The 54096-nt window shown below is 75.0% G+C and carries 60 protein-coding genes and 2 tRNA genes (2 of these 62 cut by a window edge); 42 read left to right on the top strand and 20 right to left on the bottom strand.

Features of this window, described 5'->3' with window-relative positions:
* From ilvN to ACFSBI_RS00565, 3 genes are all read left to right on the top strand, one after another.
* A protein-coding gene (gene ilvN, locus ACFSBI_RS00575) for an acetolactate synthase small subunit (protein WP_377931237.1) crosses the window boundary here: on the top strand, positions 1-434 show its 3' portion. It extends 76 nt beyond the left edge of the window; only the last 434 of its 510 coding nucleotides appear in the window; its start codon lies beyond the left edge, outside the window; it ends in the stop codon at positions 432-434.
* Positions 435-490: 56 nt separating this feature from the next.
* Entirely contained in the window at positions 491-1516 is a 1026-nt protein-coding gene (gene ilvC, locus ACFSBI_RS00570) for a ketol-acid reductoisomerase (RefSeq protein ID WP_377931236.1), read from the top strand.
* Between the two features lie 534 nt (positions 1517-2050).
* On the top strand, positions 2051-3220 hold the full coding sequence (locus ACFSBI_RS00565; protein WP_377931235.1) for a C40 family peptidase: 1170 nt from the start codon (positions 2051-2053) through the stop codon (positions 3218-3220).
* A 51-nt stretch (positions 3221-3271) separates the two neighbouring features.
* Here the strand turns inward: ACFSBI_RS00565 and ACFSBI_RS00560 are convergent, their stop codons facing one another.
* Positions 3272-3658, bottom strand: coding sequence for a DoxX family protein (locus tag ACFSBI_RS00560; RefSeq protein ID WP_377931234.1), 387 nt, complete (start codon positions 3656-3658; stop codon positions 3272-3274).
* Between the two features lie 49 nt (positions 3659-3707).
* Between ACFSBI_RS00560 and ACFSBI_RS00555 the strand changes: the two genes are divergently transcribed.
* Genes ACFSBI_RS00555 through ACFSBI_RS00545 form a run of 3 tightly spaced genes read left to right on the top strand, consistent with a single transcriptional unit; the run spans position 3708 to position 4839 of the window.
* Positions 3708-4109 carry a PPOX class F420-dependent oxidoreductase gene (locus ACFSBI_RS00555; protein WP_377931233.1) on the top strand — a complete coding sequence of 134 codons (402 nt, stop codon included), beginning with the start codon at positions 3708-3710 and terminating at the stop codon, positions 4107-4109.
* Complete coding sequence (locus ACFSBI_RS00550) at positions 4106-4522, top strand: hypothetical protein (RefSeq protein ID WP_377931232.1); 417 nt, start codon at positions 4106-4108, stop codon at positions 4520-4522. Before ACFSBI_RS00555 ends, ACFSBI_RS00550 begins: the two co-directional genes overlap by 4 nt.
* Positions 4519-4839 (top strand): hypothetical protein, encoded by a 321-nt coding sequence (locus tag ACFSBI_RS00545; protein WP_377931231.1) that lies wholly within the window; start codon positions 4519-4521, stop codon positions 4837-4839. Before ACFSBI_RS00550 ends, ACFSBI_RS00545 begins: the two co-directional genes overlap by 4 nt.
* 7 nt (positions 4840-4846) lie before the next feature.
* Here the strand turns inward: ACFSBI_RS00545 and ACFSBI_RS00540 are convergent, their stop codons facing one another.
* Complete coding sequence (locus ACFSBI_RS00540; protein WP_377931230.1) at positions 4847-5155, bottom strand: ArsR/SmtB family transcription factor; 309 nt, start codon at positions 5153-5155, stop codon at positions 4847-4849.
* 28 nt (positions 5156-5183) lie between these two features.
* Here ACFSBI_RS00540 and ACFSBI_RS00535 point away from each other — a divergent pair, with 28 nt between their 5' ends.
* From ACFSBI_RS00535 to ACFSBI_RS00510, 6 genes are all read left to right on the top strand, one after another.
* A complete protein-coding gene (locus tag ACFSBI_RS00535; RefSeq protein ID WP_377931229.1) occupies positions 5184-6371 on the top strand; it encodes an MFS transporter in 1188 nt (395 codons plus the stop codon).
* 45 nt (positions 6372-6416) lie between these two features.
* Complete coding sequence (locus ACFSBI_RS00530) at positions 6417-7583, top strand: mannitol-1-phosphate 5-dehydrogenase (RefSeq protein ID WP_377931228.1); 1167 nt, start codon at positions 6417-6419, stop codon at positions 7581-7583.
* Between the two features lie 105 nt (positions 7584-7688).
* A complete protein-coding gene (serA, locus tag ACFSBI_RS00525) occupies positions 7689-9281 on the top strand; it encodes a phosphoglycerate dehydrogenase (RefSeq protein WP_377931227.1) in 1593 nt (530 codons plus the stop codon).
* 82 nt (positions 9282-9363) lie between these two features.
* A complete protein-coding gene (locus ACFSBI_RS00520) occupies positions 9364-10413 on the top strand; it encodes a 3-isopropylmalate dehydrogenase (protein WP_377931226.1) in 1050 nt (349 codons plus the stop codon).
* A 9-nt stretch (positions 10414-10422) separates the two neighbouring features.
* Positions 10423-11523, top strand: a complete 1101-nt coding sequence (locus ACFSBI_RS00515; protein WP_377931225.1) for a branched-chain amino acid aminotransferase — start codon at positions 10423-10425, stop codon at positions 11521-11523.
* A gap of 179 nt (positions 11524-11702) precedes the next feature.
* Positions 11703-12413 (top strand): hypothetical protein, encoded by a 711-nt coding sequence (locus ACFSBI_RS00510; RefSeq protein WP_377931224.1) that lies wholly within the window; start codon positions 11703-11705, stop codon positions 12411-12413.
* A gap of 75 nt (positions 12414-12488) precedes the next feature.
* On the opposite strand, the gene ACFSBI_RS00505 is transcribed toward ACFSBI_RS00510, so the two are convergent.
* The gene (locus ACFSBI_RS00505; RefSeq protein WP_377931223.1) at positions 12489-13349 is read right to left on the bottom strand and encodes an Fpg/Nei family DNA glycosylase; all 861 of its coding nucleotides are present in this window, start codon (positions 13347-13349) and stop codon (positions 12489-12491) included.
* A gap of 45 nt (positions 13350-13394) precedes the next feature.
* Positions 13395-14075, bottom strand: a complete 681-nt coding sequence (locus tag ACFSBI_RS00500; protein ID WP_377931222.1) for a TetR/AcrR family transcriptional regulator — start codon at positions 14073-14075, stop codon at positions 13395-13397.
* 41 nt (positions 14076-14116) lie between these two features.
* On the opposite strand from ACFSBI_RS00500, the gene ACFSBI_RS00495 reads away from it, so the two are divergent.
* Genes ACFSBI_RS00495 through ACFSBI_RS00485 form a run of 3 tightly spaced genes read left to right on the top strand, consistent with a single transcriptional unit; the run spans position 14117 to position 17348 of the window.
* Positions 14117-15487 carry a glycosyltransferase gene (locus ACFSBI_RS00495; protein WP_377931221.1) on the top strand — a complete coding sequence of 457 codons (1371 nt, stop codon included), beginning with the start codon at positions 14117-14119 and terminating at the stop codon, positions 15485-15487.
* A complete protein-coding gene (locus ACFSBI_RS00490; protein WP_377931220.1) occupies positions 15484-16254 on the top strand; it encodes a fumarylacetoacetate hydrolase family protein in 771 nt (256 codons plus the stop codon). Before ACFSBI_RS00495 ends, ACFSBI_RS00490 begins: the two co-directional genes overlap by 4 nt.
* On the top strand, positions 16251-17348 hold the full coding sequence (locus tag ACFSBI_RS00485; RefSeq protein ID WP_377931219.1) for a YeiH family protein: 1098 nt from the start codon (positions 16251-16253) through the stop codon (positions 17346-17348). The genes ACFSBI_RS00490 and ACFSBI_RS00485 overlap by 4 nt, the downstream gene beginning before the upstream one ends.
* Here the strand turns inward: ACFSBI_RS00485 and ACFSBI_RS00480 are convergent.
* Positions 17236-17946, bottom strand: a complete 711-nt coding sequence (locus ACFSBI_RS00480; protein ID WP_377931218.1) for a sirohydrochlorin chelatase — start codon at positions 17944-17946, stop codon at positions 17236-17238. The genes ACFSBI_RS00485 and ACFSBI_RS00480 overlap by 113 nt on opposite strands.
* A gap of 107 nt (positions 17947-18053) precedes the next feature.
* Between ACFSBI_RS00480 and ACFSBI_RS00475 the strand changes: the two genes are divergently transcribed.
* The 6 genes from ACFSBI_RS00475 to ACFSBI_RS00450 all read left to right on the top strand — a co-directional run bounded on the left by ACFSBI_RS00475 (position 18054) and on the right by ACFSBI_RS00450 (position 24383).
* Positions 18054-19745, top strand: a complete 1692-nt coding sequence (locus tag ACFSBI_RS00475) for a nitrite/sulfite reductase (RefSeq protein ID WP_377931217.1) — start codon at positions 18054-18056, stop codon at positions 19743-19745.
* Positions 19742-20458 (top strand): phosphoadenylyl-sulfate reductase, encoded by a 717-nt coding sequence (locus ACFSBI_RS00470; protein ID WP_377931216.1) that lies wholly within the window; start codon positions 19742-19744, stop codon positions 20456-20458. The genes ACFSBI_RS00475 and ACFSBI_RS00470 overlap by 4 nt, the downstream gene beginning before the upstream one ends.
* Complete coding sequence (cobA, locus tag ACFSBI_RS00465; RefSeq protein WP_377931215.1) at positions 20455-21717, top strand: uroporphyrinogen-III C-methyltransferase; 1263 nt, start codon at positions 20455-20457, stop codon at positions 21715-21717. The genes ACFSBI_RS00470 and cobA overlap by 4 nt, the downstream gene beginning before the upstream one ends.
* A gap of 25 nt (positions 21718-21742) precedes the next feature.
* Positions 21743-23245 (top strand): glutamate--tRNA ligase, encoded by a 1503-nt coding sequence (gene gltX, locus ACFSBI_RS00460; protein WP_377931214.1) that lies wholly within the window; start codon positions 21743-21745, stop codon positions 23243-23245.
* Positions 23242-24195: a cytochrome b/b6 domain-containing protein gene (locus ACFSBI_RS00455; RefSeq protein ID WP_377931213.1), complete on the top strand. Its 954-nt coding sequence runs from the start codon at positions 23242-23244 to the stop codon at positions 24193-24195. Before gltX ends, ACFSBI_RS00455 begins: the two co-directional genes overlap by 4 nt.
* Positions 24196-24311: 116 nt before the next feature.
* Positions 24312-24383 (top strand) — tRNA-Gln (locus ACFSBI_RS00450).
* 79 nt (positions 24384-24462) lie between these two features.
* On the opposite strand, the gene ACFSBI_RS00445 is transcribed toward ACFSBI_RS00450, so the two are convergent.
* Positions 24463-25563, bottom strand: coding sequence for a PQQ-dependent sugar dehydrogenase (locus tag ACFSBI_RS00445; protein WP_377931212.1), 1101 nt, complete (start codon positions 25561-25563; stop codon positions 24463-24465).
* A 134-nt stretch (positions 25564-25697) separates the two neighbouring features.
* Between ACFSBI_RS00445 and ACFSBI_RS00440 the strand changes: the two genes are divergently transcribed.
* Positions 25698-26399 carry a GOLPH3/VPS74 family protein gene (locus tag ACFSBI_RS00440; RefSeq protein WP_377931211.1) on the top strand — a complete coding sequence of 234 codons (702 nt, stop codon included), beginning with the start codon at positions 25698-25700 and terminating at the stop codon, positions 26397-26399.
* Between the two features lie 49 nt (positions 26400-26448).
* Here the strand turns inward: ACFSBI_RS00440 and ACFSBI_RS00435 are convergent, their stop codons facing one another.
* From ACFSBI_RS00435 to ACFSBI_RS00420, 4 genes are read right to left on the bottom strand one after another with little or no spacing between them, the layout of a single operon-like run.
* Positions 26449-27159 carry a hypothetical protein gene (locus ACFSBI_RS00435; protein ID WP_377931210.1) on the bottom strand — a complete coding sequence of 237 codons (711 nt, stop codon included), beginning with the start codon at positions 27157-27159 and terminating at the stop codon, positions 26449-26451.
* A 20-nt stretch (positions 27160-27179) separates the two neighbouring features.
* Entirely contained in the window at positions 27180-27902 is a 723-nt protein-coding gene (locus ACFSBI_RS00430) for a hypothetical protein (protein ID WP_377931209.1), read from the bottom strand.
* The gene (locus ACFSBI_RS00425) at positions 27899-28816 is read right to left on the bottom strand and encodes an ABC transporter ATP-binding protein (protein ID WP_377931208.1); all 918 of its coding nucleotides are present in this window, start codon (positions 28814-28816) and stop codon (positions 27899-27901) included. Before ACFSBI_RS00425 ends, ACFSBI_RS00430 begins: the two co-directional genes overlap by 4 nt.
* Positions 28813-29172 carry a GntR family transcriptional regulator gene (locus ACFSBI_RS00420; RefSeq protein WP_377931207.1) on the bottom strand — a complete coding sequence of 120 codons (360 nt, stop codon included), beginning with the start codon at positions 29170-29172 and terminating at the stop codon, positions 28813-28815. The genes ACFSBI_RS00425 and ACFSBI_RS00420 overlap by 4 nt, the downstream gene beginning before the upstream one ends.
* A 101-nt stretch (positions 29173-29273) precedes the next feature.
* On the opposite strand from ACFSBI_RS00420, the gene ACFSBI_RS00415 reads away from it, so the two are divergent.
* The gene (locus ACFSBI_RS00415; protein WP_377931206.1) at positions 29274-29939 is read left to right on the top strand and encodes a GOLPH3/VPS74 family protein; all 666 of its coding nucleotides are present in this window, start codon (positions 29274-29276) and stop codon (positions 29937-29939) included.
* A 3-nt stretch (positions 29940-29942) separates the two neighbouring features.
* Here the strand turns inward: ACFSBI_RS00415 and ACFSBI_RS00410 are convergent, their stop codons facing one another.
* Positions 29943-30818 carry a haloalkane dehalogenase gene (locus ACFSBI_RS00410; protein ID WP_377931205.1) on the bottom strand — a complete coding sequence of 292 codons (876 nt, stop codon included), beginning with the start codon at positions 30816-30818 and terminating at the stop codon, positions 29943-29945.
* A 162-nt stretch (positions 30819-30980) separates the two neighbouring features.
* Here ACFSBI_RS00410 and acs point away from each other — a divergent pair, with 162 nt between their 5' ends.
* Both acs and ACFSBI_RS00400 read left to right on the top strand, forming a co-directional pair.
* Positions 30981-32951, top strand: coding sequence for an acetate--CoA ligase (gene acs / locus ACFSBI_RS00405; RefSeq protein WP_377931204.1), 1971 nt, complete (start codon positions 30981-30983; stop codon positions 32949-32951).
* Positions 32952-32954: 3 nt separating this feature from the next.
* Positions 32955-33149 carry a hypothetical protein gene (locus ACFSBI_RS00400; RefSeq protein WP_377931203.1) on the top strand — a complete coding sequence of 65 codons (195 nt, stop codon included), beginning with the start codon at positions 32955-32957 and terminating at the stop codon, positions 33147-33149.
* Positions 33150-33185: 36 nt separating this feature from the next.
* Here the strand turns inward: ACFSBI_RS00400 and ACFSBI_RS00395 are convergent, their stop codons facing one another.
* Positions 33186-33713, bottom strand: a complete 528-nt coding sequence (locus tag ACFSBI_RS00395) for a DUF421 domain-containing protein (protein ID WP_377931202.1) — start codon at positions 33711-33713, stop codon at positions 33186-33188.
* Between the two features lie 94 nt (positions 33714-33807).
* Here ACFSBI_RS00395 and ACFSBI_RS00390 point away from each other — a divergent pair, with 94 nt between their 5' ends.
* The 4 genes from ACFSBI_RS00390 to ACFSBI_RS00375 are packed head-to-tail and all read left to right on the top strand — an operon-like array spanning position 33808 to position 36912.
* Entirely contained in the window at positions 33808-34854 is a 1047-nt protein-coding gene (locus tag ACFSBI_RS00390; protein WP_377931201.1) for an ABC transporter substrate-binding protein, read from the top strand.
* Complete coding sequence (locus ACFSBI_RS00385) at positions 34851-35606, top strand: ABC transporter ATP-binding protein (RefSeq protein WP_377931200.1); 756 nt, start codon at positions 34851-34853, stop codon at positions 35604-35606. The genes ACFSBI_RS00390 and ACFSBI_RS00385 overlap by 4 nt, the downstream gene beginning before the upstream one ends.
* Positions 35603-36439, top strand: a complete 837-nt coding sequence (locus ACFSBI_RS00380) for an ABC transporter permease (protein WP_377931199.1) — start codon at positions 35603-35605, stop codon at positions 36437-36439. Before ACFSBI_RS00385 ends, ACFSBI_RS00380 begins: the two co-directional genes overlap by 4 nt.
* Before the next feature lie 20 nt (positions 36440-36459).
* Positions 36460-36912, top strand: coding sequence for an RrF2 family transcriptional regulator (locus ACFSBI_RS00375; protein WP_377931198.1), 453 nt, complete (start codon positions 36460-36462; stop codon positions 36910-36912).
* A 64-nt stretch (positions 36913-36976) separates the two neighbouring features.
* Here ACFSBI_RS00375 and ACFSBI_RS00370 read toward each other — a convergent pair whose 3' ends face one another.
* From ACFSBI_RS00370 to ACFSBI_RS00360, 3 genes are all read right to left on the bottom strand, one after another.
* Positions 36977-38752, bottom strand: coding sequence for an exonuclease/endonuclease/phosphatase family protein (locus ACFSBI_RS00370; RefSeq protein WP_377931197.1), 1776 nt, complete (start codon positions 38750-38752; stop codon positions 36977-36979).
* A gap of 232 nt (positions 38753-38984) precedes the next feature.
* Complete coding sequence (locus tag ACFSBI_RS00365) at positions 38985-39710, bottom strand: FAD-binding oxidoreductase (RefSeq protein ID WP_377931196.1); 726 nt, start codon at positions 39708-39710, stop codon at positions 38985-38987.
* The gene (locus tag ACFSBI_RS00360; protein WP_377931195.1) at positions 39703-40302 is read right to left on the bottom strand and encodes a molybdopterin-dependent oxidoreductase; all 600 of its coding nucleotides are present in this window, start codon (positions 40300-40302) and stop codon (positions 39703-39705) included. Before ACFSBI_RS00360 ends, ACFSBI_RS00365 begins: the two co-directional genes overlap by 8 nt.
* Positions 40303-40360: 58 nt before the next feature.
* Between ACFSBI_RS00360 and moaA the strand changes: the two genes are divergently transcribed.
* Both moaA and ACFSBI_RS00350 read left to right on the top strand, forming a co-directional pair.
* Complete coding sequence (moaA, locus tag ACFSBI_RS00355) at positions 40361-41425, top strand: GTP 3',8-cyclase MoaA (protein ID WP_377931194.1); 1065 nt, start codon at positions 40361-40363, stop codon at positions 41423-41425.
* On the top strand, positions 41418-41666 hold the full coding sequence (locus ACFSBI_RS00350) for a MoaD/ThiS family protein (RefSeq protein WP_377931193.1): 249 nt from the start codon (positions 41418-41420) through the stop codon (positions 41664-41666). The genes moaA and ACFSBI_RS00350 overlap by 8 nt, the downstream gene beginning before the upstream one ends.
* A gap of 56 nt (positions 41667-41722) precedes the next feature.
* On the opposite strand, the gene ACFSBI_RS00345 is transcribed toward ACFSBI_RS00350, so the two are convergent.
* Genes ACFSBI_RS00345 through ACFSBI_RS00330 form a run of 4 tightly spaced genes read right to left on the bottom strand, consistent with a single transcriptional unit; the run spans position 41723 to position 45405 of the window.
* On the bottom strand, positions 41723-42139 hold the full coding sequence (locus tag ACFSBI_RS00345) for a molybdenum cofactor biosynthesis protein MoaE (RefSeq protein WP_377931192.1): 417 nt from the start codon (positions 42137-42139) through the stop codon (positions 41723-41725).
* On the bottom strand, positions 42136-43140 hold the full coding sequence (gene moaCB / locus ACFSBI_RS00340) for a bifunctional molybdenum cofactor biosynthesis protein MoaC/MoaB (RefSeq protein WP_377931191.1): 1005 nt from the start codon (positions 43138-43140) through the stop codon (positions 42136-42138). The genes ACFSBI_RS00345 and moaCB overlap by 4 nt, the downstream gene beginning before the upstream one ends.
* Positions 43141-43162: 22 nt before the next feature.
* A complete protein-coding gene (locus ACFSBI_RS00335) occupies positions 43163-44350 on the bottom strand; it encodes a molybdopterin molybdotransferase MoeA (protein WP_377931190.1) in 1188 nt (395 codons plus the stop codon).
* Positions 44350-45405, bottom strand: a complete 1056-nt coding sequence (locus tag ACFSBI_RS00330; protein ID WP_377931189.1) for a ThiF family adenylyltransferase — start codon at positions 45403-45405, stop codon at positions 44350-44352. Before ACFSBI_RS00330 ends, ACFSBI_RS00335 begins: the two co-directional genes overlap by 1 nt.
* 206 nt (positions 45406-45611) lie before the next feature.
* Here ACFSBI_RS00330 and ACFSBI_RS00325 point away from each other — a divergent pair, with 206 nt between their 5' ends.
* Genes ACFSBI_RS00325 through ACFSBI_RS00310 form a run of 4 tightly spaced genes read left to right on the top strand, consistent with a single transcriptional unit; the run spans position 45612 to position 48367 of the window.
* Positions 45612-46028, top strand: coding sequence for a TOBE domain-containing protein (locus ACFSBI_RS00325; RefSeq protein ID WP_377931188.1), 417 nt, complete (start codon positions 45612-45614; stop codon positions 46026-46028).
* Positions 46025-46846, top strand: coding sequence for a molybdate ABC transporter substrate-binding protein (modA, locus tag ACFSBI_RS00320; RefSeq protein WP_377931187.1), 822 nt, complete (start codon positions 46025-46027; stop codon positions 46844-46846). Before ACFSBI_RS00325 ends, modA begins: the two co-directional genes overlap by 4 nt.
* Positions 46833-47654, top strand: coding sequence for a molybdate ABC transporter permease subunit (gene modB, locus ACFSBI_RS00315; RefSeq protein WP_377931186.1), 822 nt, complete (start codon positions 46833-46835; stop codon positions 47652-47654). Before modA ends, modB begins: the two co-directional genes overlap by 14 nt.
* Positions 47651-48367, top strand: a complete 717-nt coding sequence (locus ACFSBI_RS00310) for an ABC transporter ATP-binding protein (RefSeq protein WP_377931185.1) — start codon at positions 47651-47653, stop codon at positions 48365-48367. The genes modB and ACFSBI_RS00310 overlap by 4 nt, the downstream gene beginning before the upstream one ends.
* 191 nt (positions 48368-48558) lie before the next feature.
* Here ACFSBI_RS00310 and ACFSBI_RS00305 read toward each other — a convergent pair whose 3' ends face one another.
* Positions 48559-49197: an MBL fold metallo-hydrolase gene (locus ACFSBI_RS00305; protein WP_377931184.1), complete on the bottom strand. Its 639-nt coding sequence runs from the start codon at positions 49195-49197 to the stop codon at positions 48559-48561.
* Between the two features lie 105 nt (positions 49198-49302).
* Here ACFSBI_RS00305 and ACFSBI_RS00300 point away from each other — a divergent pair.
* The 7 genes from ACFSBI_RS00300 to ACFSBI_RS00270 form a co-directional block, all read left to right on the top strand.
* Positions 49303-49375: transfer RNA gene (locus ACFSBI_RS00300), tRNA-Glu, on the top strand.
* Between the two features lie 134 nt (positions 49376-49509).
* Positions 49510-49917 carry a VOC family protein gene (locus ACFSBI_RS00295; protein WP_377931183.1) on the top strand — a complete coding sequence of 136 codons (408 nt, stop codon included), beginning with the start codon at positions 49510-49512 and terminating at the stop codon, positions 49915-49917.
* A gap of 23 nt (positions 49918-49940) precedes the next feature.
* Positions 49941-50840 (top strand): dihydrodipicolinate synthase family protein, encoded by a 900-nt coding sequence (locus ACFSBI_RS00290; protein ID WP_377931182.1) that lies wholly within the window; start codon positions 49941-49943, stop codon positions 50838-50840.
* A 103-nt stretch (positions 50841-50943) separates the two neighbouring features.
* Positions 50944-51900: an ABC transporter ATP-binding protein gene (locus tag ACFSBI_RS00285; protein WP_377931181.1), complete on the top strand. Its 957-nt coding sequence runs from the start codon at positions 50944-50946 to the stop codon at positions 51898-51900.
* Positions 51897-52721 carry a hypothetical protein gene (locus ACFSBI_RS00280; protein WP_377931180.1) on the top strand — a complete coding sequence of 275 codons (825 nt, stop codon included), beginning with the start codon at positions 51897-51899 and terminating at the stop codon, positions 52719-52721. Before ACFSBI_RS00285 ends, ACFSBI_RS00280 begins: the two co-directional genes overlap by 4 nt.
* 3 nt (positions 52722-52724) lie before the next feature.
* The gene (locus ACFSBI_RS00275; RefSeq protein ID WP_377931179.1) at positions 52725-53954 is read left to right on the top strand and encodes a sensor histidine kinase; all 1230 of its coding nucleotides are present in this window, start codon (positions 52725-52727) and stop codon (positions 53952-53954) included.
* Positions 53951-54096, top strand: the beginning of a protein-coding gene (locus ACFSBI_RS00270; protein WP_377931178.1) for a response regulator. 529 nt of this gene lie beyond the right edge of the window; 146 of the gene's 675 nt are visible here — the first part of the coding sequence; it begins with the start codon at positions 53951-53953; its stop codon lies beyond the right edge, outside the window. Before ACFSBI_RS00275 ends, ACFSBI_RS00270 begins: the two co-directional genes overlap by 4 nt.

Raw genomic sequence — 54096 nt, 5'->3', positions numbered from 1 at the left:
GCCGCGGCTTCAACATCGAGTCGCTCGCCGTCGGCCGCAGCGAGGTCGCGGGCCTGTCCCGGATCACCGCGGTCGTCGACGTGGAGGAGCTGCCGCTCGAGCAGGTCACGAAGCAGCTGAACAAGCTGATCAACGTGATCAAGATCGTCGAGCTCGAGCCCGACCAGTCCGTGCTGCACGAGCACGTGCTGATCAAGGTGCGCGTGGACGCCGGCACCCGGCCGCAGGTGCTCGAGATCGTCGAGCTCTTCCGCGCCCAGGTCGTCGACGTGACCCCGGAGGCGCTCGTCATCGAGCTGGTCGCGGGCGCGCAGCGCACGGCCGGGCTGCTCAGGATGCTCGAGCCCTACGGCATCCGCGAGCTGGCCCAGTCCGGGCTGCTCGCGATCGGGCGCGGCCCCAAGAGCATCACCGCGTCGCTCCCGCGCTCCTGAAGCGCATCCCGACCCACCACGCCCGGCCCGCACGGGCACCTCACGGAAGGCAGGCCATGACCGACATCGTCTACGACAGCGACGCCGATCTCTCCATCATCCAGAACACGAAGGTCGCGGTCATCGGCTACGGCAGCCAGGGCCACGCGCACGCGCTGAACCTGCGCGACAGCGGCGTCGAGGTCGTCGTCGGCCTGAAGGAGGGCTCGAAGAGCCGCCAGAAGGCGGAGGACGCCGGCTTCCGCGTCGAGAGCCCGTCGGACGCCGCCGCGTGGGCCGACCTGATCGTGATCCTCGCGCCCGACCAGGTGCAGCGGCACCTGTACGCCGACGACATCGCGCCGAACCTGAAGGACGGCAAGGCGCTGCTGTTCGGCCACGGCTTCAACATCCGCTTCGGCTACATCACCGCGCCCGCCGGCGTCGACGTCGTCATGGTCGCCCCGAAGGGCCCCGGCCACACCGTGCGCCGCGAGTTCGAGGCCGGCCGCGGCGTGCCGGTGATCGTCGCCGTGGAGCAGGACGCGACCGGCAAGGCCTGGGACCTCGCGTGGTCCTACGCCCGCGCCATCGGCGGCCTCCGCGCCGGCGGCATCAAGACCACCTTCACCGAGGAGACCGAGACGGACCTCTTCGGCGAGCAGGCCGTGCTCTGCGGCGGCACCTCGCAGCTCGTCCAGTACGGCTTCGAGACCCTCGTCGAGGCCGGCTACCAGCCGCAGATCGCCTACTTCGAGGTGCTGCACGAGCTGAAGCTGATCGTCGACCTCATGTGGGAGGGCGGCATCGCCAAGCAGCGCTGGAGCGTCTCGGACACGGCCGAGTACGGCGACTACGTCTCCGGCCCCCGCGTGATCGACCCGCACGTGAAGGACAACATGAAGGCGGTCCTCGCGGACATCCAGAACGGCGCCTTCGCGAAGCGGTTCATCGACGACCAGGACAACGGCGGCAAGGAGTTCCTCGAGCTCCGCGAGAAGGGCGAGCAGCACCCGATCGAGGAGACCGGTCGCGAGCTGCGGAAGCTCTTCGCCTGGCGCAAGTCGGACGACGACTACCGCGAGGGCTCCGTCGCGCGCTGAGGCGCTCCTTCCGAAGGGGGTCCGGCCGGGTTCTGCCCGGCCGGGCCCCCTTCGTCGTCCCCGCGCGAACCATTCCGGGGTCCGGCGCAGGCGGCTTCGCCCCGGCGCGCGGAGCCGGTGCGCCCCGGAAGCGCCCGAGGGGCGGAGGGGGGTTCGTCGCCGCCGTGCACGCATGCACCAGCGGTTCCTGCACGAACGTGCACAAAAATCGGGCGCCCGCCTCGTGATGCAAGAAGATCAAGCGCTTGCCCAGGGTTTTCGCGGCCATAGCCCACGTTCTCGGCCTCGAAGGAGAGCGACACGCCGCGCGGAGGTCACGGTCCGGTAACGCCCAGGGTGTGCGATCCCCTCGGAACCTTGCTAACTTCCCCGCGGCCGACCACCCCACCTCGTCGGCCGAACATCGCGACCACCCCGTCGCACCAGCGCGCCAGGCCTCGTCCTCGACCCAGTCCATCTGTTCCTCCTGCGCGCTGACGGGGACCGCTGCCGGATCCCCGGTGCCGCGATGCGAACCCAGGAGGAAACCGAACCGTGCCCATCCGGACCCGGAGCGTCGCAGCAGCGGCCGCCACCGCCGCGCTCACCGCGGCCCTCTTCACCGCCGGCGCGGCTTCCGCGACCGCCGCGCCCACCGCCCCGACCGCCTGCAAGGACGTCCACGCGGCGTCGGACCGCCAGGCCGTGCAGTGCATCGGGCAGATCAAGCTCCGCGCCGAGAAGGCGATGCGCAAGGCCGCCGTGGCCGAGGAGTCGTACCACCAGGCCCAGGCGGCCTCGAAGGACGCCGCGGACACCGCCGAGGCGCTGCGCCTCGCCGCGGACCACGCCGAGCAGGTGGCCACGAAGTCCCGCATCCGTGCGGCGGCGGTGACCTCGACGCTCGCCCGCGGCGGCGGCACGGTCGGCCAGACGACCGAGGTCCTGCTGTCCGGCGAGGGCGCGGGCAAGGTGCTCTACAACCTCAGCCGCGTCAGCGCGCTGACGGAGGACACCACGCAGCTCGCCGTCGACGCCAAGCGCGACAGCGACACGGCCGCGGCGCTGCAGGCGCAGGCCGGCGAGGCCGCCGACCGGGCCGCCGTCAGCGCGCACTCCGCGCAGGCCGCGTACTCGACCGCGAAGAAGACCGCCCAGGAGGCGGTGGAGCTCGTCGAGCAGACCGAGACGAAGCAGCAGCGCGAGGAGGCCGCCCGCGCGGCGGCGGCCGCACGCGCCGCTGCTGCTTCCGCCTCGAACGGCTCCGGCGGCTCCTCGGGCTCGGGCTCGGGCTCGACGGGCGGCTCCGCCTCGAGCGGCGGCTCCTCCCTCGCCGTCTCCGGCAACGCCTCGACGGCGGCTCGCGTGCTCGCCTTCGCGCGGGCGCAGATCGGCGAGCCGTACGTGTTCGGCGCCGCGGGCCCCGGCTCGTGGGACTGCTCCGGGCTGACGATGATGGCGTTCCAGTCCGCCGGGATCGGCATCGGCGGCCACGGCGCCACGGTGCAGTACACGACGGCGCGGGCCCGCGGCCTCCTCGTGCCCTACTCGCAGGCGCAGCCGGGCGACCTGCTGTTCTGGGGCCTCGGCGGCGACAAGTACCACGTCGCGATCTACTCGGGCGGCGGCAACATGATCGAGGCCCCGCGTCCGGGCGCCTTCGTCCGAGAGGTGCCGGTGCGCACCGGCGACCTGAACGGCATGGTCGCCCGCTTCACGGGCTGAGCCCCTCCGCTCCACGACACCCCGCCGGCTCCGCCGGCGGGGTGTCGTCGTTCAGCGGCGCCCGAACGCCGCCCACGCCGTCAGCGCGCCGATCGCGACCTGACCGGCGGCCCGCGGCACGAGCGGCACCGCGATCGCGCCGAACCGCTCCGGGTGCTGCGCGGCGTAGGCGTTCGCCGGGAACACCGCCGCGTAGAAGACGAGGAGCGCCGCGCCGGCCGCCCGCCGCGTCGCGGGCACGAGCAGCCCCGCGGCGACGCCGAGCTCGCATCCGCCGGTCAGGAGGACGAGCTGCCTCGCCGACAGCGGCCGGTCGCGCATGGCGGGCGGCACGATCGCGGCCATCCGCCTGGCCGCACCCGGCACCAGGTGCAGCGCGCCCATGCCCGCGAGCGCGGTGGCCATGACGCCGCGGACGGCGACCTGAGGAGGGATCATCCGCCCACTCCACCGCGCGCACCTGGCCGTGCCCCGTACCCTGGCCCGGATGACCCCCGCGCTCCGCGCCGCCGGCCGCCGTCGGTACGTCGCGCTCACGACCTACCGCCGCTCCGGCGCGGCCGTCACCACCCCGGTCTGGGTCGCGCCCGCCGGCGACGCGCTGGTCGTGATGACCGGCGGCTCCACCGGGAAGGCGAAGCGGCTGCGCCGCGATCCGCGCGTGCGGCTGCAGGAGTGCTCGATGCGCGGGCGGGTGCGGCCCGGGGCGCCCGTCGCCCAGGGGGAGGCGCGGCTCGTGGTCGACGCGGACGAGCAGCGCCCGCTGCTCCGCGCGCTCGGGGCGAAGTACGGCTGGCAGCTGCGCCTCGTCGAGGCGGTGGAGCGCGTGCTCGGCGCGGACGCCGACCGGGTCGTGCTGCGGATCACCGACCCGGGAGGCGACGCGTGAGCGACCCGGACGACGACGAGGCGCTCAGCTGGGACGGCGACGACCGGCTGCAGGCGCCCGCGCGCACCGCTCCCGCTCCGGCCGCGGGGCCGGAGGCGCGGGACGGGGCCGGCGGGGCGACGGGGCTGCTGGTGCTCGGGGTGCTGGGCGGCGTCGCGGTGCTCGAGACCGCGCTCTGGATCCGCGGGCTGCTGCTGCCGCCGATCGTGCGGACCCTCGGCGTCCCCGGCTCGGGCGCTGCGACGGCGTCCTACTGGATCACCGCGGTGCTGCGCGGGTTCGCCGCCGCCGCGCCGCTCGTCTGGTTCGCCGCCGTGCTCTGGCGGGTGCGGAGGCCGAGCCCGCGGCTGGCGTGGCTGCTGCTCGGCGCGGTGCTGCTCGTGCCGTGGCCGTTCATGCTGGGGGCGCTGTGAGGGGCGTCGCGCTGCGGACCGCCGTCGCCGTCCCGTTCGCGGCGGCGTTCGGCTGGCAGGTGTTCGGCGCGATCTCGAACCTGCTCGTCTGGACGCGCTTCGCCGCGTCCGTGCAGCAGCAGCTGAGCGTCTTCGCCTGGCTGGTCCTGCTCGTCGGCCTGGCGATCCCCGTCGTCGCCTTCGCGGCCGCGGTCGTCGCCGGGCGGCGGCGGGGGCTCGCGCCCTGGGCCGTGATCCTGCTCGTCGCGCTCTGCGCGTCGCAGGCCCTCGGCATGAGCCAGCTCGCGTTCTTCCAGGCGGGCACCGGGTCGCTCTGAGCCCGGCTCAGAGCACCGAGTCGATGAGGCCCGGGAAGCGGTGGTCGAGTTCGGCGCGCCGCAGCCGGATCAAGTGCGCGCGTCCCTCCACGCGCGTCTCGGTCAGCCCGGCCTCGCGGAGGGTGCGGAAGTGGTGCGAGACGGTCGACTTCTGCAGGTCGAACCCCCACCCGGTCAGCTGCTTCGGATGCGGCTCGCCGTCGGCCAGCTCGCGCACGATCCGCAGGCGGACCGGATCGCCGAGCGCGCGCAGGACGTCGACGAGGTGGACGTCCTCCATCGCAGGCATCGGGTACTCGGGCTGATTGTTTGACATGCTTCGAACCGTTGCCTAGCGTGATGGTGTGACGGCGGTCGAACAGTACTCCATGCCCCTCGCGCTGCGGATCCGTCTCGGCCTGCTCGCCGCGTGCCTGTTCGTCGTCGCCACGAACGGGTTCGTCATCGCCGGGCTGCTCCCCGAGGTCGCCGCCGACCTCGGCGTCACCCCGCAGGCGGTCGGCGGGTCGATCTCGGTCTACGCGGTGGTGGTGGCGGTGCTCGCCCCGGTCGCGTCGGTCGCGCTGGCCCGGGTGCCGCGCGTCGCGGTGCTGGCGGGCGGCATCCTGCTCGTCGGGGCGGGCACCGCGGTCGCGGTCGCCGCTCCCGGCTACGGGCTCTTCCTCGCCGGGCGGGTGCTCGCGGCGGTCGGCGGTGCAGCGCTGGTGCCCGCCGCGACCGCTCCGGCCCCCACCCTGCTGCCGCCCGAGCTGCGCGGCCGCGCCCTCGCGATCGCGGGCCTCGGCTTCACGCTCGCGACCGCGGTCGGCTCGCCGCTCGGCACCGCGCTCGCGTCGGTCGGCGGCTGGCGGTCCGCGCTCGGCGTCCTCGCGGGGGCCGCCCTCGTGCTGGCCGCCGCCGTCGCCGCGACCGTCCGGGGGCTGCCCGAGCCCGCGGTCGTCCCCTTCGCCGCGCGGCTCGTGCCGCTGCGCGACGCGCGCATCGCGCTCCCGCTCGTCTCCGTGGTCTTCGTGACCGCGAGCTTCAACATCGTCTACATCTACAGCGCGGCCGTGACCCGGCAGGCGACCGGGGGCGACGGCAGGCTGCTCGCCGTCCTGCTGCTCGTGTACGGCGTCTTCGGCGTCGCCGGGACGGCGCTCGCCGGCCGCCTGACCGATCGGCACGGCGCCGGCCGGGTCGCCGCGGTCGCCTTCACGGGCGAGGCGGTCGTGCTCGTCGCCCTGTCGCTGCTCGGCGCCTCCTTCGCGCTCGACGTCGCGGTCTTCGCGCTCTGGGGGCTCGCCGCGTTCGCGATCACGGTGCCCGTGCAGCACCGCCTGGTCGCCGTCGACCCCGCTGCGGCGGGGGTGGTGCTCGCCTGGTTCTCGACGGCGATGTACGCGGGCATCGGTCTGGCGCCGGTCGTCGGCGGGGCCGCGCTCGCGTCGTCGGCCGCCCTCGTCCCGCTCGCCGGCGCGGCCGCCGCGGTGCTCGGGCTCGCGGTCTTCGCGCTCGGGTTCCGCGCCCGCGGGCCCGTCGTCAGCGCCTGAGCGGAGCCTCGACGGCTCGGAGGCGCACCCGCTAGCGTCCCGGGCATGAAGGCGGTGCATTTCGGCGCGGGCAACATCGGCCGCGGGTTCGTGGGTCAGCTGCTGCACGAGAGCGGGTACGAGGTCGTGTTCGCCGACGTGGCGGAGCAGCTGATCGACGCGCTCGACGCCGCGGACTCCTACCGCGTGATCGAGATCGGCGAGGGCGGCCGCGAGCACGTCGTCACCGACTTCCGCGCGGTGAACAGCCGCCACGACGAGGCGCGGCTGATCGACGAGATCAGCACCGCCGACGTCGTCACCACGGCGGTGGGCCCGCGGGTCCTGCCCTTCGTCGCGCCGGTGATCGCGCGCGGCATCGAGCGCCGCATCGAGACGGGGCAGGACGCGATCGACGGCGGCCGCATCGCGGTGTTCGCGTGCGAGAACGCGATCAACGCGACCAGCCAGCTGGAGGCGGACGTGCGGGCGGCGCTGCCCGAGGTCGACGCCGACCGGCTCGACGCCGTCGCGGTCTTCGCGAACACGGCGATCGACCGCATCGTCCCGGCGCAGGCGGCCGACGCGGGCCTCGACGTGACGCTCGAGCCGTTCTTCGAGTGGGTGATCGACCGCACGCCGTTCGGCGGCGAGCCGCCCGCGATCACGGGTGTGCACTGGGTCGACGACCTCGCCCCGTTCATCGAGCGGAAGCTGTTCACGGTCAACACCGGGCACGCCACGGCCGCCTACCACGGCTTCGCGGCGGGCATCCACTCGATCACGGACGCGATCACCGACTCGCGGGTGCGGGCCGAGGTCGAGGCCGCGATCGGCGAGACCCGCTCGCTGCTCGTCGCGAAGTTCGGGCTCGACGAGGGCGAGCAGGCCGCGTACGGCGAGAAGATCCTGAAGCGGCTGTCGAACCCGGACCTGCCGGACACCGTCGAGCGCGTCGGCCGCGGCCCGATGCGGAAGCTGAGCCGCAACGAGCGCTTCATCGGGCCGGCCTCCCAGCTCGCGGAGCGCGACCTGCCGCGTGCGGCGCTGCTGCGCGGCGTCGAGGCCGCGCTGCGGTTCGACGTGCCCGAGGACCCCGAGAGCGTCGAGCTGCAGCGCATCCTCCACGAGGAGGAGCCCGACGGCGCGGTGACGGTCGTCACCGGCATCGAGCCGGCGCACCCGCTCTTCGCCGACCTGCTGCCGATCTTCCAGGCGGCCTCCGCCCGCTGAGCGCAGCGGGGGAGCGGCGTCAGGCGGCGTCACGGTTCCTCGCGGGCGCGGGCGCCTCACTAGGCTCGTCCGCGGCCAGCCCGTCCGACCCTGAAGGATCCCCGCGTGCCCCAGCCCGTCGTCCTGATCGCCGAGGAGCTGTCCCCGGCCACCGTCGAGGCCCTCGGGCCGGACTTCGACGTCCGTCACGTCGACGGTACCGACCGCCCCGCGCTGCTCGCGGCGCTGGCCGACGCGGACGCGCTGCTCGTCCGCTCCGCGACGCAGGTCGACGCCGAGGCCGTCGCGGCCGGTCGGCGGCTGCAGGTCGTCGCACGTGCCGGCGTGGGCCTCGACAACGTCGACATCCCCGCCGCCACGAAGGCCGGCGTCATGGTCGTGAACGCGCCGACCTCCAACGTCGTCTCCGCCGCGGAGCTCGCCATCGGCCACCTGCTCGCGCTCGCCCGGCACATCCCCGACGCGCACGCATCGCTGAAGGCGGGGGAGTGGAAGCGCTCCGCGTTCACCGGCGTCGAGCTGTACGACAAGGTCGTCGGCATCGTGGGCCTCGGCCGCATCGGCACGCTCGTCGCGCAGCGGCTCGCGCCCTTCGGCGTCACCCTCGTCGCCTACGACCCCTACGTCACCCCGACCCGCGCGCAGCAGCTCGGGGTCGCGCTGCTGCCGCTCGACGAGCTGATGCGGCAGGCGGACTTCGTCACCGTCCACATCCCGCGCACCCCGGAGACGACCGGGCTGATCGGCGACCCGGAGTTCGCGGTCGCGAAGCCGGGGCTGCGGATCGTGAACGCGAGCCGCGGCGGCATCGTCGACGAGGCCGCGCTGTCCCGCGCGCTCTCGGCGGGGCTCATCGCGGGAGCGGCGCTCGACGTGTTCGTGCAGGAGCCGCCGCGGGACCCGGCTCTGATCGCGCAGCCGAACCTGCAGGTCACGCCGCACCTCGGCGCCTCGACCGACGAGGCGCAGGAGAAGGCCGGCGTCGCGGTGGCCCGCAGCGTGCGGCTGGCGCTCGGCGGCGAGCTGGTGCCCGACGCGGTGAACGTCGCGGGCGGCGTGATCGACCCCTACGTGCGGCCCGGCATCCCGCTCGTCGAGAAGCTCGGCCAGGTGTTCGCGGCGCTCGCGGACGGCCCGATCGCGAGCCTCGACGTCGAGGTGCACGGCGAGCTGTCCGGCTACGACGTCAGCGCGCTGAAGCTCGCGGCGCTGAAGGGCCTCTTCGTGCGCACCCTCACCGAGAACGTGTCCTACGTGAACGCGCCGCTGTTCGCGGAGGAGCGCGGCATCCAGGTGCGCCTCATCACCGAGGCGGCCAGCGCCGACTACCGCAACGTGATCACGCTGAAGGGCGCGACCACGTCGGGCTCCACGCACTCCGTCAGCGGCACGCTGACCGGGCCGAAGCAGATCGAGAAGATCACCGAGATCGACGGGTACGACGTCGAGGTGCCGATCGCCCGCCACCACGTCGTCTTCAGCTACACCGACCGGCCCGGCATCGTGGCGCAGTACGGGGCGGCGCTCGGCGAGGCGGGTGTGAACATCGCGGGCATGCAGATCGCCCGCGACGTCGAGGGCGGCACGGCGCTGTCCGTGCTGACGATCGACTCCGAGGCGCCGCAGGAGGTCCTCGACGACGTCCGGCAGCGGATCGACGCGGTCCGCTTCACCGCCGTCGACCTCGACGTCGAGTAGCCCGCCGGACTTTCATCGTGCAGGCGGATCGGGCCGCGCGGGCGAGATCCGCCTACGAAATGAACGGCGGTAGCCTGGCGCGGTGCGCACGGTTCGTCTCGCGGTCGTCGGCGGCGACGGGATCGGCCCGGAGGTCGTCGAGCAGGGGCTGCGCGTGCTGCGCGCCGCGGTCGACGGCGAGGCCGAGATCGCGACGACGGAGTTCCGGCTCGGCGCGGCCCGCTACCTCGAGACCGGGGACGTGCTGCCGGACGACGAGCTCGCCGCGATCGCCGAGCACGACGCGATCCTGCTCGGCGCGGTCGGCGGGGTGCCGGGCGACCCGCGGCTGAAGGACGCGAACATCGAGCGCGGGCTGCTGCTCAAGCTGCGCTTCGCGCTCGACCACTACGTGAACCTGCGTCCCACCCGCCTCTGGCCCGGCGTCGTCTCACCGCTGCGGGACGCCGGGGAGGTCGACTTCGTCGTCGTCCGCGAGGGCACCGAGGGCCCGTACGTCGGCAACGGCGGGGCGATCCGCGTCGGCACCCCCGCCGAGGTCGCGAACGAGGTCAGCGTCAACACCGCCTTCGGCGTCGAGCGGGTCGTGCGGTACGCCTTCGAGCAGGCGTCGGCCCGTCGCAACGGCCTGACGCTCGTGCACAAGACGAACGTGCTGACCTTCGCCGGCTCGCTGTGGCACCGGACGGTGGACGCGATCGCGCCCGAGTACCCAGAGGTCGCGGTCGACTACCTGCACGTCGACGCCGCCACGATCTTCCTCGTCACCGATCCCGCCCGCTTCGACGTGATCGTGACCGACAACCTGTTCGGCGACATCCTCACCGACCTGGCCGCCGCCATCAGCGGCGGCATCGGCCTCGCCGCCTCGGGCAACCTGAACCCGAGCGGCGCCTTCCCCTCCATGTTCGAGCCGGTGCACGGCTCGGCGCCCGACATCGCGGGCACCGGGAAGGCGGACCCGACCGCCGCCATCCTCTCCACCGCACTGCTGCTGGAGCACCTCGGCATGTCCGAGGCCGCCGCCCGGATCACCGCCGCCGTCACCGCGGACCTCGCCGCCCGCGACGGCTCGCCGCGCACGACGGCCGAGGTCGGCGACGGGGTGCTCGCAGCCCTTCCGCCCCGCTAGGAGCCCCGCATGACCACGACCGAGTCCTTCGCGCTCGCCTTCGACACGACCCCCTCGCCCGCCCGCCGCGCGGACGCCGAGCGGGAGGCGATCCTCGCCGACCCGAAGTTCGGCGCGAAGTTCACCGACCACATGGTCACCATCTCCTGGAGCGAGGAGCGGGGCTGGCACGACGCCGTCGTGAAGCCGTACGGCCCGCTCTCCCTCGACCCCGCCGCGGCGGTGCTGCACTACGGGCAGGAGATCTTCGAGGGGCTGAAGGCGTACCGCTGGGCCGACGGCTCGGTCTGGACCTTCCGGCCGGAGGCGAACGCCGAGCGGCTGCAGCGCTCCGCCCGCCGCCTCGCGCTGCCCGAGCTGCCGGAGGCGGACTTCCTCGCGGCGATCGAGCACCTGGTCCGCATCGACGCCGACTGGGTGCCCTCCGCGCCCGAGACGAGCCTGTACCTGCGTCCGTTCATGATCGCCTCGGAGGCGTTCCTCGGCGTCCGAGGGGCGCACGAGGCCGAGTTCCACGTGATCGCGTCGCCCGCGGGCGCCTACTTCGCCGGCGGGGTCCGGCCCGTGTCGATCTGGCTGTCGCAGGACTGGTCGCGCGCCGGTCGCGGGGGCCTCGGCGCCGCGAAGACCGGCGGCAACTACGCGGCGAGCCTGCTGCCGCAGGCGGAGGCGTACGAGCAGGGCTGCCAGCAGGTGCTGTTCCTCGACGCCGAGGAGCGGACGTACGTCGAGGAGCTCGGCGGCATGAACGTGTTCTTCGTCTACGCCGATGGCCGCGTCGTGACCCCCGCGCTCGGCACGATCCTGGAGGGCATCACGCGCTCCTCGGTCATCCGCCTCGCGGAGGAGCGCGGCCACGTGGTCGAGGAGCGCCGGTTCTCGATCGACGAGTGGCGCGCGGGCGTGGAGTCCGGCGACATCGTCGAGGCGTTCGCCTGCGGCACCGCGGCGGTGATCACGCCGATCGGCCGGCTGAAGGCCCGCGACTTCGAGATCGGCGCGCCCGACAGCGACCCGGGTGCGCTGACGATGAGCCTCCGCGACGAGCTGACCGGGATCCAGTACGGCCGCCTGCCGGACCACCACGGCTGGATGCGCCGCCTCGCCTGACGCAGGTGCTGCGGCGGGTCGATCCGCTGAGCCCTGGCTCTTCGTGGGCCTGCTGCTGATGACCTCCTCGCGCACTGTGAGAGGGATGGGAGTCCGCTTCGTCGTCGCCCGGTGTCCGTAGCGTCGGCGGCTCGCGCGCGGGAGACCCGTCCCGCGCGCTCGAGCACCCAGGAGCGACCATGGCCGAGCAGCGGACCCGCGACGACGAGCAGCCCGTCGACCGCCACGACGAGTTCCGCGACACCGACCCGGAGCGGCGGGACGGCGCCGTCACCGACCGGCGCGACGAGGCCGGGGCCGACCGGCGGACCGAGGTCGTCGGCGACCGGCGCGAGGCGCCCCTCGCCGATCGGCGGGAGCGCGAGAAGGCCGAGTTCGGCGGGATGCGCTTCTTCCTCGCCTTCTTCGGCTGGCTGACTGCGACCGGCGCGGTCGTGCTGCTCACCGCCCTCGTGACGGGTGTCCTCGGCCTGATCGGGCTGAACGTCCAGATGCCGACCGCGAGCGACGGGAACGTCCAGGCGGCTGCGGCGGCCGGCGGCATCGCGGTGCTCGCCTTCGTGCTGTTCGCCGGCTACTGGGTCGGCGGCTACGTCGCCGGTCGCATGGCCCGCTTCAGCGGCGCCAAGCAGGGCCTCGCGGTCTGGCTGTGGGCCGTCATCATCGCCGTGGTCGTCGCCGTCGCGGGCGCGATCGCCGGAGCGCAGTCGGGTGCCTTCTCGCAGCTGAACGCGACCGGCCTGCCGATCAGCGGCAGCATCGCCACCACGACCGGGATCTGGGCGCTGGTCGTCGCGATCGTCTTCAGCCTGGGCGGCGCGCTGCTCGGCGGCCTCGCCGGCATGCGCTTCCACCGGAAGGTCGATCGCTTCACGGCCGGGCAGGTCTGATCGGCACGACCTCCGTATCGCGAGCGCTGCCGCTCCGGGTGCTCTGGAGCGGCAGCGCTCGCGATGTGAGGCGCCTCAGGTGGTGATGCCGAGGCGGGAGAGCGCGCGGTCGGCGAGCGGCTTGCCGCCCGTCTGGCAGGTGGGGCAGTACTGCAGCTCGCTGTCGGCGAAGCGGACCCGGCGCACCGTGTCCCCGCACACCGGGCAGGCCTCGCCCGTGCGGCCGTGCACCCGCATCCCGGACCGCTTCTCGCCCTTCAGGTCGGCCATCGCCAGGCCATCGGAGCGGCGGATCGCGTCCTCCAGCACCGAGCGCATCGCGTCGAACAGGCGGTCGACCTCCTCGTCGGCCATCGCCGCGGGCTTGAACGGCGACATGCGCGCGGCGTGCAGGATCTCGTCGGAGTAGGCGTTGCCGATGCCGGCGATCCGCGACTGGTCGCGCAGCACGCCCTTGATCTGCGCCCGGCCGGCCGCCCGCAGCACCTCGGCGAAGCGCGCCCGCGTGAAGGCGGGGTCCAGCGGGTCCGGGCCGAGCGTCGCGATCCGCTCGACCTCCAGCGGGTCGCGGACGACGTGGATGGCGAGCGACTTCTTCGTGCCCGCCTCGGTGATCGCGACGCCGGAGCCGTCGTCGAGCACGATCCGCGCGGCGAGCGCGCCACGGCCGGTGCGCGGCGCCGGCAGGACGTCGTACCAGCGCATCCAGCCCGCCTTCGCGAGGTGGATCACGACGTGCAGGTCGCCGAGGTCCAGGTCGAGGAACTTGCCGTGGTGCGTGACGTCCCGCACCTCGCGCCCCGCGACGTCGGACACCGGCGGGTCGAACGTCTTCAGCGCGGAGAAGGCGGAGACGTCGAGCCGGGCGATGGTGCGCCCCTCGAGCCGCACGGACAGGTCGCTCGCCAGCGCGTGGACCTCGGGCATCTCGGGCATGCCGACATGATGGCGCGCTTCCCCTGATGCGTCACCCCTTTCGGCTCATCGGGGGGCGAGCACCTCCGCCTCCAGCAGGCGGGCGGTCCAGGCGCGCAGCCGCTCCTCCGGCCAGCCGAAGTCGAGCACGTACAGCTGGTACGGGTCGAACCCGACGACGAGGGCGAGGGTGTCGGCGACCTCCTCGAGCGGCAGGTCGTCGCGCAGCCAGCCCTTGTCGGCGAGGGCCCGGCAGCCGAGCACGGTGTCGCGCCGCCGCCGCCCGGCGAGGTCGGCGTACAGCGCGGCGACCTCGGGCTCCTCGATCGCGGCGGCCGACAGCGCGCGCCAGATCCCGATGCCCGCGCGCTGGCCCTCGAGCACCACGTGCGAGAAGCGGTCGACGAACTCGTCGCGGTCCTCGAGCGCGAGCACGCCCGCGTAGACGCCGTCCTCGAGCGCCTGCTCCGTCTCCTCGCCCACGAACGCTCGGGAGAACGCCGCGATGAGCAGCGCCCGCTTGGGGCCGGCGAGGTGCACGGACTCCACCGACACCCCGGCGCGCTCGGCGATCCGGCCCATCGTCGTGCGGGCGTAGCCGACCTCGGCGAAGCACGCCGCGGCCGCGTCGAGGATCCGCTCCCGCGTCTCCGCGGCCTGCTGCTGCCGCCGCGTCGAGTCGTACTTCCGCTTCGGTCGCGGAAGGGTCTTGTGCTCGCCGTCCGCCGTCGCTACGTTCTGCTTCATTGATTACACCCTAGCAGTACTGAAAGTGGAGGAGATCCCCCTTGTCGAAGATCCTGATGCCGAGCTCGCCGATCTGGGGGCACATCGCCCCCATGCTCGTCGTGGGCGAGGACCTGCAGCGCCGCGGCCACGAGGTCGTCGTGCTCACCGGGCGCAAGTACGAGGACGCCGTGCGGCGCCACGGCCTCGGCTTCGTGCCGCTGCCGGCCGGCGTCGACTACGACGACGCCGACCTCGACGCCTGGCTGCCCGGCCGCGACCGCTACAAGGGCCTCGCGGCCGTGCGCTACGACATCACCGGGATGTTCGCGCGCACCATCCCCGGCCAGCACCGCGCCCTGACGGCCGAGCTCGAGTCCGGCGGCTACGACCTGGTGCTGTCGGAGGGCGTCTTCATGGGCGCCCTGCCGACCCTGCTCACCGTGCCCCGGGCGGAGCGGGTGCCCATCATCAGCGTGTCCGCGCTGCCCGTCACGCTGACGAGCGAGGACACCGCGCCCTTCGGCCCGGCGCTCCAGCCGGGCAGCGGGCCGCTCGCGCGGCTGCGGAACCGCGCGCTGAACTCGGTGCTGCACGCAGGGCCGCTGAAGCCGATCCAGCGGGCCGTCGTCGCCGCGCTCGCCGAGGTGGGCGCCCCCGCGCCGGCCGGCAACTTCTTCGACCAGCCCTACCGCTTCGACGCGACCTTCCTGCTCGCGGCCGAGGGCATCGAGTACCCGCGGCGCGAGCTGCCGCCGACCGTGCGCTTCCTCGGCCCGCTCCGGCAGGCGGCGCGGCGAGACGCGGTGCTGCCCTCCTGGTGGGCGGACGTGACGGGCGGCCGCCCGGTCGTCCACGTGACGCAGGGGACGATCGACAACGTCGACCTCGGCAAGCTGCTCGTGCCCGCCCTGCGCGCGCTCGCGGCCGAGGACGTGCTCGTCGTCGCGGCGACGGGCGGCCGCCCCGTCGCGGAGGTCGAGCGGGCGTTCCCCGAGGGGCTGCCGGCCAACGCGCGGGTCGCGGAGTTCCTCCCCTACGACGCGCTGCTGCCCCGCACCTCGGTGGTCGTCAGCAACGGCGGCTTCGGCGGCGTGCAGCTGAGCCTCGCGCACGGCGTCCCGCTCGTCGTCGCGGGCACCACCGAGGACAAGCCGGAGGTCGCGGCGCGCGTGCGCTGGGCGGGCGTCGGGGTGGACCTCCGCAGCGGCCGCCCGAAGCCCGCGGCGATCCGCGCCGGCGTGCGCCGCGTGCTCGCCGACCAGCGCTACGCGGAGCGCGCCCGCGGCCTGCAGCGCTGGATGGCGGAGCAGGGCGATCCGCTCGACGCGATCGCCCGGACCGTGGAGGACCTCGGGGCCGACCCGCTGCCGGCGCCGCGGCCCGCGGTCCCGGCGGACCGCGACGGGACGGTCGCTACGCTCGTGGAGTGAAGATCGCGCGGTTCACGGCCGGGGGCAGCGACCCGCAGTACGGCATCGTCGACGACGAGGACCTGGTGGTCCTGGCCGGCGACCCGATGTTCCAGGGGTTCGAGACGACGGGGGAGCGGGTGCCGCTCGCCGAGGCGCGCCTGCTGGCGCCCGTGATCCCGCGCTCGAAGGTCGTCTGCATCGGGATGAACTACGCCGAGCACAAGGACGAGCTGGCGCCCGGCACCGGCGACCGGCCGGTGATCTTCCTGAAGCCGAACACCTCGGTCGTCGGGCCGGGCGACACGATCCAGATCCCGCCCGTCGAGGGCCGGATCGTCCACGAGGGCGAGCTGGCGATCGTCATCGGCGCCGTCGCGAAGCGGGTGCGGGCCGAGGACGCCGACCAGGTGATCTTCGGCTACACGATCGCGAACGACGTGTCGGCCCGCGACGAGATGTTCAAGGACGGGCAGTGGGCCCGCGCGAAGGGGTACGACACCTTCTGCCCCGTCGGGCCGGTGATCGAGACGGAGATCGATCCCCGAGGGGTCGAGATCCAGACCTACGTGGACGGGGAGCCGCGGCGGCACGGCAACACCCGCGACATGATCCACGGGATCCCCGAGATCATCGAGTACGTCAGCGACGTGTGGACGCTGCTGCCCGGCGACCTGATCCTGACCGGGACGCCGGCGGGCCTCGGCGGCTTCGTCGACGGGCAGACGGTCGACATCGACATCGCGGGCATCGGTCGCCTCAGCAACCCCGCCCGGAACCGGATGTGACCCGCGCGCTGCCCGGCCTCGCCGTCGCCCTCGGGGCCGTCGGGATCGGGTGGCTCGTGCACCTGGCGCTGCCGGCGGTGCCGCTGCTGACCGTCTGCGTCGCGCTCGGCGTGCTGGTGGCCCAGCTCGCGCCGACCGTCCGGCTGCTCGACGGGGCCCTGCAGCCGGGCGTCGCCCTCGCCGCGAAGCGGGCGATGCGGGCGGGCATCGTGCTGCTCGGCCTGCAGCTCGTCCTCGGCGACGTGCTGCGCCTCGGCCTGCTGCGGGTGCTCGCCGTCGTCGGCGTCGTCGCGCTCGCCTTCGGCGGCACCTACCTGATCGCCCGCGCGGCCCGGCTGCCCGGTCGGGAGCCGCTGCTGCTTGCGACGGGGTTCGCGATCTGCGGCGCCTCGGCGATCGGGGCGATGGCCGCCGTGACGCGCAGCGACGCCCGGGAGCAGTCCCGGCCGGTCGCCCTCGTCACGCTCTGCGGGACCCTCGCGATCGTCGTGCTGCCGCTCGTCGGCACGGCGACCGGGATGGCGCCGGTCGCCTTCGGGCGCTGGGCGGGCGCAGGGGTGCACGACGTCGGCCAGGTCGTCGCGACCGCGCAGCAGTTCGGGGCGACCGCGCTCGCCGCGGCGATCGTCGTCAAGCTGCTGCGCGTGCTGCTGCTCGCCCCGGTCGTCGCGATCGCGGGCGTCGTCCTCCGCGCGCGCGGGGAGCAGGAGGGGGAGCGGCGGCCCCCGATCGTCCCGCTCTTCGTGATCGGCTTCGTCGTCGCCGTGCTGCTGCGGAGCCTGCTGCCGCTGCCCGCCGCGCTGCTCGAGGCGGCCCAGATCCTGCAGACCGTGCTGCTCGGCATGGCGCTCTTCGGGCTCGGCGCGGGCATCCGCTTCCGCGACCTCGCCGGCACCGGCGTGCGGACCGCCGTGGTCGGCCTCTCGGCGTGGGCGCTGATCGCCGTGGCGGCCCTCGCCGTCGTCGCGGCCTGCGCCGCCGTCAGGCGGCCGGAGCGCCCTGCGCGGCCGGCTCCGCCGCGGCCGCCCGGTCGAGGGCGATCGCGACGAGGGCCTCGGGGGTCGGTCCGTCGGCCGGCAGCAGGGGCCCGGTGACGAGGTCGGCCCCGCAGCGCTCCGCGAGCGTCTGGAACCACCCGGGCGCGAGCAGGTAGGAGACGCCGACCACCCGCCGTCCCGGCGCCGCCCCGCGGAGGCGGCGCACGAGCGCGTCCGCCCGCGGCTCGGCCGCCGACAGGTACGCGAGCTCGACGGGCCGCCCGAGCTCGTCCGCGAGCAGCGCCGCGGCCTCGCGGCAGGCGGCCTGCGCCCGCGCGTCGCTGGACCCCGCGGCGATCAGCACGACGACGTCGTCCGGCAGCAGGTCGAGCCGCTCCGCGAGCAGCACGGCGAGCCGGCGATCCGGTCCCAGCGCCTCCGCGACGACCGCGGGCCGCCCCGCGGCGCGGGCCGCACGCGCGAGGTCGACGTGCACGTGGTAGCCGGCGGAGACGAGCAGCGGCAGGATCACCGCCGGGCCCTCGGGCGCCGCCTGGAGCGCTCTGGGCACGTCCGGCTGCTGCACGTCGACGTGCGCGGGCAGCACCGCGCGGTCGGGCGCCGCCGCGGCGAGGGCGTCGACGAACCGGGCGACGGCCTCCTGCCCGGCGGGGTCGCCGGTGCCGTGGCTGGTCGCGATCAGGGCTGAGGGCACCCGACATTGTGTGCAGACGCGGCCGGCGCCCGTCGTCACATGACGTCGTGCATTTCCCGCCGCGCCGACGACCGTGTTCCACTCGCTGGCCGACGAAGGGGGACACCGTGGTCGAGACGCAGCGCCCGGGGCGGCCCGTGGCGAACCGCTCGCACGGCCAGTGGGCCGTGGACGGGACGACGCCGCTCAACGGCAACGAGCGGTGGAAGCAGGAGGACGGCGGGCTGGCCGTGCGGCAGCGCATCCTCGACACCTACAGCCGCGACGGCTTCGCCTCCATCGACCCGACCGACCTGCACGGCCGGTTCCGCTGGTGGGGGCTGTACACGCAGCGCCGCCCCGGCATCGACGGCGGGAAGACGGCGACGCTCGAGCCGCACGAGCTCGAGGACGAGTACTTCATGCTGCGCGTCCGCATCGACGGCGGTCAGCTGACGACGGAGCAGCTGCGCACGATCGGCGGCATCTCGGTCGAGTTCGCCCGCGGCAGCGCCGACCTCACCGACCGGCAGAACATCCAGCTGCACTGGATCCGCGTGGAGGACGTGCCGGAGATCTGGCGGCGCCTCGAGGCGGTCGGCCTCGGCACCACGGAGGCGTGCGGCGACGTTCCCCGCGTCGTGCTCGGCAGCCCGGTCGCCGGCATCGCCGCCGACGAGCTGATCGACCCGACCGCGGTCATCGACGAGATCACGCAGCGCTACATCGGCATCCCGGAGCTCGCGAACCTGCCCCGCAAGTTCAAGACCGCGGTCACCGGCCACCCGTCGCTCGACGTCGTGCACGAGATCAACGACGTCGCGTTCGTCGCGGTGCGGCACCCCGAGCTCGGCGTCGGCTACGACCTCTGGGTCGGCGGCGGGCTGTCGACCGCGCCGCGGCTCGGCGAGCGCCTCGGCGCCTTCGTCGCACCGGAGCGGGTGGCGGACGCGTGGCTCGGCGTCGCGTCGATCTTCCGCGACTACGGGTACCGGCGCCTGCGCAACAAGGCGCGGCTGAAGTTCCTGCTCGCCGACTGGGGCGCGGCGCGCTTCCGCGAGGTGCTCGAGACCGAGTACCTGGGCTACGCGCTGCCGGACGGGCCGGCGCCCGAGCAGCCCGCGACGCCGGGCGACCACGTCGGCGTGCACCGGCAGAAGGACGGCCGCGCCTACATCGGGGTCGCGCCGACGGTCGGCCGCGTCGACGGGCCGACCCTCGTCGCGCTCGCGGACCTGCTGGAGGCGCACGGCTCCCGCCGCCTGCGGACCACACCGCACCAGAAGCTCGTGCTGCTCGACGTCCCCGAGGAGCGCGTCGAGCAGGTCGTCGCGGGAGCCGCGGCGCTCGGGCTCTCCGCGACGCCCAGCCCGTTCCGGCGCAGCACGATCGCCTGCACGGGCATCCAGTACTGCAAGCTCGCGATCGTCGAGACGAAGGACGCGGCGACTCGGGCGATCGAGCAGCTGGAGCAGCGGCTCGCCGGGGTCGAGGTCGGCGCCCCGATCTCGCTGCACGTGAACGGCTGCCCGAACAGCTGCGCCCGCATCCAGACCGCCGACATCGGGCTGAAGGGGCAGCTGCTGCCCGACGGCGCCGGCGGCCAGCAGCCCGGCTTCCAGGTGCACCTGGGCGGCGGGCTCGTCTCGACGGACCGAGATGAGGCGGGCCTCGGCCGCACGGTCCGCGGGCTCAAGGTGACCGCGGACGACCTGCCCGAGTACGTCGAACGCCTCGTGCGCCGCTTCATGGCGGACCGCGACGGGGGCGAGTCGTTCGCGCAGTGGGCGCACCGCGCCGACGAGGCGGCCCTCGCATGACGACGCTGCTGGCCGCGCGCCGCACCACCGACGAGCTCGAGGCCCTCGCGCGGCGCGGAGCCGACGAGCTGGGCGAGGCCGACGCGCTGACGGTCGTGGAGTGGGTGGCGGCGCACTTCGACCTGCCGAGGGTCGCGGTCGCCTCCTCGATGGCGAACGCCGTGCTGCCGCACCTCGTCTCCACCCGCATCCCGGGCGTCGCGGTGCTGTTCCTCGACACCGGCTACCACTTCGCCGAGACCCTCGAGACGCGCGACGAGGTGCGCCGCTGGCTCGACGTGCGCGTCGTGAACGTCGAGCCGGAGCGGACCGTCAACCTGCAGGACCAGCACTTCGGGCCGGACCTCAACCGGCGCGACCCCGAGGCCTGCTGCCGGATGCGGAAGGTCTACCCGCTGACGCGGGCGCTCGAGGAGTACGAGGTCTGGTTCAGCGGGATGCGACGGGAGGAGGCGCCGACCCGCGCGAACACCCCGCTCGTGACCTTCGACGCGCGGCACGGCCTCGTCAAGGTGAACCCGCTCGCGGCGTGGACGACCGACGAGATGCTCGACTACGCCGAGCGCCACGCGGTGCCGGTGAACCCGCTGCTCGCGGACGGCTACCCGTCGATCGGCTGCGCGCCCTGCACGCAGCGCGTGGCCCCGGGCGCCGACCCGCGCTCCGGCCGGTGGGCGGGCCTCGCCAAGACGGAGTGCGGGATCCACCTGTGACCGACCTCTACCCGCTCGGGCTCAAGGTCGCCGGTCGCGAGGTGCTCGTCGTCGGCGGCGGCCCCGTGGCCGCCAGACGTGCCGCCGGCCTCGTGGACGCGGGCGCGCTCGTGACCGTCGTCGCGCCGGAGGCCGGTCCCGATCTGCGCGCGCTCGTCGGCACCGGCGCCGTCACCTGGCGGTCGCGCGAGTACCGGGAGGCCGACCTCGACGGCGTCTGGCTCGTGCACGCCGCGACCGGCGTCGTCGACGAGCGCGTCTCGGCCGACGCGGAGGCGCGGCGCCTCTGGTGCGTCGTCGCGAGCGACCGGGACCTCGCCAGCGCGTGGACGCCGGCCGTGCTCCGCGAGGACGGCCTCACGATCGCGGTGCAGGCGGGCGGCGACCCCCGTCGCGCCCGCGCGGTCCGCGACGCCCTCCGGGACCGCGGACTTGCCGCTTCTTGCGACCCCGGCGGCGTGTCGACAGCGAGAAGCGGCAAGTCCGCGTCGCCCTCGTCGGGGAGCGGTCGCGTCGCGCTCGTGGGCGGCGGTCCGGGCGATCCCAGCCTGCTCACGGTCCGCGCCCGAAGGCTGCTCGCGGAGGCCGACGTCGTCGTGGCCGACCGGCTCGGCCCGCGCGCCGCGCTGCCGGAGCTCGCCCCGGACGCGCTCGTGATCGACGTCGGCAAGCTGCCCGGGCACCACCCGGTCCCGCAGCACGAGATCAACGCCCTGCTCGTCGAGCACGCCCTCGCCGGGCGGCGGGTGGTGCGGCTGAAGGGCGGCGACCCCTACGTGCTCGGCCGCGGCGGCGAGGAGGCCGCGCACTGCCGCGAGCACGGCGTGCCCGTCGAGGTCGTGCCGGGCGTCACGAGCGCCGTGTCCGTGCCCGCGGCCGCGGGCATCCCGGTCACCCACCGCGGCGTCGCGGACGGCTTCACGGTGCTCACCGGGCACGAGGCGGTCGCCGCGCTGCCCGGCGGGACCGACCACACGGTCGTGCTGCTCATGAGCGTCTCCGCGCTCGCCGACTCGGCTGCGGCGCTCGCCGCGACCGACCGCGGCGCGGACTGCCCGGTCGCGGTCGTCGAGGACGGCTGGGGTCCCCGCCAGCGCGTCACCGTCGGCACCCTCGGCACGATCGCGGCCCGCGCCCGCGAGGTCGGCGTCCGCGCTCCCGCCGTGACCGTGATCGGCGACGTCGTGCGCCTCTCGCCCGCCTGGCTCCATGTCGTAGGCACTTCCAGGCCCGGCCGGGCAGAACTGCCTGCACGATGAAGCGCCGGTAGGATCGGGGACCGCCATGGCCGACGCCCATCCGTTCTCCACCGCGACCGGCGCCGACGTCCGGGTCCGCTTCTGCCCCTCGCCGACCGGTCTGCCGCACGTCGGGCTCGTCCGCACCGCGCTGTTCAACTGGGCGCAGGCCCGGCACGCCGGCGGCACGTTCGTGTTCCGCATCGAGGACACCGACGCCGCGCGCGACAGCGAGCAGTCGTACCAGCAGATCATCGATGCGCTCACCTGGCTCGGCCTCGACTGGGACGAGGGGATCGACCGCGGCGGCCCCGACGGGCCCTACCGCCAGTCGCTCCGCGGCGGGATCTACCGGGACGTCATCGAGCGGCTCACCGCCGCGGGCCACCTCTACGAGTCGTGGATGAACGCCGAGGAGATCGAGGCGCGCAACCGCGACGAGGGCCGCGCGGTGCAGCAGGGCTACGGCAACTGGGAGCGCGACCCCGCCGAGCGCGAGCGCTACCGCGCCGACGGCCGGCAGCCCGCGCTGCGGCTGCGCGTGCCCGACGACGACCTGTCGTTCGACGACCTCGTCCGCGGCCCGATCACCTTCGCCGCCGGGTCCTTCCCCGACTTCGTCGTGGTCCGTCCCGGCGGCCAGCCGCTGTACACGCTGGTCAACCCCGTCGACGACGCGCTCATGCGGGTCACCGACGTGCTGCGCGGCGAGGACCTGCTGCCCTCCACGCCTCGGCAGATCGCGCTGTACCACGCGCTGATCGACATCGGCGTCGCGCAGTGGGTGCCCCGCTTCGGGCACCTGCCGCTCGTGCTCGGCGACGGCACGAAGAAGCTGTCGAAGCGCGACCCCGAGTCGAACCTGTTCCTGCACCGAGAGCGGGGCATGATCCCCGAGGGGCTGCTGAACTACCTGGCGCTGCTCGGCTGGTCGATCGGGCCCGACCGCGACGTGTTCTCCCGGGACGAGATGGCGGCCGCGTTCGACGTGCGGACCGTGAACCCGAACCCCGCGCGCTTCGACCTGAAGAAGGCGGAGGCGATCAACGGGGACCACATCCGCCTGCTCGACCCCGCCGACCTCACCGCGCGGATGGTGCCCTACCTGCAGGCGCGCGACGTGCTGCCGGCGGAACCCGCGCCGGAGCAGCTCGACCTGCTCGCCCGCCTGACGCCGCTGGTGCAGGAGCGCATGCAGCTGCTCGGCCAGGCGCCGGACCTGCTCGGCAGCTTCTTCACGACCGCGGAGGACCTCGTGGTCGACCCCGACGCGGTCAAGGGCCTGCCGAAGAACGCGCTCGAGGTGCTGACGGCCGCCGAGGCCGCGCTCTCCTCCGTCGAGGAGTGGAGCACCGCGTCGGTGCAGCACGCGCTCGAGTCGACCCTCGTCAGCGAGCTCGGGCTGAAGCCCCGCATCGCGTTCGGGCCCGTCCGGGTCGCGACGAGCGGGCGACGGGTCTCGCCGCCGCTGTTCGAGTCGCTCGACCTGCTGGGGCGTGAGGAGACGCTCGCCCGCGTGCGCAACCTGCGCGCGGCGATCGCGGCGTGACCGCCGCCGCACCGGCGGCGACCCGCCGCCGGTGGCCCTGGTTCGCCGCGGGCGCGGTCGTGCTCGCGGTGCTGGTGGTGGTCGCAGCGCGCCTCGTCGTCGCCTCCGACCCGGGCCGCGCGTTCCTCGCGACCTACTCCGGCGTCGCGCCGCAGCCCGCGGGCACGCCCGTCGGCTTCTCCGCGTGGACCGCCTGGGCGCACGGGCTGAACGCGGCCTTCCTGTTCTTCGCCGTGCGCTCGGGGTGGCGCCTCCACCGCGGGCAGCGGCCGAGCACCTTCTGGACGCGGCGCAACGACGGGCGGCTCCGCACCCGGAACGCGCCGGTGCGCATCTCGATCGACCTCTGGTCGCACTTCGTCGCCGACACCCTGTGGGCCGTGAACGGCGCGCTGTTCCTCGTGCTGACCTTCGCCACCGGGCACTGGCAGCGGCTCGTGCCGACGTCGTGGGCCGTCGTGCCGGAGGCGGCGAGCGCGGGCCTGCAGTACGCCGCGCTGACGTGGCCCAGCGAGAACGGCTGGATCCACTACAACGCGCTGCAGCAGCTGACCTACTTCGCGGTCGTCTTCCTGCTCGGGCCGATCGCGCTGCTGACGGGGCTGCGCGCCTCGCCGGGCCTCGCCGCCCGGCTGCGCGTCCTCGACGCCCACTTCCCGCTGCGGACCGCGAAGCGGATCCACTGGTGGACGATGTGGGCCTTCGTCGCCTTCACGGTCGTCCACGTCTTCCTCGTGCTCGCCACCGGCGCGATCCGGAACCTCAACCACATGTACGCCGTGCGGGACGACCAGAGCCCCGCGGGCGCGATCGTCCTCGTCGTCAGCCTGCTGCTCGTGGCCGGTCTCGCGCTCGCGCTGCGGCCGGGCGTCGTCCGGTGGCTCGCGGCCCGGACCGGGACGGTGCTGCACCGCCCGCCCCGCGCACCGCGGACGCCTCCCACTCGCTGAGCGCCGCCTCCAGCGGTCGAGCGCCTGCCCGTCGGCGCGGGGAGCGCGGGTCCGCTACACTCGTCCCTCGGTTCCGCACACCACGGATCCGCCTCGGGCAAGTCCTATTGCCCTAGTGGGGTATGGTGTAATTGGCAACACGGCTGATTCTGGTTCAGTTGTTCTTGGTTCGAGTCCAGGTACCCCAGCTCCTCGCTCGTCGAGCCCCTGCCGGGCTCCGAGCATCCCACCGCCTCCTCGAGCCGGTCCGGTCGTGACCCTGCGGCGTCAGCTCGACGAGGTCAACGGCACCGTCAGGATGCGGTCGTCCCCGGCGTCGGGGTTCCCGCGCCCGTCCGTGTTGTTCGTGACGATCCAGAGGGTGTCGTCCGGCCCCGCCAGGACCGAGCGGAGGCGGCCGTAGCGGCCCTCGTAGAGCTCCCGCGAGGTGCCGGGCGCGTCCGGCGGCACCGCCCGCAGCACCTGGCCGCGCAGGTTGGCGATGAAGATCGTGTCGTCGATCACCGCGAGCCCGCTCGGGCTGGCGTCGTCCGGGTTCCACTGCTGCACCGGGTCCGTGAACCGGTCGTCGTCGCCGCGTCCCTCCTCGATCGGCCAGCCGTAGTTCTGCCCCGGGCGGATCACGTTCAGCTCGTCCCACGTGTCCTGGCTGAACTCCGCGGCGAACATCGTGCCGTCGGACGCCCAGCCGAGGCCCTGCACGTTGCGGTGGCCGAGGGAGTAGACGAGCGAGTCGGGGAAGGGGTTGTCGTCGGGCACCTCGCCGTCCGGCGTCATCCTGAGGATCTTGCCGTTCGCCGCGTCCCGGTCCTGCGCGAGGTCGCCGCTGCCGGCGTCGCCGACCGAGGCGTAGAGCATCCCGTCCGGGCCGAACGCGATGCGCCCGCCGTCGTGGTAGGTGTTCGACGGCAGCCCGTCGAGCACGGTCCGCTCCGCGCCGAGCGCGTAGGAGCCGGCGCCGCCCGTGACCGCGAAGCGCTCGATCCGGTTGCCGTCCGCGGCGGTCGAGTAGGTGTAGAGGTCCCCGTCCTGGCCCACGGCCATCCCGAGCAGGCCGCCCTCGCCGCCCCGGTGCTGCACGTCCGGCACGACACCGACGCGGCGGGTGGAGCCGTCGTCCAGCAGCTCGAGCACCTCGCCCGAGTTCCGGAGGCTGATGAACGGCGTGCCGTCGTAGCGGACGACCTCCCACGGCGCCTCGAGCCCCGTCGCGACGTCGGTCGGCGTGCCGGTCGGGACCGCGATCCCGGACGCGGCGGGCGCCGGGGTGCCGATCGGCGCCTGCGTGCAGGCGGTCAGGGACACGGGGACGAGGAGGGCGCCGATCACGATCGACGCGCGGGAGAGGGCGGTCCGAGGGGCGGGCATCACCCGATTCGACCAGTCGAGGGCGAAAGCCTCGAGAAAAGCCGCTGTGATCCGGGAGCTCCAGGAGGCAGGCGCATCTGCCTGCGGAACCTCCTGATCAGGCCGTTTGCAGCGCGCCGCGCCACGCTCGCGGCATGACGCTCATCGCCGAGGACCTGCTGCTCCTGCTGCTCGACGACGACGCCGGCACCCTGCCCGGGCTCTGGACCGACGTGCGGGTGCCGCTCGGCGCCGCGCTGCTCGCCGACCTGCGCCTCGCCGGCGCGGTCCGGGCGGGGGAGCCGCTCCGTGAGGACGGCGTGCCGCTGCTGCCGACCGGCCGCTGGCCGTCGCCGACGGTGCTCGCGGAGGACGGTGCCCGCGTCGACGACCCGCTGCTCGTCGACGCGCTCGCCGTCGTCACCGAGGAGCCGCGCACCGCCGACGACCTCGCCTCCGTGCTCGGCGACGGGCTGGTCGAGCGCCTCACCGACCGCCTGGTGGACGCCGGGGTGCTGGAGCGGCACGAGTCAAAGGTGCTCGGGTTCATCCCGCGCACCCGCTGGCCCGCGATCCGCACCGAGGGCGAGGCGCGGGTGCGGGACGCGCTGCGCGCGGCGCTCGTCGACGGCGCGGAGCCGGACGAGCGCACGCGGGCGACCGCCGCGCTGCTCCAGGCGCTCGACCGCGTGCCGCGCACCCTCGGGCTGCACGGGGCCGAGGCCCGGGACGCACGCGACCGCGCGACGGTCCTGGCGGAGGACGACTGGCCCTCTCGCACCGTCCGCGACGCGATCGCGGAGGCCGCGACCGCGACCACGCTCGGCGGGGGCCAGCCGGGGATGCTGCTGCCCTGAGGGCCGGCCCGCACCGCCGTCCGGTGCCGTCCGATCGCCGAGGGCGGCGTCAGCGGACGGTCGCCCCGCGCAGCAGCGCGGCGGTGCCGACGGTGGAGGCCGCCACGACGACCCCTGCGGCGACGGCGAGCCACCACGGCTCGAACACCCGGCCGGCCTCGCCGAACGCCGGGGCGAGCACCAGCAGCGCGACGACGGCGGCGGCCGACAGCGCGAGGCCGAGCACCAGCGGCCCTCGTGCGCCGAAGCGGATCCACGCCGCGCCGAAGACGGCGCCGGCGGTGAGCGCGGACAGCGACAGCAGGGACATCACGGCGACGAGGGCGAGCGCGTCGCCGCCGCCCAGGGTGGTGTCGCCGAGGACCCGCGCGCCGACGAACCAGCCGCCCGTCACCCGCTCGAGGCCGAGCAGGGCGAGCGCCGCGGCGGTCAGCAGCGCAGACTCGAGCACGGCCGTGAGCAGGACGCCCGCGGTGAAGGTCCGCCGGGTGGCGCCGAGCGCGAGGGCGAGCGGGAAGGTCACGGCGACCGCCTGCACGCCGATCGCGACGACGAAGCCGACGATGCTCCAGACGACCGCGCCGTTCGACTCCAGCGCGCCGTCGCCGCCGTGCGCCGACAGGGCCACGACGATGCCGCTCGTCACGACGACGGCGGCGACGAGGATCGCGAGCGGGATCGAGACCATGCGGCTCGGGTTCGCGTACTGGAGGGCGACGACGGCGGCGGGGGACGCCGGCCTGGCGACGGTGGTGGACACGGGGGACTCCTCAGCAGGGATCAGCGGACGCTGGCGCGCCGCAGGGACAGGTACTCGCCGACGGTGGCGAGGCCGATGACCCCGGCGATGCCGACGGCGATCCACCAGGGGCGGAACGCGGCGGTGATCGCGCCGAGCTGCGGGACGAGGAGCAGCAGCAGGACGGCGAGCACGACCGCGCCGACGAGCGAGAGCGCGAGCGGCCCGCGGGCGCCGAAGCGGATCCAGGAGGCGCCGAAGACGCTGCCGACGCTCAGCGCGCCGAGCATCGTCGCGAACACGACGCCGCCGAGCACGAGCGGGTCCCCGTCGCCGAGCAGCACCGAGCCGAAGGTGGCGGTGCCGACGAACCAGCCCCGGGTGACGACCTCGACGCCGAGCAGCGCCACCGACAGCGCGGCCACGATCAGCGCCTGCACGACGGCGGTCGCCAGGTTGCCGAGGACGAACGCGCGCCGCGTCGAGCCGAGCGCCAGCGCGAACGGGAAGCTGGACGAGACGTTCTGCACGCCGAGCGCGACCGTGTAGCCGAGCACGCTGTAGAGCACGCTGGCGTTGAAGTCCGCTCGCCCGGGGTCGCCGCCGGCGCGGAGCACGATCAGCGAGACCGCCACCGTGAGGGCGACGACCGCACCGAGGATGATGAGCGGCACGCCGAGCATCCGGTAGGGGTTGCCGTACTGGAGCGCGACGACGTCCGCGGGGGAGGCGGGCCGGGCGGGCGCGGAGACCGCGGCGCTCATGCCGCCGCCGCCTCGTGCTCGCGGGGCGCCTCGCTGCGATCGGCCGCGCCGAGCGCGGCGACCAGGTCCTGCAGCCCGACCGGGGCGACCTGCACCCCGGCCGCGGCCGCCTCCTCCGCGAGCCCCGCAGGCGGCTCGCCCGCGAAGACCAGGGAGAGGAGGCCGCCGACGCGATGGCGGCTGAGAGGCGTGCGCCCTCCCGCGACGCGCTCGACCGCGGCAGCGGCGCCGCTCAGCGAGTGGGCGCCCGCGGTCACCTCCTCGGTCGTCCCCGCCCGGACGAGCCGGCCGCCGTCGAGCACGACGACGTGGTCGAGCAGCTGCTCCATCTCGTCGATGAGGTGGGTCGAGAGCACGATGGTCCGGCCCTCGTCGTCGTCGAGGCGTGCGGCGAGCAGGCGGTCCGCGAAGACCCGGCGGGCCGTCGCGTCGAGCCCGAGGTAGGGCTCGTCGAAGACGGTGAGCGGCGCGCGGGACGCCAGGCCGATGACGATCCCGAGCCCGGACTGCTGACCGCGGGACATCTTCTTCACCGTCGTCCGCGACGGCAGGCGGAAGGCGTCGACCAGCTCGGCGGCGAGCTCGGCGTCCCAGCGCTCGTGGAAGCGCGGCACCACGCGGAGCACGTGCTTCAGCTTGAAGTCCTCCGGATAGCGCTGGTTGTCGCGGATCAGGCTCGTCGAGCCCATCACGCCGGCGTGCTCGAACGGGTCGCTGCCCAGCACCTCGACGGTGCCGGCCGACGGCCGGTCGTGCCCGGCGAGGATCGACATGAGCGTGGTCTTGCCGGCGCCGTTGCGGCCGAGCAGCCCGCACACGACGCCCGACGGCACCTCCGTCGTGACGTCCTCGAGGGCGGTCGTCCTGCCGAACCGCCGGCTCACGCCGGTCAGCCGGATCGCGGGTGCGGTCATGGCTCCACTTCCTGATCGATGATGCGGTGCACCTCCGTCACGCCGAGGCCGAGCGAGGCGGCCTCCGCGAGCATCGGTGCGATGAAGCCGCGCGCGAACGCCGCGCGGCGGTCCTCCAGCAGGCGCTCGCGCGCGCCCGCCGTCACGTACATGCCGAGCCCGCGCCGCTTCTCCAGCACGCCGCGGTCGACGAGGAGGGTCATCCCCTTGCCCACGGTCGCCGGGTTGATGCGGTGGAACGCCGCCAGCTCGTTCGTCGAGGGCACCGGGGAGCCAGGCGGGTACGCGCCCGCCAGCACGCCGTCCGCCAGCTGATCCGCGATCTGCTGGAAGATCGGTCGATCGTCCCTGAGCACTCGACCTCCTCGGTTCGTTACTTCACTAATGAACCTATGAGGCCGCCGTCACGGTGTCAAGGGTGCTCGCGCGCCGGAGGTGACGGAGGCAGGCTGATGGCATGACGGATCTCATCGCCGAGGACCTGCTGCTCCTGCTGCTCGACGACGAGCGCGGCACCGCGGCATCCCTGTGGGTCGACGTCGGCACGCCGCTCGCGGCGGCCGCGCTCGCCGAGCTGGCCCTGCGCGGCGCCGTCGAGCTCGAACCCGGCTCGTTCCTGTCGAGCGCGACGCTGCGCGCGACGGGCCGGCCCGAGCCCGACCCCGTGCTCGGCCGGGTGCTCGCGGTGGTGGCGGAGCGGCCGCGCTCGGTCTCCTCCGTCATCTCGCGCGCGAAGCGCGGGCTGCAGGAGGACCTCGCGGCGCGCCTCGCCGCCGCGGGGGTCCTGCGGCGCGAGGAGGACCGCGTGCTCGGTCTGTTCCCGCGGACCACCTGGCCGGAGGTCGACGCCGCGCGGGAGCAGGGCGTCCGCGGCCGCCTGATGCGGGTGCTCGTCGACGGCGCTGAGCCGGACGAGCGCACGGCGGTGCTCGCCGGCATCCTCGGCGCGCTCGACCGGGTGCCGCAGACGCTCGGGCTGCGCGGCCGCGCGGCGGGCGATGCGAAGCGCCGTGCCACGGCGATCGCGAAGGGCGACTGGGCCGTGGAGGCCGTGTCCGCCGCGATGCAGGCGATGCTCGTCGCCGTGATGACCCCGGTGATCGTCACGACGGTGACGAGCTAGCGGTCACCCGAGCGTCGCGACCCACTCGAGCAGCGCGGCCGACACCTCCGCGGGTCGGTCCTCGGGCAGGAAGTGCCCGGCCGGGCCGCCGACGCTGCGGATCGTCAGCCCGGATCCGGTGCTGCGCGCCCACTCGACGGTCCTGTCGGTCGTGAGCACGCATGGTTCGCCGTGCAGCAGCAGCCGGGGCGTCCTCGCCGAGGTCCAGTGGGCGGACGCGGCGGCCATCAGCGCGGCGACGTCGGCGGGATCGTCGGCGACGGGGATCTCGCGCGCCCACTGCAGCAGCGGCGTCCGGTCCTCCGGCCTCGGGTAGGGGGACCGGTAGGCGTCGAGGTCCTCGGCGGCGAGGGGGCGCTGCACGGCTGCGGGGAGGAGCGTGCGCAGGAAGAAGTCCTCCTCGAGCACCATCCGCTCGCCCTCGCCAGGGGTCCTGAGCCGCGCGAACAGCTCGCGCCCGCCGTCGTCGAACGCGTCCCACCCCGGCAGCGGGCGGAGGTGGCCCTCCATCACCGCGATGCCGCGGACCGCGGCGGTTCGACGGCGCAGCAGGTCCATCGCGATGGCGACGCCCCAGTCGTGCCCGACCAGGACCAGGTCGTCCAGCTCCAGCGCCTCGATCAGGGCGTCGACGTGGGCGAGGTGGTCGAGGAGGCGGTAGGCGATCGCCGGCTTGCCGGAGTCGCCCATCCCGATCAGGTCGACGGCGATCCAGCGGTGTTCCGTGTCCCGGCTCGCCGCGGCGGCGAGCACGTGCCGCCAGAGGTACGAGGAGGTCGGGTTGCCGTGCAGCAGGAGGACGGGACGGCCGTGGCCGACCTCGCGGTGCGCCATCCACGAGCCGAGCACCGGGGTGCGCCGTGCCGTCACCGCCATCATGCGGCGATGGTGCCGCACGACGTCGCGGCGCCACCAGAGGGCGGGACCGTGAGATCGAGTGCGCGCACCGCGACCGCGCGGACCGGGGTGACGCCTGGGGCCGGGGGCGCGCCCGGTCGTAGCATCGACCCGGGCGCGAGGACGCGCCCGGGAGGAGCCCCGATGACCACCACCGACCAGCCGTCGACCATCGCGAGCCTCGCCGCGGAGGACCGGCGCTTCCCGCCGAGCGACGAGTTCGCCGCGCAGGCGAACGTCGGGGAGGCCGTCTACGACGAGGCGGCGGCCGACCGGGTCGCGTTCTGGGGTGAGCGCGCCGCCCGGCTCACGTGGGAGACGCCGTTCGAGCAGGTGCTCGACGACTCGGACGCGCCCTTCTACAAGTGGTTCACGGGCGGTCGGCTGAACGTCGCGGTGAACTGCCTCGACCGGCACGTCGAGGCGGGCCTCGGCGACCGGGTCGCCTTCCACTTCGAGGGCGAGCCGGCGGACGACCGCCGCTCGATCACCTACCGCGAGCTGACCGAGCAGGTCTGCCAGGCCGCGAACGCGCTCGAGTCGCTGGGCGTGCGCTCGGGCGACCGGGTCGCGATCTACATGCCGATGATCCCGGAGACGGTCGTCGCGATGCTCGCCTGCGCCCGCATCGGCGCCCCGCACACCGTCGTCTTCGCGGGCTTCTCCGCCGACGCGCTCGCGGCGCGCATCCTCGACTGCGACGCCCGGGTCGTGCTGACGGCCGACGGCGCCCACCGCAAGGGCGCGGTCATCCCGTTGAAGCAGATCGTCGACGAGGCGCTCGAGCAGTGCCCGGACGTGCGGACCGCGGTCGTCGTGAAGCGGACCGGTTCGGACGTGACGATGGTCGAGGGCCGCGACCTCTGGTGGCACGAGACGGTCGAGCGGGCCGAGCGGACGCACGAGGCGCAGGCGTTCGACGCGGAGCACCCGCTGTACGTGATGTACACCTCCGGGACCACCGGCAAGCCGAAGGGCATCCTGCACACCTCGGCGGGCTACCTGCTCGGGGCGTCGTGGACCCAGTGGGAGGTCTTCGACCTGAAGCCCGAGACCGACGTCTACTGGACCGCGGCCGACATCGGCTGGGTCACCGGCCACAGCTACATCGTCTACGGGCCGCTGTCGAACGGCACGACCTCGGTGCTCTACGAGGGCGCGCCCGACGCGCCGCACCGGGGGCGCTGGTGGGAGATCGTGCAGCGCTACGGCGTGACGGTCCTGTACTGCGCGCCGACCGCGATCCGCACGTTCATGAAGTGGGGGGCGGACATCCCGGCCGGGTACGACCTGTCCAGCCTGCGCGTCATCGGCAGCGTGGGGGAGCCGATCAACCCCGAGGCCTACGTCTGGTACCGCGAGCACATCGGCGGGGGCCGCACGCCGGTGGTCGACACCTGGTGGCAGACCGAGACCGGCTCGATCATGATCAGCCCGCTGCCGGGCGTCACGGCCGGCAAGCCGGGAGCGGCGATGAAGGCGCTGCCGGGCGTCGCGGTCGACGTGCTCGACGACGCGGGGGAGCCCGTGCCCGACGGTGCGGGCGGGTACCTCGTGGTCACCGAGCCGTGGCCGAGCATGCTGCGGACGATCTGGGGCGACGACGAGCGGTTCCGCGACACCTACTGGTCCCGCTTCCCCGGCAAGTACTTCGCGGGCGACGGCGCGAAGAAGGACGCCGACGGCGACCTCTGGCTGCTCGGCCGCGTCGACGACGTGATGAACGTCGCCGGGCACCGGCTGTCGACCTACGAGATCGAGTCGGCGCTGGTCGCGAGCCCGCTCGTCGCCGAGGCCGCGGTGGTCGGCGCCGCGGACGAGACGACCGGCCAGGCCGTGGTCGCGTTCGTGATCCTGCGCGGCGACGCCGCGGACGGTCCGGAGGTGGCGGCGCAGCTGCGGGAGTTCGTCGCGAAGCAGATCGGCAAGATCGCCCGGCCTCGGCAGATCCTCGTCGTCGCGGAGCTGCCGAAGACCCGCAGCGGCAAGATCATGCGCCGCCTGCTGCGCGATGTCGCCGAGCACCGGACGGTCGGCGACGTGACGACGCTCGCCGACACGACCGTGATGGACGTGATCCGCGACGGCATGGCGGCGGCGCCGCAGGAGGACTGACCCGTGACCCGCATCCCGCTGCTCGTCGTCGGCGTCCTCGTGGTGGTCGTCGGCGTCGTCTTCGCCGGGCAGGGCGCGAACCTGATCCCCGGCAGCTTCATGACGGGGGACCGGACCTGGCTGGCGGTCGGCATCGTCATGATCGTGGTCGGCGCGATCGCGGTCGTGTACGGGGTGCGGCGCCCGCCGGCGCGCTGAGCGGACCGCCTGCGGGCCCCGCCGGCCGGCAGGCGGCTACGCGTCGCGCCGCGACCCGGCGTCGGCCACGTCGGCGAGGGCCGAGCCGTCGCCGACCTGCTCGGTCGTGATCACGCTGAGCTTCCCGTCGGTCTCGAGCACCACCGCGGCGACGAGGGCGAGGTCACCCGCTCCGGCGCTGCGCACCGCCTGACGGACCTCCGACTCCGTGAGGCGGCTGCGCTCCAGCGTGTCGAGGAGGATCTCGCCGTCGCGCAGCAGCACCGCCGGGGTGGAGGTCATCGCGGCGCGGGTCCGCGGCCAGCGCGCCGACACCGTGGCGAAGCCGAACTGCAGGCCGACCAGCAGGACGAGCGCCGTCACGCCCTCGACCCAGGACACGTCGCTGCTGAGCAGGATCGTCGCGAGCGTCGAGCCCAGGGCGACCGTGACGATGAAGTCGAAGGCGTTCAGCTGGGACAGCGTGCGCTTGCCGCTCGCCCGCAGCAGCAGCACCAGGGCCACGTACGAGGTCGAGCCGACCGCGAGGACCCGGAGCACGTCGGCCCAGTCGTCGAACCACATCGGGCGATCCTCCCCGCCGCGCCCGAGGACGGCCCGTGACGCTCCTGCGGGGTGTCTCCACCGCAATCACCCCTAATCCCCATAGTCTCAGTGGGTGATTAGAACCCGGCTCGCCGCAGTCCTCCTCGCCGCCGCCGTCGCGACCGGCCTCAGCGCCTGCAGCGGCGGGGCCGACGCGGCTCCGGCCGCCGCGCCCGACGCGACCGCGCCGCAGCTGCGGCTCGGATACTTCGCGAACCTCACCCACGCGCCCGCCATCGTCGGCGTCGAGGACGGGGCGTTCCAGAAGGCGCTGGGGAGCACCGCGTTGCAGACGTCCGTCTTCAACGCCGGTCCCGCGGCGACGGAGGCGCTGCTGTCCGGCGCCGTCGACGCGACCTTCATCGGCCCGGGCCCCACGACGAACGCCTACGTGCAGAGCAAGGCGATCACGGTGATCGCGGGCACCGCCGCGAACGGCGCCGCGCTCGTCGTGAAGCCGGGCATCACGACGCCCGCCCAGCTGAAGGGAAGGAGGCTCTCGACGCCGCAGCTCGCGAACACCCAGGACATCGCGCTCCGGTACTGGCTGAAGCAGCAGGGGCTCGCCACGACGCCGACCGGCGCCGGCGACGTCTCCATCGCGCCGCAGTCGAACGGCGACACCGTCAACGCCTTCAAGCAGGGGCAGATCGACGGGGCGTGGGTGCCCGAGCCCTACGCCTCCCAGCTGGTGGCAGCGGGCGGGAAGGTGCTGGTCGACGAGAAGACCCTGTGGCCCGGCGGCCGCTTCGTCACCACGGACCTCGCCGTGAGCACGAAGTACCTCGAGCAGTACCCCGGCACGGTCACCGACCTGCTCGAGGGCCTGATCGCCGCCGAGGGAGAGGTGAACGGCGACCCGGCCGCGGCGCAGCGGACCGTGAACGGGGCGATCGGGAAGATCACCGGCACGCCGCTGCCCGAGGACCTGCTGAAGACGGCCTGGTCGAACGTCGAGTTCACCGTCGACCCGATCGCCGGCAGCCTGAAGGAGGGCGCGGAGCACGCGAAGGACGTCGGGCTGCTGACCGGCGACGTCGACCTCGCCGGCCTCTACGACCTGGAGCCGCTGAACGCGCTGCTGAAGCAGGCCGGGAAGCCCGAGGTGTCGGCCTCGTGAGCGTCCTCACCACCGTTTCGCCGGTCCGCATCGCCGGCGTCGGCCGCACCTTCGGCGGCGCCACCGGCACGATCGCGCTCGAGCACGTCGACCTGACGGTCGAGCAGGGCGAGTTCGTCTGCCTGCTCGGCGCCTCCGGCTGCGGCAAGAGCACGCTGCTCGCGATGGTCGCCGGGCTCGACGAGCCGACGACCGGCACGATCGACCTCGGCGGCCGCCGCACCGCGGTGATGTTCCAGGACGCGAACCTGTTCCCCTGGCTGACCGTCGGGGGCAACATCGAGCTCGCGCTCCGCTTCAGCGGTGTGTCGAAGGCCGACTGGAAGCGCCGGACCGCCGAGCTGCTCGACGTCGTCCGGCTGCCGGGCGCGGAGCGGCGCCGGCCGCACGAGCTCTCCGGCGGCATGCGGCAGCGCGTCGCGCTGGCCCGCTCCCTCGCGCAGGACGCGGAGGTGCTGCTGATGGACGAGCCGTTCGCCGCGCTCGACGCGATCACCCGCGACGCGCTGCACGGCGAGATCGAGCGCATCGCGGGGGAGCGGGGCCTCACCGTGCTGTTCGTCACGCACAACGTGCGCGAGGCGGTGCGGCTCGGCGACCGCGTCATCGTGATGAAGCCGTCGCCCGGGCGGATCGTGCGGGAGGAGCGGGTGCCGCTGCCCCGACCGCGGCGCATGGAGGACCCGGAGGTCGCGCGCCGCGCGGGCCTGCTGCACGACGAGCTCGACGTGCAGGCGGGAGGTGCGCGATGACCGCCCTGCCGCGGCTCGGCGCCGACGGCGCCACCCGCCCCCTCCGTCTCCTCGCCGCGATGCGGCGTCGCGTGCTGCCGCCGCTGCTCGCCGTGGTGCTCGCGCTCGCCGTCTGGCAGCTGCTCGTCGTGCTCGAGGTGAGGCCCGCCTACGTCCTGCCCGCGCCGGCGACGGTCTTCGCGCAGCTCGGCGTGCTGATCGGCGACCCGGCGTTCCTCGCCGCCGTCGGCCGCACCCTGCTGCGGGGGCTGAGCGGCTTCGCGATCGCGCTCGTCATCGGGACGGCGCTCGGGCTCGCGGTCGCGCGCTCCCGCTTCGTGCGCAGCGCGATCGGCTCCCTGCTGACGGGGCTGCAGACCATGCCGTCGATCGCGTGGTTCCCGCTCGCGATCCTCCTGTTCCAGCAGACCGAGGGGGCCATCCTCTTCGTCGTCGTGCTGGGGGCCGCGCCGTCCATCGCGAACGGCCTGATCGGCGGGGTCGACGAGGTGCCGCCGCCGCTCATGCGCACCGCGCGCAGCCTCGGCGGCCGCGGCTTCTCGCTGGTGCTGCGCGTGATCCTGCCCGCCGCGCTACCGGCGTACCTCGCCGGGCTCAAGCAGGGCTGGGCGTTCGCGTGGCGGTCGCTGCTCGCCGGCGAGCTGCTCGTGATCATCGCGAACGCGGCCTCGCTCGGGCAGATGCTCTCGTTCTACCGCGAGCTGTCGAACGCGCCGTCGCTCTACGCGACGATGATCGTGATCCTCGTCATCGGCATGGTCGTCGACCAGGTGTTCGCCCGGGTGACGAACGGGGTGCGGGAGCGACGGGGGCTGTCGGCGCTGCGGAACTGAGCGCGGGTAGCGTGCTGACGGTGCAGGTGACGGCCCGGGTCGACTACGCGATCAGGGCGGTGGTGCAGCTCGCCGCGACCGGCGGTTCGCTCAGCCGGGGCGACATCGCCGCCGCGCAGGGCATCCCGCCGAAGTTCCTCGAGGCGATCCTGCTGCAGCTGCGGCAGGCGGGCCTCCTCGTCGCGCAGCGGGGGACCGCGGGCGGCTACGCGCTCGCCCGCCCGGCGGACGCGATCACGGTCGCGGACGTCGTGCGGGTCGTCGACGGGCCGCTCGCCGCGGTCCGCGGGCTGCCGCCGGAGGACACCGAGTACCCCGACCCGGCCGCGCGGCTGCGCGACCTGTGGGTGGCGCTGCGGGCGGGCATGCGGCAGGTGCTCGAGACGACCACGATCGCGGACCTCGCCTCCGGCGTGCTGCCGGAGGGCGTCGCGGCGCTGCTCGCCGGCGACGGCGCGTGGGTCCGCCGCTGACCCCTTGGTCAGTGCTCGTGCTGCTCCGACGCGCTCGGAGCAGCACGAACAGTGACCAACGGGGTCAGGAGGTGGGGCCCGCGATGCCGATCGTCGCCAGCTGCATGTTGTGGTCCGTGCCCTGCTGCGACTTGATGAACCGGCCCGCGGAGTCGAGCCGCAGCACGTTCGCGTAGCGGAACGTGTAGGGGCTGTTCTTCAGCAGGATGTAGTCGATCCGGCTCGTCTCCCACGGGTGGCGGACGGGCCGCGTGCCGTAGCCGCTGTCCAGCCCGTCCTGCGGGCCGGAGCCGTTCGCGGTGCTCACCTTCATGCCCGAGCGCAGCCCCTTGCGGGCGACCGCGCCGGCGTCGAACCAGCCGTCCTGCATGAAGACGGTGTGGGCCGGCCGCGGGTTGCGCACCGAGTCCGCGTTCATGTCGGAGCCGAAGACGACCGGGGTCGAGCCCGCCATCCGGTCGATCGCGGCGCCGAGCCGGCGCGCCTCCTCCTGTCGCGCGGTCACGACGCTCGACGCGCCGCCGACCGGGAGGTGCGCCGCGACGGCGTAGAACTCGCGGCCGCCGGAGACCGTGCGGAACCTCGCCCACGACGCCCAGCGGTCGGGTCCGATCGCGTTGGTACCCGTCCAGCCCGGGACGCCGAGGCCCTGGACCTTGCCGCCGAAGTAGGTGCCCACGGGCAGAGCGGGCGAGAAGTAGCCGTGGTCGATGAGGTCCATCTTCTTGCGGTCGTAGAAGATCGGGGAGCCGTTCGTGACCTTGCCGGCCCACTTCGGATACGCGCGCATCTGGTCCATCACCCGGGCGTAGGCGTCCTTGCTCGCCAGCTCCAGCCGGTCCAGTCGCCGTGCCAGGTCCGCCATCTGCGTGTGCGAGCCACAGCGGTACATCGCGTCGTGGGTGTTGCGGCAGGCGCTCGTGAGCACGGTGGAGAGCTCTGCGGTCAGGAGGAGATCGGGGTCCGCGCGCCGGTCGTCGATGTAGGCCGCGACGCGGTCCGCGCGCTGCGCCCACTGGTTCACCGGGTGGTAGTTCCGGGTCGAGCCGACGCTCTGGATGTTCAGCTCGGCGACCTTCAGCTTCGTCACCGCGGCGGCCGGGACGTCCGCCTTCGCGAACGCCCACGTGCCGACCGGCGAGGGGCGCAGGCGCCTGGGGTAGTCGTAGGAGCGGCTCATCACCTTCGAGCCGCTGTTCGACTGGAGCACCTTGATCCAGACCGGGTTGCCGGTGCCGGCGCCGAGGTACGCGCGGTACTTCGCGGGGACCGTCAGGACGACGGAGCGCGTGGTGGCGGGCAGCCAGCCGGAGTCGAAGCGGCGCTGCAGCGTGAGCACGTCCGAGCCCGCGACGACGGCGACCTTGGCAGCACTGCCGCCGCCCGACCAGGACACCGTCACCTGGTTCGCGAGCGGGCCCGGCGTCGCGGTGACCCGGCCGACCTGGACCGGCATCGCGGCGGTGGCCGTCGCGCGGACGACGCGGGACACCCGCGTCGCGGTCGGCGTCAGCCTCGAGGTGGTCGGCACGACGCGCACGAAGTAGCGGCGGCCGTTCTTCAGGCCGCGGATCTGCACGGTGCGCTTCGTGGTCCGGACGGTGCGGGCCTTCGTGAGCGAGGCGGTGGTGCCGACGCGCACGGTGTAGCGGGTCGCGCCGGGCACCCGAGGCCATGCGGCGGTGAGCATGCCCTTGCCGCCGACGACGCGGACGCCGCTCGTCGCGGCCTCCGCTGGTGCGGCGTCCACCGGTACGAGCGCCCCGCCGACGGCGAGCGCGGCGGCGACGCCGCTGGCGAGCAGGGTGCGCCCGAGGCGCGACGAGGTCAGTGAGCGCACGGCGATCCCCCCAGAACGGCTGCGACGCCTCGATGCTAGGCAGGGATCAGCGGCGCCGGCCGGTGTCGGACCGCCCCAGAGTGCGGGGGGAACCGCGCTCCGCACGGCGTGGCGCGCCGCGCGACCGGGGATCCGCCGTATCGCGGCGCGTCCTCCACCACGTGTTCGGCGCTCCGTGACGTGTTCGGCGCTGCTGGGCGCCGAACGGGTCACCGGACGCCGAGGACGCCGCTCAGCCGGTCGGGCCGAAGCGCTCCGTGCGGACGCGGTCCTCGGGGTGGCCCTGCTCGACGAGCGCGGTCGCGACGGCCTCGACGAACCCGGTGGGGCCGCACACGAACACCTCCGGCGCCTCGTCGGCGGCGATGGCGAGCCGCTGCACGTCCGCGGCGGTCAGCCGGCGCCCGGCGCCGCCGTCCGGGGTGCGCCGCGAGCAGTGCAGGTCGACCCGCACCCCGTCGCGCTCCAGCGCCGCGAGCTCGTCCCGGTAGTACACGCGGTCGGGGTCGGTCACCCCGTAGAGCAGCCGGAAGGGGCGCGTCGAGCCCGTCCGCTCACGGGTGCGCAGCATCGCCATCAGCGGCGCGACTCCCGAGCCGCCCGCGATCAGCTGCACGGGTGCGGTACCGGTGTCGGGGCGCCAGACGAGCCAGCCGCCGACCGGCCCCCGCACCTCCACCGCGTCGCCGATCGCGAGGTCCCGCACGAGGTAGGGGGACACCTCGCCGTCCGCGAACTCCTCGACGGTGATCTGCACCGGCCGCGCGCCGGCGGCCGAGGAGAGGGAGTAGCTGCGCTGCGCGGTGTAGCCGTCCTCGGCGGTCAGCCGGACGTCGACGTGCTGGCCGGCGAGCGCCGGGCCGAGGTCCGGAGCGTCGAGCAGCAGGGTGCGGGCGGTCGCGGTCTCCCGCACCTCGCCGACGAGCGCCGCGTGCACCCAGCGGTTCGGGTCAGGCACTGCGGTAGCGCTCCTCCTGCCAGGGGTCGCCGTGCATGTGGTAGCCCAGCGACTCCCAGAACCCGGCCTCGTCGCGCTGCATGAAGCGCAGCGAGTTGACCCACTTCGCGCTCTTCCAGAGGTAGAGGTGCGGCACGAGCAGCCGGGCAGGGCCGCCGTGCTCCGGCGCGAGCGGCTGCCCGTCGTACTCGAACGCGATCCAGGCCTTGCCGCCGGTCAGGTCCTCCCGCGGCAGGTTCGTCGTGTACCCGCCGTAGCTGCCGGCCATGACGTACTCGGCGTCGCTCTCGACACCCTCGAGCAGCCGGTCGACGGAGACGCCGCGCCAGGTCGTGCCGAACTTCGACCAGCTCGTGACGCAGTGCAGGTCGGTGTCGATCCGCTCCGGGCCCAGGTCCATCAGCTGCGACCAGGTCCAGACCCGGTCCTCGGCGCCCGGCACGGTCAGCGTGAAGCGCCAGTCGTCGGTGCGGACCCGCTGGGTGGGGCCGGCGGTCAGCACCGGGAAGCCGTGCTCCTCGTACTGGCCGGGCGGCAGCCCGGGGTTGGTGCTGCGGCGGCGGCCGCGGAAGCCGGGGGAGAAGACGGCCATCGAGGGCTCCTTCCTCTGTTCGGCGCCCATGCTTCCACGGCCGTGCGAGAGTGAGCGGGTGACGGCGGTGAACATCGGGGTGCCGGGCCGGGTGCGCCCCGCGGCCGTCGACACGAGCGACCGTCCGGACACGCCCGCCCTGCTCGACCGCTTCGGGCGCACCGCCCGCGACCTGCGCATCTCCATCACGGAGAAGTGCTCCCTGCGGTGCACCTACTGCATGCCCGAGGAGGGCCTGCCCGCGGTGCCGCGCGACGTGCTGCTGACCCCGGCGGAGATCGGCCGGCTCGCCGGCATCGCGCACCACCGGCTCGGCGTGCAGGAGGTGCGCTTCACCGGCGGGGAGCCGCTGATGCGCGCCGATCTGGCCGCGATCCTCGCCGCGACGCGCGCCGCCGCACCGGGGATGGCGATCGCGCTCACGACGAACGGGATCGGGCTCGACCGGCGGCTGGCCGCGCTGCTCGAGGCCGGGCTCGACCGGGTGAACATCTCCCTCGACACGGTCGACCGGGAGCACTTCGCCCGGCTCACCCGTCGCGACCGGCTGCCCGCGGTGCTCGACGGCATCCGCGCCGCCCGCGCCGCCGGGCTCGAGCCGGTGAAGGTGAACGCCGTGCTCATGCGCGAGACCCTGGACGGCGCCGGGGACCTGCTCGCGTGGGCGATCGAGGCGGGCGTGCACCTGCGCTTCATCGAGCAGATGCCGCTCGACGCGGACGGGGTGTGGAGCCGGGAGTCTCTCGTCGGCGCCGCCGAGCTGCTCGAGGTGCTCTCGGCACGCTTCGCGCTCGAGCCGATCGGCCGCCCCGACGACCCGTCGTCGCCGGCCGAGGAGTGGCGGGTGGCGGGGACCTCCGCGACGGTCGGCGTGATCGCGTCGGTCACGCGCTCCTTCTGCCGCGACTGCGATCGCACCCGGCTGACGGCCGAGGGCTCCGTGCGCTCCTGCCTCTTCGGCGACGACGAGACCCCGCTCGCGCCCCTGCTGCGCGGCGGGGCGGACGACGAGGCGATCGCGGCCGCCTGGCGGACGGCGATGTGGGGGAAGCAGGCGGGGCACGGGATGGACGCGGCCGGCTTCACCCGCCCGGTCCGCTCGATGGGGGCGATCGGTGGCTGACGTGACGGTGCTCGTGCGCTACTTCGCCGCGGCGGAGGAGGCGGCCGGCCGCTCGGAGGAGCAGGTGACCGTCGAGCCGACCGCCGGGGCCCTCCGCGCCTGGCTGGCCGACCGGTACGGGCCCGCGATGCAGCGCGTGCTCGACACCGGCAGCCTGCTCGTCGACGGCACCGTCACCCGCGACCCGGCCCGCCCGCTGCGCGCCCGCGTGGACGTCCTCCCGCCCTTCGCCGGCGGCTGATTTCATCTTGTAGGCAGATCCGGCCTCTCGGCCGAGATCTGCCTACAAGATGAAGGTCAGAGGCCGACCCACTCGGTGGCGCCGTCGGCGGTGTGCTGGCGCTTCCAGATCGGCACGCCGGCCTTGATCGCGTCGACCAGCTCGCCGCACGCCGCGAACGCCTCGGCGCGGTGGGGCGCCGCGACCGCAGCGACGAGCGCGACGTCGCCGATCTCGAGCCGCCCGATGCGGTGCGCGGCGGCGACGACGAGGCCGGTCCGCTCCGCGAGCCCGGCGCAGACGTCGGCGAGGAAGCGCTCCGCCTCCGGATGCGCGGAGTAGTCGAGCCGCTCGACGCCGCGGCCGGAGTCGTGGTCGCGGATCACGCCGCGGAAGGTCACGAGCGCCCCGTCGGCGCGGGTCAGCACCGCGCGCTCCACCTCGGCGGCGTCGAGGGCGGCCTCGGTGACGCGGGCGAGGGCGACGCCGCTCATCGGACGTCGTGCGGCGCGGACTGGTGCGCGCCGTGCTCGTGGTCGGTGGTGCCGCGCACCTGGCGCAGCAGGTGCGGCAGCAGGTCGGCCAGCACGGTCAGGCCGTCGTCGACGCCGCCCGCGGAGCCCGGGAGGTTCACGACGACCGTGCCGGCCGCGACGCCGGCGAGCCCGCGGCCGAGCGCCGCGGTCGGCGTGCCCGCCCGCGCCCGCAGCGCCTCCGCGACGCCGGGCAGCGCCCGGTCGAGCTCCGCGGAGGTCGCCTCCGGCGTGCCGTCGGTCGGACTCGCCCCGGTGCCGCCGGTCGTGATCAGCACGTCGGGGCCGTCCGCGAGCGCGGCGCGGAGGGCGCCCGCCACGTCCGCATCGGCCGTGACCGTGGCCTCCGGCGTCTCGAGCCCCAGGCCGCGCAGCCAGGCGGCGATCCGCGGGCCGGTGGTGTCCTCCCGGGTGCCGGCGGCCGCGCCCGTCGAGACGACGAGCACCCGCCCGCCGCCGGTCCGCGCAGCCGGCGGTGGCGATCCGGCGTCCTCGCGCGTCCAGTGCCCGCGCTTGCCGCCGGTCTTCTCGAGCAGCCGGACGTCGGTCAGCGTCGCCGCCGGGTCGACCGCCTTGACCATGTCGTGCAGGGTCAGCCCGGCCACGGCGACGGCGGTCAGCGCCTCCATCTCCACGCCGGTGCGGCCGGTCGTCGTCGCCCGCGCCTCGATCCGGACCGCGACGCCGTCCGGGACGAGGTCGACCGAGACCGCGTCGAGCGGCAGCGGGTGGCAGAGCGGGATCAGATCGCTCGTCCGCTTCGCGCCGGCGATCCCGGCGATCCGGGCGGTCGCCAGCGCGTCGGCCTTCGGCAGCCCGTCGGCCTGCAGCAGCCGGACGACCTCCGCCGTCGTGACGAGGCGGCCCGCGGCGACCGCCTCGCGACGGGTCGGGTCCTTGCCGCCGACGTCGACCATGCGCGCCCGGCCGTCGGCGTCGACGTGGGTCAGGGAGGAGCTCACGTCCCCATTCTCGCGGCGTGCGTCAGAGCGGGAGGACCGCGACGACCTCCCCGACGTCCAGGCCGGTGGTCTGCTCGGGCACGTCGATCAGCACGTCCGCCGCCGCCATCGCCGCGACCAGGTGGGAGCCGGGACCGCCGGCGGGTGCGACGCCGCCGTCGGTGCGCACGCCCCGCAGCCACTGCCGCCGACCGGCGGGGGATCGCCGTACGGGGACGGTGAGCGGCAGGCACCGGGATTCGATCGGGTCGAGGCCGGCCGCGGCGCGCAGCAGCGGCCGGAGGAACACCGTGAACGAGACCTGCGCGGAGACCGGGTTGCCCGGGAAGCAGAGCACGGGGACGCCGTCGACGACCGCGGTGCCCTGCGGGCCGCCCGGCTGCATGGCGACCTCCGCGACGTCCGCGCCGAGGGGCTCGAGCACCTGCCGCACGACCTCGAAGTCGCCCTGCGAGACGCCGCCGGCGGTCAGCACGAGGTCCGCCGCGGCGGTCGCCTCGTGCAGCGCGGCCGCGAACTCGGTCGGGTCGTCGGGGGTCAGGGTCACGAGCACCGGGTCGCCGCCGTGCTCGGCGACCAGCGCCGCGATCGCCGTGCCGTTGACGTCGTGGACCTGGCCGAACGCGAGCGGCGCACCCGGCGGCACGACCTCCGCCCCCGTCGCCAGGACCGCGACGCGCGGCCGCCGGGCGACGACGAGGCGGTCCGCGCCACCCGCGGCCGCAGCGGCGAGGTGCCGCGGTGCGAGACGCACGCCCGAGCGCACGAGGACCGCGCCTGCGTCGGCGTCACTGCCGGCCTCGCGCACGTACGCGCCCGCCGCGGGGGCGTCGAGGATCCGCACGCCGCCGTCCGCCGGCTCCGCGCGCTCGACCGGGACGACGCAGTCGGCGCCGTCCGGCAGCGGCGCCCCGGTCATCACCTTCTGCAGCCGCCCCGGTGCCAGGGCCGGCGGGGCGCCCGCCGCGGCCGGCACGACGCCGTCGACGGGCAGCACGACCGGCGCGCCCGCGAGGTCCGCGGCGCGCGCCGCGTAGCCGTCCATCTGCGAGTTCCGGAACGGCGGCATCGGCCCCGCCGCGCGGGCGGGATCGAGCAGCAGCCGGCCGAGCGCGGCCGCGAGCGGCACGGTCTCCGGCACCCGCTCGAGCGCCGGCGCGACCAGGTCCGCGACCCGCCGCGCGTGCGCCTCGACCGGGCGCCGCGTCATCAGTAGCGGGGGATCGACGGGTCGACGGTGCGGCTCCACGCGTCGATGCCGCCGCGCACGGACTTCACGTCGAAGCCCGCGCGCTGCAGCACCTGCGCCGCGCGGAGGCTGCGGACGCCGCCGTGGCAGACGGCGAGCACCGGGCGGGACGCGTCGAGCTCGTCCGTGCGGTCGGCCAGCTCCCCGAGCGGGATGACGGTCGCGCCCGGCAGCTGCGCGACCTCGACCTCCCACGGGTCCCGCACATCGAGCAGCTGGACGCGCTGGTCCTCCTGCACCGCCTTCGCCGCCTCGGTCGCGTCGATCTCCTCGATGCTCGCCACGCGCTCCTCCTCCTGGTACGGGTCCGCCGCACCGTATTCGATGCGTCTGACCTCGGAGGTCGCGGCGTCCACCATGAGCGCGGCGCCGATCAGCGGCAGGCCGAGCCCGGTCAGGGTCTTCAGCACCTCGGAGGCCATCAGCCCGCCGACGGTGGTGCAGAGGCTCGGCAGCACGCCCGCGACGGCGCAGGTCGCGACGTCCTCCGGCCTGGGCGGCACCGGGAACAGGTCGCGCCAGCGCGGCCCGCGGCGGGCGTCCGCGACCCCCGTCTGCCCGGCGGTGCCGACGGCGGACCCCCAGACCAGCGGGACGCCGGCGGTCGCCGCGGCGTCGTCGAGCGCGTAGCGGGCGTCGAGGTCGTCCGTCGCGTCGACGAGCAGCGTCGCGTCCGCGGCGAGCGCCGTCGCCGCGGCCGAGTCCACCCGGACCCGGACCGCCTCGACCCGGGCGCCGAGCGCCGACAGGCGCTCCGCGGCGACCTGCGCCTTCGACCGCCCGACGTCGCCGGGGCCGTAGAGCGTCTGCCGGTGCAGGTTGGAGCGCTCCACGTCGTCGTCGTCCACGACGGTCAGCCGGCCGATCCCGGCGGCGGCGAGCACCGGGAGCACGGCGCAGCCGAGGCCGCCCGCACCCACGACGACGACGTGCGCCGCCGCGAGTCGCTCCTGCCCGCCCGCGCCGAAGCCGGGCAGCGTCGTCTGCCGGATCCAGCGGGCGTCGAGCGCGGTCACGTCCACGATCCTGCCGCGCGTCGCCGGGCGCTGCGCGCCGCGGCTCCGCAGCGCGTCTTCGGCGTGTGGTGACGGATCTGCACGGCAGCAGCGCCGAATCCGTCACCGAGGAGCGAATTAGTCCGCAGAAGCGGGTACGCGCGTCCAAGGGCGACGCGGCTGCGGCCCTTGAGTAGGATATAAGGCGCATCTGCGGAAGGGGCGCCGTGGTCGATCGGATCAGGCTCACCGACGCCGCCGCGCTGCTCGGGGTGAGCGACGACACGCTGCGCCGCTGGGCGGACTCCGGCCGCATCGGCGTCGACCGCGCGAGCGGGCCGGCGACCGTCGACGGGGCCGAGCTCGCCGGGCTCGCGGAGCGCATCGCCGCCGAGTCGCCGCTCGCCCGGATGCAGCCGGCGCACGGCGCGAGCTCCGCCCGCAACCGCGTGACCGGCGTCGTGACGCGCGTCGTCCGCGGCGCGGTGATGGCGCAGGTCGAGGTGCAGGCGGGGCCCTTCCGCTTCGTCTCGCTGATGAGCCGCGAGGCCGCCGACGAGCTGGCGCTCGAGCCCGGCGTCGTCGCCACCGCGTCGGTCAAGGCGACCACCGTCGTCGTCGAGCGGGCGGAGGCCCCGCGGTGACCGCCCGGGCGCTGGCCGCGCTGCCCGTCGCGCTGCTCCTCGTGCTCACGGGCTGCACGGGGCAGGGCACCGGCCGGCAGGGCACCGGCCCCTCCGCGACGCCGTCGTCCGCGGCGCCGCGCGCCTCCACCGCTCCGCCGCTGACCGGCTCGATCACGGTCGACGCGGCGGCGAGCCTGAACCGGGTGCTGCCGGAGCTCGCGACCCAGTTCGAGCGGCAGTACCCGGGGACGTCGATCGACTTCAGCTTCGGCGGCAGCTCCGCGCTCGCCGCGCAGATCGTGAGCGGAGCGCCGGTCGACGTGTTCGCCGCCGCGAGCACCACCACGATGCGCACCGTGGTCGACGCCGGCCGCACCGCCGCCGACCCGGTGGTGATCGCGCGCAACCGGCTCGAGATCGCGGTGCCCGCGGGGAACCCGGCCGGCATCACCGGGCTCGCCGACTTCGCCGACGCGAAGCGGACCGTGGTGGTCTGCGCGAAGGAGGTGCCCTGCGGCGCCGCGGCGCAGAAGGCGTTCCGGCTCGCGGGCGTGGCCGCGGAGCCCGACAGCTACGAGCCGGACGTCACCGCCGTGCTGACCAAGGTGCGGACGGGGGAGGCCGACGCCGGCCTCGTCTACGCGACCGACGTGGAGGCCGCGGCCGGCCAGGTCGAGGGCATCGCGATCCCGCAGGCGGATGAGGCCCTCACGAGCTATCCGATCGCACCCCTGACCGAGTCGCGGAACGCGGCGCTCGCCGAGGCGTGGACCGACTTCGTGGTGTCGAACGGCGGGGACGCGCTGCAGGCGGCCGGGTTCCTTGCGCCGCGCTAGGGGAGCGGCGCCCGCGCTGCGCGCCCCGCGCGCGCTGCTCGTGCCGGCGGGACTCGGGCTGCTGCTGCTCGTCGGGCCGCTCGTCGCCCTGCTCGTCCGGGCGCCGTGGCCGCAGCTGCCCGCGCTGCTGACCGGCGACGTCGTGCTGCCCGCGCTCGGGCTGTCGCTCGGCACCGCGGCCGCCGCGACGGGGTGCTGCGTCGTCGTCGGGGTGCCGCTCGCCGTGCTGCTCGCGGGCGCCGACGCCTGGCCGCCGCTGCTGCGCCGGCTCGTCCGCGCGCTGATCACCACGCCGCTCGTGATGCCGCCCGTCATCGGCGGCGTCGCGCTCCTGCTGCTGCTCGGCCGCACGGGCCTCATCGGCGAGCCGCTCTACCGCGGCTTCGGGATCACGATCCCGTTCACGACCGCGGCGGTCGTCGTCGCGCAGACCTTCGTCGGGCTGCCCTTCCTCGTGCTCGGGGTGGAGGGCGCGCTCCGCGCCGTCGACCGCAGGCAGCTCGCCGCCGCGGCAACGCTCGGCGCGGGGCCCTGGATCCGGTTCTCGCGCGTGCTGCTGCCGCTCGCCGCCCCGGGCGTCGCGGCGGGCGCGGTGCTCGCCTTCGCGCGGGCCGTTGGCGAGTTCGGCGCGACGATCACCTTCGCCGGCAGCCTCCCCGGCGTGACCCAGACCCTGCCGGTCGCCGCCTACCTGGCGCTCGCGACCGATCCGGCGGCCGCGACGGCGATCGCCGTCGTCCTCGTCGTCGTCGCGCTCGCCGTCCTCGTCGCGCTGCGGGACCGCTGGCTGCGCGGGCTCGCCGGGTGACCGGCCTCGAGGCCCGCCTCGTCGTGGAGCGGGACGGTTTCCGGCTCGACGCGGCGCTCGCGGTGCCGCCCGGCCGGGTCGTGGCGCTGCTCGGCCGCAACGGCGCCGGCAAGTCGACCGCGCTCGCCGCGATCGCCGGGCTGCTGCCGCTGACGGCCGGTCGGATCGTGCTCGGCGACATCGTGCTCGACGACCCCGACGCCGGCGTGCTGCTGCCGCCCGAGCGCCGTCCGGTCGGGCTCGTGCAGCAGCAGGCGCCGCTCTTCCCGCACCTCACCGTGCTCGACAACGTCGCGTTCGGGCTCCGGACCGCCGGCACGGGACGTGGAGCCGCAAGGAGGCGTGCCGCGGCTCTGCTGGACGACGCCGGTCTCGACGCGCTCGCGGCGCGAAGGCCGGCGGCGCTCTCGGGCGGTCAGGCCGCCCGCGTCGCGCTGGTGCGAGCGCTCGCACGGGAGCCGGCGCTGCTGCTGCTCGACGAGCCGCTCGCCGCGATCGACGCCGAACGGCGTCCCGCGCTCCGCGACGCGATCGCAGAGCGCCTGGCCGCCTTCGCCGGCAGCGCCCTGCTCGTCACCCACGACGCCCGCGACGCGGAGGCGCTGGCGGACGAGGTGGTCGTGCTCGACGAGGGGTCCGTGGTGCAGTCGGGCGGGCTCGCGGACCTCCGCGCCGCGCCCGCGAGCGGGGTCGTCGCCCGCCTCCTCCAGTAGCGCGCGGCTCGCGGCACCACCCGTTCGCCGGGGAACGCGGACTTGCCTCACGTTGTCGCGACACACCGTGTCGATCCGCAATTCGGGGCAAGCGTGCGCCTCCCGGGACGCGGGCTTGCCGCTCGTTGTCGCGACACGCCGGGTCGAGCCGCAACGAGCGGCAAGCGTGCGCCTTCCCGCGGAGGCCCGGGTCAGATGTCGACGGAGTCGCCGGCCTCGAGGGCGAACCACTCGCCGCCGCGCGCCTCGGTGACCGCCTTCAGCCGGTCGAACGCGATGCCGCGACCCGCCTGCGACAGCACGCCGTCGTGGGTGCCGAACGCGCGCTTCGGCGAGATCTGCCCGACGAAGTCCATCGCCTCCGAGATCTTCAGCCACGGCGCACCGGCGGGGGCGGCGAGCGTGTCGACCTCGATCCCGATCGGGATGTGGAAGGAGTCGCCGGGGTAGTAGACGCGGTCGTTCACCAGCACGCCGAGGTTCTCGACGGCCGGGATCGTCGGATGGATGATCGCGTGGTTGCCGCCGAAGAAGCGCAGCCGCCACGGGCCGATCTCGACCTGCTCCGAGGGGGACACGGCCCGCACCTCGAACCCCTCCACGGCGCGGGCGACGGCGGGCGGGCCGAGGACGACGGCGTCGCGGCTGCCGTCGAGGATCCGCTTCAGCTGGTCCGCGGTCCAGTGGTCCGCGTGCTCGTGGGTGATGACGACGGCGTCGACCTGCTGCAGCCCGAGCAGCGGGTTCGTCAGCCCGCCGGGGTCGACGACGAGGCGGCGGCCGCCCTCCTCGAGGACGAGTGCGGCGTGCTCGTGCTTCGTGATGCGCATGGCGGGAGCCAACCACCGCGGCGCCGAGCGCCGGCTGACGATTGGAAGGGGACGCCGTCGGTGTGGCATACTCGACGACCGTTGCGCTGCGGCGCAGCACCGAACGGCCCCATCGTTTAGCGGCCTAGGACGTCGCCCTCTCACGGCGGTAACGCGGGTTCAAATCCCGCTGGGGTCACGGACAGAAGCCCCCGGCTCACGCCGGGGGCTTCTTCTGTTCCGTCGCTGGCCCGGACGTGCCCGGGTTCACCCGGACGGCTCCGGCCGCAGGCCGCCGTGGCGTCCGACCAGGCCGCGGTCTAGCGTCGGCCCATGGCCGCGCCCACGCCCTACCTGCTTCCTCCCGGGACGGCGCGTCGGGCGCTGGAGCACTACGAGTCGGTCTTCGGCGGAGAGCTCGCGCTCTTCACCTTCGGACAGCTCGGCCGGACCGACGGACCTTCCGAGCTGATCGCGCACGGCGAGCTGAAGGGAGCCGTCGCCGTGTCCGCCGCCGACGCGGCTCCCGGCGAGTCCTCGCTCCGGGTCGAAGGCCTGCTCCTCGCGCTGCTCGGGGCCGCCGACCCCGCGGTGCTCCGCGACTGGTTCGAGCGGCTCGGCGACGGCGGCGAGGTGATCGATCCGCTGCAGCGCCGGCCGTGGGGCGACTTCGACGGCCAGGTCCGCGATCGCTGGGGCGTCACCTGGCTGATCGGGTGGCAGGGGGACTCGAAGGGCTGACGGCGACGCTGGGAGGATCCATCGTGCTCACCGGCCTGTCCGCCTTCCCGCTCACCCCCTTCACGCCGGACGGCTCGCCCGACGAGGCGGGCTTCGTGCGGCTCGTGGAGCGCCTCGCGGCCGCCGGCGTCGACTCGATCGGCGCGCTCGGCTCCACCGGCTCCTACGCCTACCTGCGCGCGGACGAGCGGGCGCGGCTGACCCGGCTCGCCGTCGAGGCAGCAGCCGGTGTGCCGGTGATGGTCGGGGTCGGCGCCGTCGCGACGCGGGACGTGCTCGCGCACGTCGACGCGGCGCAGGAGGCGGGGGCGGCGGCGGTGCTGCTCGCGCCGGTGTCGTACCAGCCGCTCACGCTCGACGAGGTCCTCGGGCTCTACGCGGACGTGTCGGCGGCGTCGTCGATCCCGGTGACGGTCTACGACAACCCGGCGACCACGCGGTTCGCCTTCACCGACGAGCTGACCGCCGCGATCGCGCGGCTGCCGCACGTGACCGCGGTCAAGATCCCCGGCGTGCCCGCCGACGAGGAGGCGGCGACCGCGCGGGTCGCCCGGCTGCGGGCGCTGCTGCCCGCGCACGTGACCGTCGGGGTGTCCGGCGACGCGTCCGCGGCGACCGGGCTGCTCGCCGGCTGCGACGCCTGGTTCAGCGTCGTCGCCGGTGTCCTGCCCGGCCCCGCGCTGGCGCTCACCCGGGCCGCTCGGGCCGGCGACCACGAGGCGGTGCGGGCCGAGGAGGAGCGGCTGCAGCCGCTCCTCGCCCTCTTCGCGCGGCACGGCGGCAGCCTCCGCGTGGTCGCCGCGCTCGCCGAGCACCTCGGCCTGGTCGGCCCCGACTGCCTGCCGAGGCCGATCCGCGGCCTCGATCTGGCGGCCCGCGCCGAGGTGGCCGACGTCGCGGACCGCTTCCGGCCGCACGGCTGACGGTCGACCCGTCCCGCGTGGTCGCGGATCGGTACCGCGGTACCACGCGGGATGCGCCCTGCGGTCGATCCGCCCGCGACCGCCCCTTCGTAGCGTCGAGAGCGTGATCGAAGTCACCCGCCTCACCAAGCGCTACGGCGCTACGACCGCCGTCGACGATGTCTCCTTCCGGGTGGAGCCCGGCCGCGTGACCGGCTTCCTCGGCCCGAACGGCGCCGGCAAGTCCACGACGCTGCGCATGGTCCTCGGGCTCGACCGGCCCACGTCCGGTCGCGCGACCGTCGAGGGCCGGGCCTACGCCGACCTCCCCGCGCCGATCCGGAGCGTGGGCGCCATGCTCGACTCCCGGTCCATCCACCCGGGGCGCACGGCCGCCGCGCACCTGCGGTCGATCTCGGAAACCCACGGCCTGCCGCGGCGCCGGGTGGGGGAGGTGCTGGAGCTCACCGGCCTCGCCGCCGTCGCCCGCCGGCGGGTCGGCACCTTCTCGCTCGGGATGACGCAGCGCCTCGGCATCGCCACCGCCCTGCTCGGCGACCCCGCCGCGGTCCTGCTCGACGAGCCGGTCAACGGCCTCGACCCGGAGGGGGTCCTCTGGATCCGGGCGCTCGCCCGCAGGATGGCGGCCGAGGGGCGCGCCGTCCTGATCTCGAGCCACCTGATGAGCGAGGTCGAGCAGACGGTCGACCACGTGCTCGTGCTCGGCGCCGGCCGTGTGCTCGCGGACTCGCCGCTGCAGCAGCTGCTGGAGCAGGAGGCGCCGCCGCGGGTCCGCGTGCGCGCCGAGGACGTGGCGCGCCTGGTCGGCCCGCTCGTCGCGGCGGGCGCCTCGGTGTCCGAGCCGGAGCCGCACGTCGCGGAGGTGACGGGGCTGACGGCCGATCGCGTCGCCCGGATCGCCGGCGAGCGCGACGTCGTCCTCACCGCGCTGGCGCCCGTCGAGCGGTCGCTCGAGGAGGCGTACTTCGCGCTGACCGCCGGTGCCGCGCGCCACCGGTCCCAGCCCCTGCCCGGCGCCGACGACGGCGCCGGCACCACCACGAAGGAGCACCGCGCATGACCGCCGTCCGTCCCGTCCAGCCCATCGGCAGCGCCCGCGCCGACACCTCGCGCGTGCGCTTCCGCTCCGTCCTCCGCTCCGAGCTCGGCAAGCTGGCCTCGCTGCGCTCGCTGCGCGTGTCGATGGCGGCGGTGCCGCTGCTGCTCGCCGGCGGCATGCTGCTGCGGGCGTGGGCCTACGCGCTGACGGCGCAGCACGGGCCGGTCGGGGTGGCGCCCGCGGCGGCCTGGGCGGACGTCGTGGACATCGGGGCGCACGGCGGCGAGCTCGCCGTCGTCGTGCTGACCGCGATCGCCGCCGGCAGCGAGTACACCGCGCGTGCCGCCGTGAGCACCTATCTCGCGGTGCCGCGACGCCTGGTCGTGCTGGCGGCGAAGACGGTCGTGGTCCTCGCGGCCACCGTGGTCCTCGCGGCGGTGGGCCTCCTGGCCGGCGCGCTCCTGTCCGCGCCCTTCATGGCCCGGGCGGATCTCGACGCTGCATGGACGGCCGTCGCCGGCCCGGCCGCGTCCGCCGCCGCCCTCCTGCTGATCGTCGGTGCGGTGACGCTCGCGATCGGCACCCTGACCCGGAGCACCGCGGCCGGTATCACGATCGTGCTCGCCATCCTGCTCGCTGGGGGAGCGGTGGCGGGGCTCCTCGGCGTCGTCCTCGGCGTCGATCTGGTCCCGTTCACGCTCACCTACGCTGCTGGCGTGCTCACGACGCTCCGCGATCCGGCAGGCCCGGCGACCCTCGTCGGCGAGGGCCTGGTGACGGCCGCGTGGGTCGTCGTGCCCGGCGCGGCGGCGGCGCTCGCCCTCGTCCGCCGGGACGTCTGAGCCGTGACCGCGACGGCCCGGGAGCCGCAGGACGGGCTGCGGCTCCCGCGGCCCCCGGGGGTGCTGCGCCGCTTCGGCGCGGCGCACCCGCGCGTGGTCGACGCGGTGCTCGTGGTCGTCGCGCTCCTGGCCGGCTGGGTGCAGGTCGACCGCGTCGGCCTCACCGGTCCGCTGTGGCAGGTGCTCGGCGGCCCCTGGTCGATCGCGATCGTGCTCACCTCCGCCGCGCTGCTGGTGCGGCGCACCCGCCCGCTCGTCCCGCTCGTGATGGCCGCCGCGTCGGTGCTGCTCTGCCTCGTCGACGAGCGCGGGCCGCTCGTGGTCCCGCTCGCCGTGTCCGTCTTCGCCCTCGCCGTGCACCGCTCCAACCGCGCCGCCGTCGCGGGCGCGGCCGTGCTCGTGGTCGAGGTGCTGACGCTCGAGTACGTGCAGAGCGCCGCGATGACCAGGTCGCCGTTCCTCGCGATCGTGTTCATCGTCGCCGCCCTGCTCGTCGGCACGAACGTCGGCGACCGGCGGCGGTACCTGACGGCGGTGCTCGACCGCGCGGCGCAGCTCGCGGAGGAGCGGGACCGGCGCGCGGCGCTCGCGGTCGTCCAGGAGCGGGCCCGGATCGCCCGCGAGCTGCACGACGTGGTCGCGCACGGCCTCAGCGTCATGGTGCGGCTCAGCGACGGCGCGGCGGCGACCGCCGAGGCCGACCCGGCCCGCGCCCGTGCGGCGAGCCGGCAGGTCGGCGAGGTCGGCCGCGGTGCGCTGCGCGACATGCGGCGCCTGCTCGGCGTGCTCGGTACCGACGAGTCCGCCGAGCAGCGCGAGCCCCAGCAGGGCCTCGCGGACCTCGACGCGCTCGTCGCCACCTACCGCACGGCCGGGCTGCCGGTCGTCCTGGAGCGCAGCGGGACCGCCGAGCTCGACGCGGCCGCGCAGCTCGTCGTCTACCGGGCGGTGCAGGAGGGGCTGACGAACGCCCTCCGCTACGCGCGGCTGCCCCGACGCGTCGACGTCAGGGTGCGGCTCGGCGACGAGACGGAGGTGGAGGTCGTCGACGACGGCGCGGCCGCGGGCTCCGCCGAGTCCGTGGGGTCGGGGCGCGGCCTGCTCGGGCTCCGCGAACGCGCGGCGCTCTACGGCGGCTCGGTCGACGCCGGCCCGCGAGCCGAGTCGGACGGGCTCGGCTGGCGCACCCGGCTGCGCATCTCCACCGCGGCACGACTGGAGGACCCCGCATGACCGCCACCGACCTCCGCGTCCTCCTGGTCGACGACCAGGAGCTCGTCCGCGTCGGCCTCCGGATGGTGCTCGACGCGGCGCCCGGCGTCCAGGTCGTGGGGGAGGCGGGCGACGGCGCCGCCGGGATCCGCCGAGCCGCCGA

This window comes from Amnibacterium endophyticum (assembly GCF_042680685.1).
GTDB lineage: Bacteria > Actinomycetota > Actinomycetes > Actinomycetales > Microbacteriaceae > Amnibacterium > Amnibacterium endophyticum.
The sequence above is the reverse complement of the archived record's forward strand: the minus strand, read 5'-3'. Positions and strand labels throughout refer to the sequence as shown.

Coding starts and splice junctions, on each gene's coding strand:
- ACFSBI_RS00440 (WP_377931211.1), top strand. CDS start 25,698: ATGACGCTCATCGCCGAGGACCTGCTGCTCCTGCTGCTCGACGACGAC.
- ACFSBI_RS00505 (WP_377931223.1), bottom strand. CDS start 13,349: ATGCCCGAGATGCCCGAGGTCCACGCGCTGGCGAGCGACCTGTCCGTG.
- ACFSBI_RS00360 (WP_377931195.1), bottom strand. CDS start 40,302: ATGGCCGTCTTCTCCCCCGGCTTCCGCGGCCGCCGCCGCAGCACCAAC.
- ACFSBI_RS00515 (WP_377931225.1), top strand. CDS start 10,423: ATGACCACGACCGAGTCCTTCGCGCTCGCCTTCGACACGACCCCCTCG.
- ACFSBI_RS00510 (WP_377931224.1), top strand. CDS start 11,703: ATGGCCGAGCAGCGGACCCGCGACGACGAGCAGCCCGTCGACCGCCAC.
- ilvC (WP_377931236.1), top strand. CDS start 491: ATGACCGACATCGTCTACGACAGCGACGCCGATCTCTCCATCATCCAG.
- ACFSBI_RS00540 (WP_377931230.1), bottom strand. CDS start 5,155: ATGTCAAACAATCAGCCCGAGTACCCGATGCCTGCGATGGAGGACGTC.
- ACFSBI_RS00555 (WP_377931233.1), top strand. CDS start 3,708: ATGACCCCCGCGCTCCGCGCCGCCGGCCGCCGTCGGTACGTCGCGCTC.
- ACFSBI_RS00530 (WP_377931228.1), top strand. CDS start 6,417: ATGAAGGCGGTGCATTTCGGCGCGGGCAACATCGGCCGCGGGTTCGTG.
- ACFSBI_RS00560 (WP_377931234.1), bottom strand. CDS start 3,658: ATGATCCCTCCTCAGGTCGCCGTCCGCGGCGTCATGGCCACCGCGCTC.
- ACFSBI_RS00500 (WP_377931222.1), bottom strand. CDS start 14,075: ATGAAGCAGAACGTAGCGACGGCGGACGGCGAGCACAAGACCCTTCCG.
- ACFSBI_RS00445 (WP_377931212.1), bottom strand. CDS start 25,563: ATGCCCGCCCCTCGGACCGCCCTCTCCCGCGCGTCGATCGTGATCGGC.
- gltX (WP_377931214.1), top strand. CDS start 21,743: ATGGCCGACGCCCATCCGTTCTCCACCGCGACCGGCGCCGACGTCCGG.
- ACFSBI_RS00305 (WP_377931184.1), bottom strand. CDS start 49,197: ATGCGCATCACGAAGCACGAGCACGCCGCACTCGTCCTCGAGGAGGGC.
- ACFSBI_RS00470 (WP_377931216.1), top strand. CDS start 19,742: ATGACGACGCTGCTGGCCGCGCGCCGCACCACCGACGAGCTCGAGGCC.
- ACFSBI_RS00380 (WP_377931199.1), top strand. CDS start 35,603: ATGACCGCCCTGCCGCGGCTCGGCGCCGACGGCGCCACCCGCCCCCTC.
- ACFSBI_RS00410 (WP_377931205.1), bottom strand. CDS start 30,818: ATGATGGCGGTGACGGCACGGCGCACCCCGGTGCTCGGCTCGTGGATG.
- ACFSBI_RS00345 (WP_377931192.1), bottom strand. CDS start 42,139: ATGAGCGGCGTCGCCCTCGCCCGCGTCACCGAGGCCGCCCTCGACGCC.
- ACFSBI_RS00425 (WP_377931208.1), bottom strand. CDS start 28,816: ATGACCGCACCCGCGATCCGGCTGACCGGCGTGAGCCGGCGGTTCGGC.
- ACFSBI_RS00395 (WP_377931202.1), bottom strand. CDS start 33,713: ATGTGGTTCGACGACTGGGCCGACGTGCTCCGGGTCCTCGCGGTCGGC.
- acs (WP_377931204.1), top strand. CDS start 30,981: ATGACCACCACCGACCAGCCGTCGACCATCGCGAGCCTCGCCGCGGAG.
- ACFSBI_RS00335 (WP_377931190.1), bottom strand. CDS start 44,350: ATGACGCGGCGCCCGGTCGAGGCGCACGCGCGGCGGGTCGCGGACCTG.
- ACFSBI_RS00415 (WP_377931206.1), top strand. CDS start 29,274: ATGACGGATCTCATCGCCGAGGACCTGCTGCTCCTGCTGCTCGACGAC.
- ACFSBI_RS00295 (WP_377931183.1), top strand. CDS start 49,510: ATGGCCGCGCCCACGCCCTACCTGCTTCCTCCCGGGACGGCGCGTCGG.
- ACFSBI_RS00430 (WP_377931209.1), bottom strand. CDS start 27,902: ATGAGCGCCGCGGTCTCCGCGCCCGCCCGGCCCGCCTCCCCCGCGGAC.
- ACFSBI_RS00280 (WP_377931180.1), top strand. CDS start 51,897: ATGACCGCCGTCCGTCCCGTCCAGCCCATCGGCAGCGCCCGCGCCGAC.